The organism is Gangjinia marincola, from assembly GCF_039523415.1.
Taxonomy (GTDB): domain Bacteria; phylum Bacteroidota; class Bacteroidia; order Flavobacteriales; family Flavobacteriaceae; genus Gangjinia; species Gangjinia marincola.
The window spans coordinates 76,797-134,467 of sequence record NZ_BAAAFG010000014.1 but is presented as its reverse complement, the minus strand read 5'-3'; the positions used below and the strand labels follow the sequence as shown (position 1 = coordinate 134,467).

Sequence of the window (57,671 nt, the reverse complement as noted above, 5' to 3'; positions counted from 1 at the left end):
AGTTCTAGTTTGAGGCGCCGGACTTAACAGTACACGCCTTCGTTCCAAGTTGATCCCCTTAAACTGATCTTTAAGGATAGCCAAATGCTCTGCATGCTTGGGAATGCTTACCTGCGTAGAATCTTTGTCTGTTGAGGCACTAAGATTTACACCTAAACTAAAGAACAGAATGAGTAAGAAGTAGTTTTTTTTCATAGTCAACGTGGTGTTGAGATTGTTTGGTCATGAATTATCGTAAGAATATAAGCATCTTAGATCGAAAATTAATACTCTCCCATCAAATTGATTCTTAATTCTGTCAGTATTTCACCTAATAAATTCATTCCTTCCCAATTGGATCTTTTCTTAGCTTTTTCATTAAAGTGTTCTAATCCTATCCCCCAAATCTTATCTTGAGGAGAAGCATTAACTAATGTTGTTCCATTTGTTTTGCTAAGAAAATTATTCAAATCGTCATTTTGAGTAAATTTGTATTTGTTTCCTTGGTAAACGAATCGCCATCGGTAAACTTTCCAGGTATTTTCATTAAATTTTTTAACCTTTAATCCAAGATTTTTTATTTCGTTGGGGTCATTAGTTTTCATAATATAATCTGCAGTCTCTAAATCCAAAAATACCATTGCTTTACAATACATCATCCATTGTTCAATTGATATGAATTTTTGTTTCTCTGGAAAACCCTCTTCCAATAATTTTTTATAAAACTTGTTTTCCCACATATAAATTGGACCTATAAAAACAGAATTATAACTCTCTGAAAAAGGCGATTCTGTTTGAGAAAAAAAAGTGAATTTCTCTTTCTTATCTCCAACTCTACTCTTAACTAATTCAGCAATTCTTTCTTCTTCTAAGAAAAAATCTCTTCGTGCGGCAGCAAAATTGTTAAATGTAAAGGCCTCAGCTTTCCAATCTTCAAATGTCCAGTTTTGTCTTTTCGCTTTTTCAGTCTTCCTTTGTTCTTCCTGAAGCCATCTATGATACAATCTATCGTCTTCAATTGATAAAGCTTTTATCTCTTCATAATTAAGTTTTCTTGTAAATTTCATGTTCGCTTAAAGTTCATTCATTCTTATAATCTTCACAATTCGTCCATCGATTAACTCATCGTACACATTAATCACCTCAAAGTTCAGCCCCTTCTTAATGATTACTTCATCTTGAATAAAATTACAATTTGGATTAGTATTACATAAGTTTTTTCCGTAGTCTGATATATCATCTATATCCACTCCCGTTTTAGAGTTTATAATAAACTTAACCTGCAGTTTATCTGGATTATAAAATTGATCTATAAAATTATTTGCTACTTCTGTATTACTACTTGTGGAAAGATAGCCAGTTTCAGTTACTATTGCAGTGCTTCCATTGGATTGTGCTAAATTATAAGGCTCAATATATTTAGACTGAACTAAAGATGCATCAAGATTCTGTCCCCGAAAGACTGATCCCTCATATTTCCTTGTATCCTGTAATTTATCTATTGCGTTATCAAGAATTTCAGCCCAAGCTAAATCTATTGAGTTTGGATTTCCACTATAAAAATTACCATTTAGATCAAAAGAGGATTTAGTATATCGATGAATTGATATTGTTTCAATTTCTGATATTTCAGGTGTTAATAGAAAGAGTTCGTCAGAATTGAGCCTAGAATATGAATAATCTACATTTGAAATTCTCATAAAATCTTCTATGGAATTCATGGAATAAGATCCATCAATTATCTGATTTGATAAAATCTGAAGAAAATTTATATCAATACTCAGTGTGTCGACAACATTAGCGACGTAGCAGACTTTCCATGCATCTACCAAATCTAAATTATCTAAGATTTCATCTAGTTTATCGGGATGTTGACCAAAATCAGAAATAAATCGTGACAACAACACATCATCATTAATTCTAGCTATAATTGTTGGATAGGTGGATGTAAAATAATTTTCTACGTCATTTAATCTGGCAGTTAAATGAGAAATTGCCAAATCGATATTTTGCCTTTTACCACTATCTAGGTGTCCCATTTCATCCAAGGTGAGACGATCCCTCTCTAATAATTCCTTAGTTGCTCCGATTTCACTATGAGAAGCATAACTTAGCAGATTATCGCCATCGTTGTCTAATGTGTTTTGTAATTGATTTATTTCGGTTGCAACCTGATCGGTTTGATTAGCAATTTGAGTTGGAGTTCGATTTAAGGCGTCTAAATCTCTTAAATTTTTTAGTTTGCTTGAAATTGCAAAATCGGTAATACTCACTACTCCCGTAGCTAAACTTACCTTATTAAATAAATCTGCCAACTCTGGTATGTCATCTCTAAACGCACTCCCTGCAATACTGGTTACTGAACTTATCTTATCAGCATAATAAATAACTTTTCCTATTTTGCTAAGTTGTGCTAATTGACCACCAGGGATGACCAGGGAAACCACATCAACACCAGTCTGCAACAAATCTCCTTGAGTCTCAAGATCTCCTACTCTGCTCATATAATGTAGTAGTAATGCCGGGGCCGGAACTGCTATAGGCAATCCAGAATCATCAGTAAGAGTAAAATCTTTAAGCAAGTCTTGATTTGATAAATTAGTTATCATAACCAAATCAAATGGCTTATGAGAATTGATGAAGTTTGTATTGGACAAGAATATCCCTGTCTTTACTGTTTGCTCTGCTATGATATTGGCATTATCCAGATCAACACTAGTGTCAATTGAAGAGTAAAAATCATTTGGATTTGTATACATATGGGTAAATCCAAATTTCACATCTGTCCAAAGTCTCCTAAATATATTCTGATACCCGTATTGGTAACTTAAATTTTGAGTAGCCTCAATTTCAAAATTCAATAGATCACTTTGATATGCAGCTAAATCATCTGAGAACCAAATGGTCTTATAGTATTGATTCAGTAAAAGTGTGATCAACTCTTTCCTGTTATCTCCGGAAAAAAGAAACGTACCATCATCGATACTTTCGAATAATACCTCCCAAAGACATACTAATTTAGACTCTACATTATTACCGTAGTTTCCTGAACCTTTAATCTGCAAGGTAACTTCGCACGTATTTTCAAGATCTAAAATAAATTGATTAGAATCAAAGTTTTGAGGAACATGTTTAATTAGTTTGTTAATTGCTTCTTCACTTCTACCATCTGTCCAAAATTGGGATATTAGTTTCTTGATAGCATTCATCCTGCCATCATAACTAATGTCATTTCTTATTTGATCCTCACTAGCAAATTTAAGACAATGCAATAGTTCCGTTGCACTTATGGAATTATCACTATCAAAGTTTGAAAGACAATCTTGTGTAGCTTGTGCTTGATTCTTTGCATAAACGACAAACTCTTGTAAAAAAGTTTGATAAAACAAAACCTTATCACCTGATGACCATTGATTAAATAGTTCATTATTATTCTCGGACATTCTCGCATTCCAATCTCCAAAATATTCATATGAACCGGGGCTATATTGTGTAGGAGGAATATTTATTGATTTAACAAGGTTATTGGTATCCCAATCATCAAAAGTGGTAGTGAATAGTTCAAACGTCTCCGGAAAACGATTTCTCCATTCCGCTATTTTTAGTAGTAAAAGATATTCTTCAGAATTTTGATGCCCGTTAATTGTATTTCTATATAGTGATGTGATTGAAGTTTGTGAATCTCCGATTAGCAATTGATCAGAATATTCCTTCGCAAATACTTGATTTGAGAAATTTGGAAAGAAAGAAAGTGTATTGGTTTCTACAACATTCTCTGACACGGCAGAGAAACTTTGTATATCATTTATATGCTTAGCAACTATGTAGCCAGCAGAGCCTGATATGGGTGAAGGATAACCAATAGTAAGCTTATCTGTTGTTATGGTATTATTATATGATTCCGGAGTATAGAAATCATCTCCTCCAACTAATTTATATCCATTAAATACTTCTCCTGTAGAGGAAAAATTTGCTCTATAAGAAATAGAGTCACTCTGCGTGACTAAAGTAAAACCTGTAAGTGATCCTGGATTTACTTTTTCATGCCTGTCGTCATAAATTCCATAATAAAATATAGGTTTTATAAAATCAGACTTCTTTAATAAAAACTTTTTATTTGATGGTGTCCAGAATGGATAGTAAACTTCTTCTTCAAATGTAATTCCTAACTCATCAGGTAATTCACTTAGAATTACTGCACTCTCTCCATCCTCATCATCTTGAAATAAATAAAACTGTAGACCTGGATCATGAATTTTAGCCCAATCCAGGTGATTTAATTCCAGTCCGCTGCCATAATCCATCAACCAATTGGTTGAACCCTGCGGAGTTCCTAATTGGGTGAAAGGATGTTCTAAAGCGAAGACTCCATGACCAACTTCATGAGCGATAGTACCGGCAATGCTGTTCTTGCCTTCTTCGGGTGAGTCTACCGTACTAAATACAAAACCAAATTGCCTGCCTAAGGGCATAAATCCACCTACTGACCTGCTGGGTGCAATATTTTGATCGAATAAGAAAATATAATACTGATCGGGATCATAGTTTTCAGCTTTATATGCATTTATGATATTGCGTTGATCATCTGTATAATTCGCAAATGCACCACTCTCTCCTATTTGTACTGTATCTCCTCCATACGTAGCTGGATCTAAATTGAAGGTGGTTTCTGTGATGTTAAATTGAACTGCTGCTTTTTTAAACACCTGATCGTTCAATACCGCATTCAAATTATCAGGAATTGTGGCTCCGTTAATCGCGACCACGGTAAGATTTACATCGCGCTGTGCCAGGTGCCATAAATCAAACGCACCGGCGATGGTCTGAGTTTGATTCGCATCTGTTGAATCCTGGGGTTGTAGCGTAGCATAAATACGCTGCGATTCAAATTCAAATTGACCGTTTAGCGTAAGGGTAGCGATATCATTCGTGATTGTCTTTTCGATTTCTGCACCTTGTTCAGTTTTAAATACCAGCTGATCTTTTAAAGCGTCATCATTTGTAATGATTTGAGCATTGATCGCATCAATCCCAGAAAGTTGCACGGCCTTGTTTACGATACCATACGGATTGCCGGATGCATCTAAGATTTCTTCGTATAAATCGTCCACTCCTGCAACATTAGGCTTTGCATCGTAACCATAGGTATAGGTGGTTGCATCTTGAAATACGACTTTAATACCTTGTGCTGATAACTGGGTTAATTGCCCTCCTGTAAATCCGGGTAATGTGCTGGTATCTATTGGTCCGCCTTCTCCCACTTGGCCTCCTTCTGTAATGGTCCCGTCACTAGACACGTTAAAAACATCCCCGCTGGCATCGGTAATTGTCACATCGTCACCACCAGGGTAGTTCACAGTGATTCCCGTATCTGGATCGGTAATCGTAATTGTTCCATCGTCATTGACTTCAATATTATCAGTAGTGATGTCAAAATCAAGTTCGATAACATCCAGATCATTGGCTCCCTCAAATATTTCGGTAAAGTCTTCTAAGAAATCAATATTGCCCCAGTCTGCATCGTAGGTCGTTTCTACCACCCCAGAAACCAGTTGCATATCGGTATTAATCTGAATTCCATTAAAAACAACGGCTATCTTGGTATCCAGTAAATAGGGCACGTTAATGAATCCACCACCGCTAAAAGGTGCATTTCCACTAGTAACTTCTAATACCGTCACCGGGAAGTCACCCGCGGTAAAAACATCATTAATAAATAGCTCTTGCAGTAGATCCTGATTCGATAAATCTACAGGATCGGGTTCAATGTTACACCCCTGATAGGCTGATGCAGACTCATCCAGCGTAGTGAATTCTGCCATAGGTGATTCGCCGTAACTATTAAACTGGCAATTCCCGCGAATTTTATATTCATAGGTAGTCTCTGGTGCAAGGTTATTGATCTGGAGATAATCCCGCGGAGTCTCCAACTCATACCAATCAGAATTGGCGTTTTTTTCCCGATACATCACCGTATAATCCAGGTGCGATAAATCGCCCTGCCAGCTTACCTTAGCAAAGGTATCACTCAACTCATCTGTACTTAAAAAGGCAGGTGCTCCACAATCCATCGGGTAATCAAACCAATAGATTTCACTAAACCCATTATTGGTAAATACACCTATTTCTTCATTGCCTTGAGTCGCAAAAGCACGTACCCGCCAGGCATAGCGTTTCCCGGTGAGGAGTAAAGGCTCTGCCGGGCCGTATAATAAGGAGGTTTGGCTGGTTATAGTTTGATAAAAGGGTTGAGAGCCTAAAAACAATGCCTGGGGATCCATATTCTCATCCCAGATCTCTACCATGGTAAATTCATATTGTACGTTGGTCACATTGATGTGACGTGGTGTCCAGGTAAAGTTGATGTTGGTAGGATTCATCTCATTGATGATGGCCTCATTAAGCGGAAGATTAAGCAGCGGAGGATCATTTTGAAATAAGATAAAAGAACTACAGCTTTTTTGTGATAGACGTTCTGCACTAATGACATCATAGATCTCATAACAAAAGTTATAAATCCCTTCGGGCAACGATTGTGCATAAGCTGTTTGGGTGATCCCCTGTAAATTTTGAAATTCAAAATAGGGTGCCAGATCAACCGAATTTAACTGAAGCGGAATGCCCCCATCCAAAAACAGCGCCGGTGCGCCAACGACCACATCTTTACTAGAAGCGTTTATTCCCTCTCCTTCTACATATACCTTAAGTCGCACGTTTCTATTTTCGACGGTTAAATCTGAAAGAATAATTTGTAGTTGAAGCTTCTCAAAAGTCGCTGCCTGGTCTGCATAATCATTGAGATACACCGGATGCGGAGGGAAAGCAACAGGATTTAACTGCACAGGAAAAGTTTGCGCAATACCTGAACCTAGAGCAAAAAGAAATAAAATGAGGGTGAGTAAATGTCTTTTCATGCAGTTAATTGTTTTTTTGGAAGTAGTCAATCATTCCCTCCAGTAACAGATCCTTTAAATTTTCTCTTTCTTCATTTGCCAGGTAAAGCTCCCTTACCTGCTGCTCTTGTTGATCTCTAAATTGTCGTAACTCAGGAATTTTTACGAATGATTCAGCATTTTTTATCAGTGCCAGATCGTCCATCATTTGCATATGGGCGTTGTACTGTTTTTCAGCTAGTCTAAACTTAACATATTTTTTTGAATATTCTTCAAAATCACCGGAATTTTTATCGGCAACTTCCTCTGGATCAATTCCTTCAAAAGGCGTGTTTTCTATTTCGGTCTTCGCCGAAAGATATCGTGTGGTAATTCCGCCAGATAGACGTCGACCATCATTACGTAGTTCACGACCGGCCTCAGCTAAAACTTCATTATAATACACATTAAAATCTGCTTCAGCATACAACGCATCTAAGTAATCGATCACCTTATCCCGTAGTATCGCATCTTCTTCAAACTGAAGCAACAACAAATCATTGGCTAGCTTATCAATCTGTTCAAGTTGGGTTTTCCCGGCAATATCAGCTACCTGAAGATAAGCCGGTTTAATTTGATCCAAGACTTCTTGCGCATTCCCTTCATATACATTATCTCTATAGCGTACTTTAATCAAACTTAGTGCAGTGTTTCGATTGAAGCCAGCTCTGTCTTTAGTCGCATCCTTCTTTTTGGCTGTGGTAAATGCATAGCTGTATCCCAACGTCGCGGTAAAATCAGTATTGTCTGCAGTTGGGGTATTTCTAAACAGGGAAAGTATACTCAAATTAAATTGATGCTTTTCAAGCCAAGTATATCCTGCATTAAGTCTAAAGTTGAGAATCCGGGATTGCTGTTCTTCATCTTGGCTGGAGGTGTTGTAGGAACTTGAGAGAGAACTACGTAATTTTTTCTCAAAAAACTGTTTGTTGACTGCAAGACTTGGTCCCATAGTGAGGGTCTCTACCTCTGCCGCACTGGTAATAGTCGCGTTATAAGCGGCAGAAACACTTAGTGCGAGATCAGTGAATCCCAGCGTATAAGAGGTCGCTCCATTGAAAAATTCATTTGTGTTGATGGTCGTTTCAAACTGATTGAATTCTTCTTCTTGAATGTCCTGCGTATCTTGATACGAAAGATTTACATTTATGGTTTGGGGCTTTTTTTCGTTCTTAGACAGCCTGTAATTAGCCGCCAGATTAGCGTTTTGCGTAAGCTGCCTAAAATTGAGTGAATCCAAATTATCCACGGCAGTGACCTGATTGATGTAGTCAAACTGACTACGGATATTAGTAAAACTTTGAAAGTTTGAATAGGATCCTGAAAGCGATAATCGCTCTGAGGCAGTTAGATTTGCATTCACCGCAACGACTGTACGCTCCTGCTGACTGCTTTTTTTGTTATCCAAATTATCCTTTTGCAGTCCCGCATTTACGCCTAGACTCAATTTATCTTTAAAAAGAGTTTGCGTTGCATTAACGGTGATGTTCTCCAGGTCATTATTAAAAAAATACGCGCCAAACGTATTGTAGCCTGGGTCGATGCGTTCGTAACCTGCACCAATGGTCCCCTTTAGGATCGCATAATCCAAACGCACATTAAAGGCATTGTAGTAATTTGTGGTGGTCTTTTCATCAAAGGCAAATCCCAGTGCGCCAATGTTTCCCTCAGCATCTGCAGCATTAAGGTTTTGAGTCACCGCAGAGGTAGCAAATTCTGCTCCCAATACAGCTTTATCAAAAAGCGTGATTCCTCCATCCAGACTCACTACCAGATTTTCTTTTGGTGTGATTCCGGTTTCATCAGGCACGGGTTGATTTAAAGAACTCTCATCATCTTTAGCACCAAAAATCGTAAGACCTACATTCGCTTTTTTGAATTGATAGGAGGATTTGATTCCGTAGCCCATTCTGCGATAAGCGGGTAATTGATCCGGTCGCTCCTCATCATATTCCAGGGCTCTAATTAGTCTTCCGCCAAAGGCGCTAATCTTATAGGGTTTATTTGGGGTAATGTCCACTCCCAATCCGGTGTATTGATGTCCATTCACCGTGTAAGGTGAGAATGAACTTGCTACATCTCCAATATGAGCCGTGACCCATTTGTAGGATGGATGAATGCTTAACCGATTGAATTTAAAGGGCTGACTATATTCAAAATCCTGATTAGAATACGAAAATGAAATCGGAATGTTATAAATCCCGCTAATATTGGCATTTAAATTACCACTTAAAATGTAAGTGAAAGGATCTCGTAGTGCAGTTCCATCGTAAAAGATGGTATTTGCGTTTATTCCGCCACTAAGCGTAAAGAGATCAGCCTTACCGATTTGAGTTAAATCCTGAGCAAAGAAACTAATAGAAGAAAGCGACAATAAGCTGAGTAAAGCTTTTTTCAATAGCCAACGGTTTAGAAAGCAAATGTATCGTTAAAAGGTGCTTTAGCAAAATTTTAACGTTAGGAAATTCTTAACTTTAACACCCAAATAATGAATGTCAATTGCTCAATGACCCTACTTTAAGCCACTCCAAAAACTCCTGCGCATTTGGCGTATAGCCTTTTGGGGTGTTGAGCAGTCCCAGATCAGGAGAAAGCAAGACATAGTATGGCTGAGAATTATTTTTAAAATTCAGCGTTTGAAATGTGGCCCATTGGTCTCCAATGGTGCGGATTTCTTTGATGCTACCATTGGATCGCTTCACGCTAAACCGATCCTCTTGGGGTAATTCTTCACGATCATCTACATAAAGTGAAATCAAGATATAATTATTCTTAATCGTTTCATAGACTTGTGGTACACTCCATACCTGCTCTTCCATTTTACGACAATTCACACAGGCCCAACCGGTAAAATCCAGCAAAATGGGTTTATTAGCTTCTTTGGCTGCCGCTAAGCCTTTGTCAAAATCTTTATACGCTTTTAGTCCCAACGGACCGCTGGCGTCTTTATCGTAGACACTATAAAACAGCGGAGGCGGAAAACCACTCAACAATTTCAAATTAGCGTAAACCGTATTCGATAAACCGGGCACTAAATAGATCACAAACATCAACGTAAAGACACCCAGTACTTTTCGGGGAGCTTTAATTTTAGCCGTTTTATCATCATGCGGAAAGCGAATCACCCCAAACAAATACAGCATCAATCCTATACCAACCAGTAACCAGATACCGATAAAAATTTCGCGCTTAAGCAGGCCCCAATGTTCAACCAAATCTGCGTTGGATAAAAACTTAAAGGCAAGTCCTAATTCGATAAAGCCTAAAACAACTTTTACGGTGTTTAGCCAGCCACCGCTTTTGGGTAAATTATTCAACCAGTTGGGAAATAACGCAAACAAAGCAAAAGGTAAGGCTAACGCTAATCCAAAACCTCCCATCCCGGCAGTAAGCTGCCATGCACCACCATCTGTGGTAAGTGAACCACCCAGTAAACTCCCTAAAATAGGACCGGTACATGAAAAGGATACTAATGCTAAGGTCAACGCCATGAAGAAGATCCCGATGACTCCGCCAACACTGCTGGCTTGTGCATCCATTTTTGCACTCCAAGATGCGGGTAAAGTGATTTCATAATACCCAAAGAATGAAAATGCAAAAAAGATAAACACCAAAAAGAACACGATGTTTAAGGTAACATTGGTTGAAATGGTATTTAAAAACTCAGGGTTAACTGAGTCTAACACGTGAAACGGAACACTCAGCAGTACGTATATCAACAAAATAAAAAAGCCATACATCATTGCATTAAATAGTCCTTTTCCTTTGCCATCGGCACTTTTGGTAAAGAAAGATACCGTAAGCGGAATCATAGGAAACACACAGGGCGTGAGCAAGGCGATGAGTCCGCCGACAAATCCTAACAAGAAAATGGATAAATAACTTTCTTCCTTGACCTCTTCAATCTTAAATTGGTCGGTTTGCTTTAGGTCTATGAGCAATCCATTTGCCTTCAATTTATCCTGTTCATCCAGAGCTTCGGGTTGGGAGGATTGCTTACCTAAAAGTGACAAAGAGAATGATTTAATCTCTGGGGGTAGACAGCGCATGTCATCACAGACCGAAAATAAGACCTCAACATTTAAAATTGCCTTGGGGTCAGTTATCTTGAGGCGTTGGATAAAGGAAACTTCACCTTCAAAATAGATGAGTTCTTTTTCAAACACCTCATCGTATTTGGTTATTCCTGTTGGCTCCACCACCTTTCCAACACGTTGAATACCATCCACATCTGTAAAAGTGAACTGGGTTGGTGTGGGACCTATCCCATCTCCACCCACAGGCTGCTGAGACGGCAAGTGCCATCCATCATCCATTGTAGCTGTAAAAACAGCCTCTGCGGTGGTATCGTCAATTTTTTTTAAGGATGCCTCCCAAGTAAGTGGCTCTAACACCTGATCATCAAATCCAAACTGAGCAAATGTGAGTGAGGCAGTTAAACTAAAGAGTATAAAATATAAAGATGTGTGTTTCATTGATTTAATCCATAACAAAAAGCTATTCAACGTGATAGCTCATTCTAAGCAACTCCGTATCCTTAGCGGTTACCTTATACCGCTCATCTGTGCGGTGATTCACCACCCAAATGATATCTTCTGCACTGCGTAGAATGAGTACTTCTTGCTTTTCCCACAAAGATAACTTTTGATTGATAAAAAAGTCGCTCAATTTTTGGGTTCCATTCATCCCTAACGGATAAAAATAATCTCCCTGCTGCCAACCACTTAATGTAAGCGGAAAACTTAGCTTTATTAGTGGGAAATACGCCACATTACTGCCCTCATCCAGTCGTTCTATACACGTATTGAAGGTCAAATAACCTACCGGAAGATTAAAACGTCCCTCTTCTACCTGTTCTCTTGTAATGTGAGTGCTGTAATAGGTGGTTCTGGAGCGTGGTAGTGCAATCAGCGTTCCCCGATTTTTTAAAATTTTATGGGTAGGTGTTACGATGTATTTTCCGGATTGCGCGTGTAATAATTGCAGCAAATCTTTTTTTGAAGGCTGAAGGCTTTTTAACAACTCAAATAAAAGGCTTTCGTAATTTGGAAATTTCTGAAGCCGAAGGATATCCACACTAAGTTCATCACCCTTCCCGGTGACAACTAGGGTTCTTACCTGCTTTATATAATCTCCCAGTAAAGCCGAAGCCTCGCCTACATATTCTTTGGTCTTTTGAAATGCCGGAATAATCCCCTCAGCAGCTTGATCCAAGGGCGGAATCACCTGATGCCGAATCTTATTTCTGAGGTAATCATCACTGGCGTTGCTGCTGTCTTCTCTCCAGCTAAATCCCTGTGCTTTTGCGTAGCTAAGAATCTCTTTACGTGAAAAAGGCAGCAAAGGGCGCAAGATCATTTCTCGCTGTGCAGGTATTCCGGTTAGCCCGGTTAAACCTGTGCCCCGGGACAGATTGATTAAAAATGTCTCCAGGTCATCATTCGCGTGATGCGCGGTGAGAATAAACGAGGCCTGAATTTCTTGAGCCAGTTGATCAAACCATTCGTAACGCAGTTTTCGGGCGGCCATTTGGGTTGAAAGCTGGTGCGCTTCAGCATATGCCTTAGTGTCAAATCCCTTGGTATAAATGTTCAGGTTGAGTTCTTGAGCCAGTCCTCTAGCGAATGCTTCATCCTCGTCGCTCTCTTTTCCGCGTAAGCGAAAGTTACAATGTGCCAACGCAACCTCAACTCCGGCTTCTTTACATAAATGTGCTAAGACTACGCTGTCTAATCCTCCGCTAATCGCAATAATGACCTCTTTCTCTAGTAGTTGAGAGAAATTTTGTTCGATATGTGTTCTAAACGCGCTAAGCATTGTGGTAAATATACACTTCTTTGGATTGAGGCTTAATGATGATAGATTTTAGATCTTTGAGTTTTTCGGAATTTGGAGTTTGGAATTTTTGAATTTGAGATTTATCAATCGGGATGAAGTATTGGTTACTGCAAACTGTTCGTTGATTATTGAAGCACTTCCCTCATGGCTTTAGCCTTCAGCAAACACTCCTCATATTCGCGCTCTGGGGTAGATTTACCCGTAATGGCACTGCCTACAGAAAAGGAGAGGAATCGTTTATCTGCATTATACAGGATGCTGCGTATGACCACATTAAAGTCAAAGTCCAGCTCTGGCGTAAAATAGCCCACTGCACCGCTGTAAAGTCCGCGTTTGGTTTCTTCTAAGGCTTCAATAATCTTCATGGCAGAAACTTTTGGTGCACCGGTCATGCTCCCCATGGGGAATGTACTTTTGATAAGCGCTACAGGATCAATCGTGGGAGTAACTTCACTGGTCACTGTAGAAATCAATTGATGCACTTGTTTAAACGTATAGATTTTGCACAATTCTTCTACCTGCACGCTTCCTTTTACGGCCGTTTGTGAGAGATCATTGCGCACCAAATCGACAATCATCACATTTTCTGACTGCTCTTTTTGGTCCTCACGCAAGGCTTTTTTGAGCGCTTTATCTTCCGCAGTATTTTTAGCCCGTTTCGTAGTGCCTTTGATGGGTTGAGAGATCACCTTAGTTCCCTCTTTTCGCAAATAGCGTTCAGGGCTGGCACACAATAAATAATGCGCGTCTATTTTTAAGAAAGCCGCGAATGGCGGACTTGAAATTTCATTGAGTCGCAGATAGGTTTGTAGCGCATCAATTTGCGCATCCTCCGCATAGAACTCCTGGCAAAAGTTCGCTTCGTAAATATCCCCACGCTGGATGTGAGCTAACAGCGTATTGATTTTGTTGTGGTAGGCATCTTTGTGAATGCGTAACTTGATTTTAGGTTTCTCCTCGTAAGAAGTCTTTATATGAGATGGGTCACCGTCAAGCGGAAGAATTTCGAACAAGTTCGCGACATCCTCCTCCAATTCATCATCAATCATGTTTAGGTAATGTACCTCTAGCGCATTTCCTTTTAGGAAAAATAAGCGTTTAGGTTGAAAGAAATACAAATCCGGAAGCTCCAGCCCATCATGATTAGTGGACCTGAGCTGCTCCACATCATTTTTGAGATCATAGCTAAAATATCCAAAGAGCCAGTCCCTTGTAACCTGTATGTGTTCAGAAAGGTATTCAAAAGCACCTGCTGTGGTCGTGGTGAAGGATAAAAATGCATCCACGGCCAAGACGGCATCAAACGATGAATAAGTTTGATCATACTCATTAGAATCCAGCCAAACCACCTCATCAAATTGTTGCGCCCAATGTTGAAGCTGATGTTTTGCTAGTGGAACATCCTCAATAGAATATGTTTTGACAGTGCGCAATCTTAGGAGATTTCTCTTGAAAAGGTGTTGAGGACTTCGTGTAGACCAAGGACGAGCATCTCATCGCTTACCCGTTTATTCTCCTGATCGAAGTTCTCATGAAATGAGGGAAAACTAAAGCTTTCTACTACTGTGCCACCAAATCTAGGAACAATCATTTTCATGAACTCCAAAGCTGATTTTCCCCCTCTTTGCCCGGGCGACGTACTGGTGAGTAATACTTTTTTATCTGCTAAAAAGTTACGGTTAATGCGCGATAACCAATCAATAATGTTCTTAAAATACGCTGAAACTGAACCATTATGCTCTGCTACCGAAATGATGACCGCATCGTGCTCCGCAATGATATTTTTGAGGACCTGTACATCCACAGGGAATGAACGTTCCTTTTCATGCTCCACGCTATACATTGGAAACTCGTACTGATTTAAATCTACTACTTTCACTTCATGCTCGTCTAACTGTGCAGCGATATATTCCAACAATTGTTTGTTGATGGAGGTTATGCTATTAGACCCGGCAATGGCTAGTATTTTTTTCATTAGAGAAGCAATTAAGTAAAAAGCAGAAAGTCCTCACCTCTATCCTCTCCCAGCGGGAGAGGAAGTTGTGAAAGGTAACGTTTTACATGTGTAGAGCACGATCGTCTGTAGCGGCGAGAGCAGCTTCTTTGACTGCTTCGGCATAGGTGGGGTGCGCGTGTGACATGCGTGCAATATCTTCTGCACTTGCTCTATACTCCATAGCAGTAACCGCTTCTGCGATTAGATCAGCAACTCTAGCTCCTACCATGTGTACGCCCAAAACTTCATCAGTTTCTTTATCAGATAGAATCTTTACAAAACCATCGGTATCTCCACTGGCACGTGATCGCCCTAAAGCACGCATGGGAAATGATCCACTCTTATATGCTACACCGGCATCTTTAAGCTCATCTTCGGTTTTCCCAACACTAGCAACTTCTGGCCAGGTATATACTACTCCCGGAACTAAGTTATAATTGATGTGAGGTTTCTGTCCTGCGATGACCTCTGCAACAAAAGAACCTTCTTCACTGGCTTTATGCGCTAACATCGCTCCCTTAACTACATCGCCAATCGCATAAATATTGGTCACGTTCGTTTGCAGATATTCATTTACTTCAATTCTACCGCGTTCGTCTAATTGGAGTCCGGCAGCTTGAGCATTTAATCCATCGGTATAGGCTTTTCTACCCACGGCTACTAAAACATAATCTCCTTTAAACTCAACTTCATTGCCTTTTTTGTCTTTGGCTTTTACGGTAACCTCATCACCATTGCGTTTTACATCATGCACTTGATGCGACAGTGCAAATTTCATTTTTTGTTTTTTGAATACCTTCAACATTTCCTTGCTTTGTGCGCGATCCATGGTGGGAATGATGCGATCCATGTATTCTACTACAGTAACTTCGGCACCAAGTCGCTTATATACCTGACCTAGTTCTAATCCAATCACTCCGCCACCAATAAGGATCATATGTTTAGGAATTTCTTTGAGTGACAACGCTTCGGTAGAGGTGATAATACGCTCTTTATCGATCTCGATAAAGGGCAGGCTTGATGGCTTAGATCCTGTAGCCACAATGATGTTTTTGGCTTCTATGGTTTGGGTTTCACCTTTAGTCAAATTAATCTCAATGTGTGTAGCATCTTTAAAAGATCCAACCCCATGGATGACCTCAATATCATTCTTATTCATTAAAAAGTCAATACCAGATACGGTTTGATCAACAACGGCTTGTTTGCGACCAATCATTTTTTCAAGATTAACCTTGACCTCACCGGGGATTTCGATCCCGTGCTCTTCAAAATGCTTCACTGCATCTTCATAATGATGTGAAGAATCTAATAATGCTTTACTGGGGATACAACCTACATTTAAGCAGGTTCCTCCCAGACTGTTATATTTTTCAATAAGTACTGTTTTCATGCCCAGTTGAGCACAGCGAATGGCTGCAACATATCCACCGGGACCTGAGCCAATAACGGCTACATCGTATGTATTCATAAGATCTGTGTATTCATTTTGAATAGACTACAAAGTTACGATACTGATGAGTGATATCACAATCTAAGCGTACTTTCTTGTCATAGGGAAATTCATCAACTTTTCTAAACGCTGAAGTATATTTATTCATCACTTCCATTACATTATTCTTGAAAAAGTAATTGAACTTCGGTTCCTACTCCCTGTTCACTTTTTATGGCAATTTTGCCTTGATGAAGCATCATAATCTGCTTACATAAACTCAACCCAATACCACTGCCTTGTTGTTTCGTAGTATAAAAGGGAACAAATACGGTTTCTATAATTTCTTCAGGAATTCCTTTTCCATTATCGATGATACGAATGAGCGTTTCCTTACGATTAGTTCTTTGTGCAATGATGTTAATGTGAGGATTTTCTAGATCCAATGTTGCATCAATTGCATTTAGAATAATATTGATCAGTACCTGTTCAATAAGATAGGTGTCTACAAGAATACTTAAGTCTTTTTCGTGAACCTTAAATGTCAACCTAATATCTTTATTTTCCAATGTTGGCTGAATCAAGCTACGTATACTTGCAAACAAATCATTGGCTTTCACTGCAGTTTTATTGACATGAGAAATTTTATTGAGGGTTCTGTAGGTCTTCGCAAATTTCATTAGTCCTTCACTGCGTTTATAGATACTCTCAATACCGATTTCAAGATCTTCAATATCCAGTTTATTTTGACCGGGCTTATTTTGAGCTTCTTCAATCGAAGTACGCATAGTTTCAGCCAAAGATGAAATTGGTGCAATGCTGTTCATGATTTCGTGGGTCATGACACTAAGAAGTTTTTTCCATGCATCGCTTTCGTTTCGGTTTAGCGTTTCATCAATATTTTGAATCATGATGAGTTTAAATGAAGTTTGATCTACATCAAAAATGGTATCTGAAATTAACACCTTAACTTCCTCCTCACCCATTTTGAGTAGTGTTGAATCTACATTTGGATGATAGGTTTCAAATAATTCATCATACGCCTTTGGCTTTCTTTTTTGGACGAAAGAGATGTTTTTGAAATTGGGAAAATCTAGTAAATCCAAGAAAAATGAATTCGTCCACAACACTTCTCCCGTCTCAGTATTATAGGCTATGATGCCTACATCAACCATTTCCAATATTTTTTGCAAATACAAGAACTGCGCCTGGCGTTCATTATTTATCTCTTTGATCGTTTTATTGACCAAATTAAAGCCACGATAAAGTTTTTGAATGTCAGGCGTACCTCTATCCTCTGTATACCATCTTGAAAAGTCACGGTATTTCACTGCTTCAAAAAAATCGTCCATTTCTCTAAAGCGTTTTGTAATAAAGTGATAGAAATTATATAGAAAAATGATTCCCAGCAGACTGCCTATACTTATTATATACACATTATTTTGTGTTATGCCATAAGCGATTAACACCAGGCACACTAATAATAGAAATGTCCTTATTGTTAAGGAAAGAAAATAATGTTTATAGATCATACTTATTTAACCTGCGATATAATGCTGTACGTGTTATACCTAATGCTTTGGCACTTTTAGAGATATTACCATTGTTCTCATCGATAACCCTCAAGATCGTCTTTTTCTCTATCGCCTCTAGATTAGTTTGTTTAGTGGTTTCAGCAGGTAAAGCTTGCTCAATCACAGAGAACGAGAGATCGTTTTCTGTGAGTTCATGCCCTTCGGCCATGATAATGGTTCGTTCCAAGGTGTATTGCAATTCACGCACGTTACCTGGAAATGAATGCTCTTTTAATTTCTTAATAAACCCCGGAGTAAATGAATACTCTCCCTTGTTGTATTTTTCCGCGTAAAGCGAAACAAAATGATGGGCCAAAAGCGTGATATCGGTTCCTCTTATTCTTAGTGCAGGAATGGTAATATCCACGGTATTGATGCGATATATAAGGTCCTTTCGAAAACGTGACTCATCAGCTAATTCTTGAATAGGCATATTTGTAGCACAAATAAGGCGTATATCGATGTCAATGGCTTTATTTGACCCAATGGGGGTTACCTTTCGGTTTTGTAGCACTGTGAGTAGTCGCGCTTGTTGATTCAAGGATATATTCCCTATTTCGTCTAAAAATAAGGTTCCACCGTGTGCTTCTTCAAAGCGTCCTTTTCGATCTGTATTTGCCCCTGTAAATGCTCCCTTTACGTATCCAAAGAGTTCACTTTCAAAAAGACTTTCGGTCAATGATCCTATGTCGACTTTTACAAAGGATTGATTTTTTCGCAACGAATTTTCGTGGATTGCTCTGGCGATTAAGTCCTTACCGGTACCGTTTTCACCTAGAATCAACACATTAGCATCGGTTGGGGCAATCTTATCTAGTTTAGAAAAAATATGCTGCATAGGCTCACTCTCTCCTACGATACGTTGTGTTGAGGCAAGTGAAACAGCTTTACTATTTGAGGAAGACTTTTGATGAACTAAATCGGTTAATATTTCAATGATCTTATCATTCTTCCATGGCTTAACGATAAAATCTGCAGCACCTAATTTTAAAGAGCGTACCGCTAGATCAATATCTGCATAGGCTGTAATAAGGACTACCTGCAATCGTGGGTACGAACTCTTTATTTTATTTAACCAAAAAATACCTTCATTTCCTGTATTTACGAGTCCGTTGAAATTCATGTCTAAAATAACAACGTCAAAAGACTCTTTGGTCAAAATACTAAGAATTGTATTGGGGTTTTTAGCCGTAACGACCTCATTCACTTTTTGTTTAAGGAGTAGCTTTAGTGCGATGAGAACATCTTCGTCATCGTCAATAATCAATATGCGGGCGTTTTTTAATTGCATGATTACAATATTACAACTTTGTGTTAAAGAATAAATTAGTTCAACAGGTTAATTCATTAAGAGCCAATCTTGTATCAATTGCGAACAGGATCTGTATCAAAACCGAACACTTAAATTGATGTTAAAATTTTAAATTACTGATTTTAAGACTTCTACTATTTTGGCATTATCTTTCTTATAAATAGGGTGTATCAAAAATTAATCATGGATATACCAATTGAAAAGAAAAAATACACCACAAAAAAAATAGTAATGTATACCGGCATCATTGCCCTAATTGCACTCATCATTTTTGTTATTCTGTCCTCTAGCGGAGGATCTAAATTAAATGTACAAAAAGAGCGTATTAGTATTTATACCGTAAAAGAAGGAATTTTTCAGGAAAATATTCCAGTAAATGGGGTTGTTTTGCCCATTACCACAATCTATCTAGATGCGCTTGAAGGTGGGAGAGTTGAAGAAAAACTAGCAGAAGATGGCGCGATTCTTAAAAAAGGGGATCCTATTCTACGATTATCAAATACAGATTTAGAGCTTAGTCTGGTGAACCAAGAAACTTCTGTTTATAATCTACTTACCCAAATGCAGATTTCTCAAAATGCTGCCCGACAAAATACCATCAACCGTCAAAATCAATTTACCGATGTCGAAAATAGTCTCATTGAGGCAAAACGCGTATACGACATGAACGAGAAGTTGTATAAAAAAGGAGTGATTGCCCGACAGGATTATGAATCTTCTTTGAATGATTTTAATTATCAAAATGAGCGCATGAAATTATCTAAACAAGTGCTTGCGCAAGATTCACTAGCCGTGAAACAAGAATTAAGTCAGGCGAACAGCTCCTACGCAAGAACCCAAAGCGCCTTAGAACTCATGCGTAAAAAAGTGGCTGATTTAGTTGTGAGAGCGCCTGTAGATGGACAGCTTACATCATTGGATGCAGAGATCGGTCAATCCATTAATAAAGGCGAACGCCTAGGCCAACTGGATGTATTAAGCGGTTTTAAAATTCGTGCCGAAATTGACGAACATTACATCACCCGAATACACGTAGGTCAAAACGGTACGTTCACGTTTAATGCTGAAACCTATACGCTTACCATAAAAAAAGTGTATACCCAGGTTACCAATGGCCGCTTTCAAGTAGATATGGTTTTTGAAAAAGAAGTACCTGAAGAAATTCGTCGCGGACAGACCTTACAGATTAGATTAGCATTAAGTCAGGAAAAAAAGGCATTACTAGTTGCTAAAGGTGGATTCTTTCAGGAAACCGGGGGGAACTGGATCTTTAAATTGAGTGAAGATGGCTCCAGCGCCTACAAAGCTGATATTTCACTGGGCAGTCAAAACACTGAATATTATGAAGTCATCAAAGGATTAAAACCAGGTGATCAAGTCATTACCAGTAGCTATGATAACTATGGTGAAATACAGGAATTGATTTTGAAAGAGTGAGAAGTTGGAAATTGAAGAATGACAAAAAGTACGAAGTACAAATTGGAAACTGGAAAGTAAAATAACTATTGATAAAAATTAATTCTGAACGTACAAATATCAAATACCTAATATATATGATCACAATTAAAGAGTTAGAAAAATACTACGCGACAGACGAGGTACGAACTGTAGCCTTAAATAAATTATCCTTTACGGTCCAGGAAGGTGAATTTGTTGCTATTATGGGACCTTCAGGATGTGGTAAATCCACTTTACTAAACATCGTAGGATTATTGGATGATCCAGATGGTGGCAGCTTCGTGTTCAATGGGATCGAAGTTTCAGGATTTAATGAACGTAAAAGAGCCGAGTTGAGAAAGCATAACATCGGGTTTGTATTTCAAAGCTTTAACCTTATTGACGAGTTGACAGTATTTGAAAACGTAGAGCTTCCGTTGATCTATACCGGTGTAAAACCCGCCGAACGTAAGAAACGTGTAGATGAAGTACTGGAGAAAATGCAGATCATGCACAGACGCAAGCATTTTCCGCAGCAATTATCTGGAGGTCAACAACAACGTGTTGCCGTAGCAAGAGCTGTTGTGAATAATCCTAAGTTGATTTTAGCCGATGAACCTACGGGAAATCTGGACAGTAGCAACGGTAATGAAGTGATGGATTTGCTTACTGAGTTAAATGAAGCGGGAACGACTATCATCATGGTAACGCATAGTGAACACGACGCCAAGTATAGCCACCGCATTATTAGAATGCTGGACGGTCAAAAAGTAACCGAAAATGTGCTTTCTGCTTATAAAGCTGCTGCCCTATGATCGCGCTTTTACACATGTTGTTAGAACTCATTATAGAGAGCTTCTCACGCTAAATCACCTCATCAATCAATACGCTATCGCTCAAGAAATAGAGGATAAAACGAACAATCATGATCAAGAATTATTTCAAAATTGCCTGGAGAAATTTACTAAAAAATAAGGTGTACTCCTTCATTAATATAGTTGGTTTAGCCATTGGTATGGCTGTAACGACTCTAGTGGCTTTATGGATTGTAGATGAACTTTCATTTAATAGTCAATTTGAACATCAGGACGACATAGCACAAGTGTATCAAAATATGACCTTTAATGGTGTTACACATACCAGTAACTCTATCCCCAGACCCTTAGAATTTGCGCTAAGAGAAAAGTATGATCATCTTTTTAAAAATATTGCAATGACCTCCTGGCACAGTTCGTCCTACTTGAAATATGGAGAACGTAACCTCTCCATTCGTGGGAACTTTATGCAACAGGGCATTTTAGAGATGCTCAATATTAATATTATTGATGGAAATCCTTTGGGTTGGGATAATCCTACTAGTATTGTCTTATCACAATCTGCTGCGCAACGACTATTTGGCGCAGAAAATCCAATAGGAAAAACGGTAATGAGAAGTAACAGTAGCCCACTAAAAGTAACTGCTGTTTATGAAGATTTGCCTGCGAGATCTACTTTTTCAGAACTTGATTTTATCATTCCCTGGGAGTTTTTTGTGAGAACTCAGGATTGGGTATCAAATAGTAAAGAGCTGTGGGATAATAATTCGTTCCAATTATTAGTTCAGCTGGCTGATGGTGTTACTATGGATCAAGTCGAAAATGCAATTTCAGATGTAAAAATGAACGCTTCTCCTCCAGATGTGCAGCAGTTAAATCCCGTGGTTATTCTCCATCCAATGAAAAATTGGCATCTCAGAGGAAAATTTGAGGACGGAAAAGATGTAGGGGGACGTATTGAAAATGTTTGGCTCTTTGGTACGATAGGGATTTTTGTTTTACTTCTCGCCTGCATAAATTTTATGAATTTAAGTACAGCGCGTTCTGAAAAAAGAGCACTTGAAGTAGGTATTCGAAAAAGTATAGGAAGTAATCGAGGTCAATTGTGTATGCAATTTCTCAGTGAGTCTTTAGTTATCACTACAGTGGCATTTCTTTTGGCAATGATCTTTGTTGTAGTAGCGGTGCCATGGTTCAATACCATTTCTGGTAAAGAAATCGCTTTTCCTTTTACTAGTCTTACTTTTTGGATTGCCGCTCTACTTTCGATCGTCATTACCGCTTTTCTAGCAGGCAGTTATCCAGCGCTATATCTTTCCTCATTTCAACCTATTACGGTTCTTAAAGGCAAACTTAGAGTAGGTAAGAATGCCGCCATACCGCGTAAAATACTAGTGATCACACAGTTTAGTATTTCAGTTGCTCTTATATCAGGTACTTTGATTGTCATGCAGCAAATAAATCATTCTAAAAACAGACCTTCTTTCTACGAACGCGAAGGTCTTATCCAAATCCCTACACTAAGTAATGATTTTGAAGGAAAATTTGAAACCATGCGTGAGCGCTTCATCGCTAGTGGTGCTGTGGTAGAGATGGCCACATCAAGTTCACCAGCTACAGAAGTATATTCAAACATGACCGGCTATGCGTGGGAGGGTAAGCCCGAAGGGTTTCAAGAAGATCTTGCTTTTACATTTATTTCATATGATTATATGAAAACACTAGGTATTCCTGTTATAGAAGGGCGTGAGTTTTCTCGTGAATTTCCATCAGATACACTTGCTGTCTTGCTCAACCGTACCGCAGTGAAATATATGGGTCTTGCTGATCCCATTGGGACAATAATACGATCAGCAAATCCTGAGGATCCAGAACCTCCGGTTGTGGTGGTTGGAGTTGTAGAAGATGCCGTGATCCAGTCTCCCTATCAAACGGTAAAGCAACATATGTATGCTTTTGATCGCTGGGAGAATGCCAGTTTCTATAATCTACGTTTATCACCAGATCAGCCTGTATCTACCAGTCTAAAAACCATAGAGCGTATTTTTAAAGATGCCTTCCCCTCGGTACCCTATAGTTATGACTTTGTAGATCAGAATTATGAAGAAAAATTTTTAAGTGAAGAACGTCTGGCGTCATTAGCAAGAATGCTAACTATATTGGCTATCATCATAAGTTGTTTAGGACTTTTTGGATTGGCTTCTTTTATAGCAGAACAACGCACTAAAGAAATTGGTATTAGAAAGGTACTTGGGGCCAGTGTTTCTAATCTATGGTTACTTCTTAGTAAGGACTTTGTTTTATTGGTAGTCATCTCACTTCTCATAGCCACCCCAGTAGCCTACTATTTTATGAAAAACTGGATCGAACGCTTTGATTATCGCATAAATATTGGACTTTCTGTATTTCTGATTGCAGGATTCGGGGCACTATTCCTTGCATTGATTACAGTGAGTTACCAAACTATAAAAGCGGCCATAGCAAACCCGGTGAAAAGTTTAAGAACAGAGTAGAAATTACACTAATTGTTATTCCGCTTACGCGGAAGCGAAAATATATACAATCATGATTAAGAATTATTTCAAAATCGCTTGGCGAAACATCAAAAGAAACAAATTATTTTCTCTTATCAACGTCATTAGCTTATCTGTTGGTATTAGTGCCGCTATTGTTATTGGAATGATGGTCTATTATGAATCTACCTTTGATGATTTCCATTCTGGTGGAGATCGTATTTACAGAGTAGTTTCAGACTTTGAAGAAGAAGATGATCTTGGGAACTTTGGAGCTGTGGCCGCACCCTTGCGAAGAGAGGTAGCGCTAAACGTATCTGGTATTGAAGAATCCGCCTATTTTTTTATTTGGTACATTGATAAATCAGATTCTCAAGATGGAATAGTAAGCATTAAAGGCACAGAAGATTATATTTTTACCCAGCGATCTTATTTCGATTTATTTAATTATGAATGGTTGCTGGGTAAACCAGAAAGTGCACTATCGGGACCTAATAAAGTAGTACTTACTAAAGAGAGGGCAGAAACCTATTATCCTAACCTTCCATTAACTGCCATCATTGGAAAACAAATTACGTATCAAAATGAAGTCAATGCAGAGATTACGGGAATTGTGAAGACCTTATCAGGTAGATCAGATCTTATTTTTAATGAATTTATTTCACTAGATACTGCAAAACAGGTAGATGCCGGCGATCAAATCTTTACAGATGAATGGGGAAACACAAATAGTGCTTCTCAACTTTTTATTAAAATTGCAGCAGGTACGAACCAAACGCAAATTCAAGAGCAGCTCACCAAAATCAGTAAAGCACACATAAGCGAGTATGATAAAAAGTATAATAGCTTTAGGCATTTCAAATTACAACCTCTTGCTGATCTCCATTTTAATAAGGATTACGGCGTTTTTAATTACAGCAGGAGTCAAGCAGACAAAGATGTACTTTTCAACCTAAGTTTGGTTGCCTTGTTATTGTTGCTCCTAGGTTGTATAAACTTTGTCAACTTAAATACCGCACTTGCAACAAAACGCGCTCAGGAAATAGGCATTAGAAAAACATTAGGAAGCTCCCGAAAGCGTCTAGTCTTTCAATTTTTAGGAGAAACTTTTTTGCTATCTTCTATTTCTCTTGCAGTCTCACTTGGTTTTACCAATATTATTCTCAATTCTTTTGTGGAGTTTGTACCAGACGGTCTTTCAATGAACCTGCTAACGAATCCTGTTGTAATTTCTTTTATGGTATTGCTGTTGATAATCATAACTGTAGCTTCTGGATTCTATCCGGGTATTGTTTTGTCACGATTTAAGCCTAGTGAAGTACTAAAGGGTCAAACTATCGCCGTTGGGAATAATAGCAAAGTCAGAAAGGTATTAACCATTTTTCAATTCACTATTGCTCAGGTGTTTATCATTGCAACATTAATTGTTGGTAAACAGATCAATTTTTTATTAAAAAAGGATGTGGGATTTAAGAAGGATGCCATCGCCTATTTCGAAACACCCTATGAGGATGAAAAAATAGAAAATCGTTTATTAATCAAAACTGAATTACAGTCTATTCCTGAAATTGATGAGATCAGTCTGGCCATGTCTGGACCTTCCTCACTCGGCGGCTGGACAACCGTAGGTGTAAGAAAAACTGATGAGGGTAAAATACAAAATGATGTAAGTGTTCTAATCGGAGATGAGAATTACCTAAACACATATAATATTCCTATAATTGCCGGTCGAAAACCTTTAAATGATACCATAAATGAATATTTGATTAATGAGGCAGGAGTACGGGCTTTTGGCTTTCAATCTCCCACAGATATTGTAGGAGAACAAATTGAAATTAATAATAAGCTAAGTCCAATCGTGGGAGTGATTAGAGATTTTAATCAGCGCTCTTTGAAGGAGTCCATTAAACCCATAGTAATTCGACCAGATATGGGCGGTAATAAGCGTACTTCTCTCAAGGAAATTCATTTTTCATTACATCTAAATGATTCAAAAACGTGGGAGAATGTCCTACTTAAAATAGAAAAAGCCTATAAAAAGGTCTATCCTGCTGCAGACTTTAAGGTTTCTTTCATCGATGAAAAAATTGCACAATTCTATGAGCAGGAGCAACGTATTTCAAAACTATTGTCTTGGGCAACAGGTCTCTCTATTTTGATCAGTTGCTTAGGGTTACTAGGATTGGTCATCTATACGACAGAGCGCCGCACTAAGGAGATAGGAATTAGAAAAGTGTTAGGCGCCTCACTTACCAGCCTTAATACTGTTTTATGCAAAGACTTTATCGTATTAATAGGAATAGCTGTAGTAATTGCTTTTCCCCTGGTGTTCTGGGGATTGACTAATTGGCTACAAGACTATGCGTATCGTACAGAAATAAGTTTGTGGATATTTATTGCTAGTGGTTTTGGGATGCTCCTAATAGCTCTTTTGGTAATGAGTTTCAATACGTTAAATACGGCAAGACGTAACCCGGTAAAAAGCTTAAGAACAGAATAGTTATTACACTAATCGTTATTCCGCTTCCGCGGAAGCGAAAAATATAAACAATTATGATTAAGAATTATCTAAAAATCGCGTTTAGAAATCTGTGGAAAAACAGGTTATTTACCTCATTAAACGTTCTGGGATTAATGGTCGCTTTTGGAGTAACCATATTGCTCTCTATGTTTGCCGTGTTTGAATTATCCTATGATACGTTTCACGAAAAAAAGGATAAAATCTATCAGGTTTATATGACCTGGCAGACGCCTAAGGGAACAGAAATTGGCACAAGTCAACCCACACCACTCGCCGAAGCCCTTCAATCTGAAGTTCCCGGAGTACATAAGATTACCCGACATCTTGAAGAAGAGGCCTTGACCTTCTATAACGATAAAGAGATTAGTTTAGATGCTTTGTACGTAGATGATGATTTTTTCGACATGTTTAGTTTTCCTACAGAACAAGGCTCAAAAACGAATCCATTAAAAGATCGTACGTCTGTTGTACTAACAAAAGAAACTGCTTTAAAGTTTTTTGATACAGAGGATCCTATAGGTAAAACTGTTACTGTTTTAATTGAAGGTAAAAAAGAGCCCTTTACGGTAGGTGGTGTAGTACAAGATATTCCAAAAGCAAGTACGATTGACTTTGAAATTGCCCTTCCGTTTAACAGAAATCCTGCTTTTAATGAAACAAAGGAGCTTTGGGGTGCCCAATACCACGAAGTTTTTGTCCAATTGGAGGAGCAAGTTTCTTCTGAATTATTTGAAAAAAACAGCCGCGAATTCACAAATCTCCATTACAAAGGCTCCATAGAAAAGCTAGAGCGCGATGGGGCGCGTCCTAATAGTCATGGGAATTTTCTGCAACTGGGTTTATTGCCTCTTACAGATATGAGATTTGCCAAATATGATACCGGCGCTGTCGTGATCAGTAAGGCCAGGATTTATATCGTTTTGGGTATAGCGTTTCTTATTTTATTTATCGCATGTGTCAATTTTATTAATATGAGCATTGCTAAAAGTTCACAGCGACTCAAGGAAATTGGTATGCGCAAAACGCTTGGCGCAGAAAAGAAACAGCTCTTCTTTCAGTTCTGGGTAGAAAGCCTTGTTATTTTTCTATTTTCTACCGGTTTTGGTATTTTATTGAGTTTCTTACTACAAGATAGTTTTCAGACCTTGTTTAGAACAAGTGCTCAAATCAGCAATTTATTTTCCCCATTAATCCTCATTGGGGCTTCTCTATTGATCCTTACCATTTCGCTTATTGTAGGAGGTTATCCCACCATCTTATTAAATCGACTATCGACGGTTCAATCATTAAAAGGAAAACTAGATTCTTCAGGGAATAATAGGTTGCGTAACGCATTAATTGTTGTTCAATTTGGAATCGCCATCTTACTCATTAGCGGCACTTTTGTGCTCAAAGGGCAGATTGATTATATGCGGAATAAGGATCTGGGATATGATAAACAACATGTATTTTCATTTCCGTTAAACGGAAAGAAAAACAGCTACGACGCAGTTGAACTACTACGTGAAAACTTGATAGATCAACCGGGTATTGTCAGTGTTTCTGGTGCTGATAATAATCTTGGCAGAGGAAAAGATGGCAGTCAATACACGAGTGTTTGGGGATTTGACTATAAAGGTAAAAGCGTACGTACAAATACATTGACAGTGGACTATGACTATTTAAAAACATTGGGGTTAAAGCTTTTGGAGGGCAGAAGTTTTGATGTAACCAAAAAGATTGACAATCAGTCGATTATAATCAATGAGCGTATGGTTAAGGAGCTTGGAGAAAAATATCCATTATCGGTTAATGTTCCGATGGACGATAGCCTGAACTATACAGTAATAGGGGTTGTTAAGGACTACCACTTTAAAGATATTTCAACGTCCATTGAACCATTAACATTTTTTCTAAACAGAGAAGAAGGACTTAAATATGCTTTTGTTAAAGTGACCTCAGCCGAAATGCTTAACGCTGTTCAGCGTATAGAGACAGTCTATAAAGCCATTGAACCAAACGCAGCGTTTCTAGGTTCTTTTTTGGACGAGAATGTAGATAGAACATTTATAAGAGAGAAAAACCTAGCTGCCCTTATCACTAGTGGTTCGATCGTAGCGATTCTATTATGTTGTATGGGTTTATTTGCGATGTCTATGTTTATCACAACTCAACGTACGAAAGAAATAGGAATTCGAAAAGTAGTTGGTGCCAGTGTTTCCACCATTACCGTTTTATTAACTAAAGACTTTTTGAAACTAGTCGGTATCGCATTTATACTAGCGACTCCTATAGCATGGTGGGCTACCTCTAAGTGGTTAGAGAACTACCCCTACCGCATGGAATTAAACATATGGATATTTCTTGCCGCAGGTGGTCTAGCATTAATTATTGCTATTATTACGATTAGTCAAAGGACCATACGTGCTGCAATTGCTAATCCTGTAAAAAGTTTACGAACAGAGTAGAGCAGCTAGAATTAATCGTATTACACTACATCAATATGGTACAACTCAAGTTCCGCGGAAGGGAATAAACAAAACTAGAAAATTATGATAGTTAACTATATAAAAATCGCCTGGCGAAACCTTAAGAGAAACAAACTGTTTTCTTTGATCCATATCATTAGTTTATCCATTGGTTTGAGCGCAGCTTTTGTTATTGGTATGATGGTGTACTATGATTTTACCTTTGACACGTTTCACAAAGATGGCGACCGAATTTATCGTATTGTATCCCACATTGCTAACTCACAAGAAGTCTACAAAAATCGAGGAGTTACAGCACTACTTCGCGATGCCGCTCCAGAAATTTCTGGGATAGAACAAACGTCGTATTTCCATAATTGGGGTGTGGCTACCGCTGAAGCAGAAGGACATAACGACATCAAAAGAAATCCAGAAGGTGTTATTTATACGGACAGCAAGTACTTTGAAATGTTTAATTACGAATGGGCTGTAGGTCATTCTTCAAATATACTTGATGCACCTAATGAGGTCGTGCTTTCGCGAAAGCGTGCAAAAGAATATTTTCCTGGGCTTAAAATTACTGAAATTATTGGAAAGCATATTGTGTATAATGACAGTGTGACTATGACCGTTAGGGGAATTGTAGAAAACCTGAAAGAGCGTACTGATTTTATTTTTGACGAGTTTGTTTCCCTTGAGACTGCTAGAAATACCGATAGTAAAAATCAAGTTTTTCCAAAAGACTGGGGGAATACCAACTCTTCGTCTCAGTTGTTTATAAAATTAAACGAGAATACTCCCATAAAAACCATCGAAACTCAACTCGCTGATCTTGCAGAAAAGCATACGGCCATTTACTTTGAAAAATTTGGGGTAAAGCGCTCTTTTATATTACAGCCCTTAGCAGATCTTCACTTCAATACTGATTACGGTATTTTTAATAACAGCGGTTCAGAAGCAAATAAAGATGTGCTTCTAGGTTTATCCTTTGTAGCGCTCTTTTTGCTGCTCTTGGGTTGTATCAATTTTGTGAATCTCAATACCGCACAAGCTACCTCACGTGCTAAAGAGATCGGAGTACGAAAAACGCTTGGCAGTTCACGCAAACAACTCATTTCTCAGTTTCTAGGAGAAACGATTGTACTTACTGTAATGGCCGCTGTTATATCGGTAATACTTTCAATTTGGCTATTGGGGGTATTTGCAGATTTTATTCCCGAAGGTCTTACTGCAGGATTATGGTTACAACCTCAAGTCCTCTTGTTTACGGTCATTTTAGTTTTATTAGTGGCGGTATTTTCTGGGATTTACCCCAGTTTAGTTCTCTCTCACTTTAAACCCAGAGAAGTACTTTCTAAAGCAACCCAGTTACCGGGAGGTAATGCTGGCGTGCGTAAATTTCTTACCGTTTTTCAGTTTACCATCGCTCAAGTATTTATCATAGCCACCATCCTTGTGGGACGGCAAATCTATTTTATGATTAATAAAGATTTGGGCTTTGAAGCAGAGACTACGGCTTATGTTGTAACTCCCTGGAATGATGCCGGATATAGTCAAAAAGAAGTTCTCTTCAATAGAATTAATACCATACCCGAACTGTCCTTGATAAGCCAGGGCGGTAAGCCACCGGCTTCTTTAAGCAGATCATCCAGCCTTGTTTTTGTAACTCGTGGGACGTCTGAGGATAAACTGGATCTTGAAATTTTAAATTCCGATACATCCTATTTTGACACATATGGCCTTCAGTTGATCGCTGGACGTAAACCACTAAACGATACCATACGGGAGTATGTCATCAATGAAACGACTATAGAAAAATTTGGGTACAAAACAGCTGAAAATGCACTGGGGAAAGAATTAAAAATGACAGACGGTACATTTCCCATTGTAGGAGTTATGAAAGATTTTAATCAGCGATCATTGAAAACAGGCATCAACCCACTGGCGATAACCGGTGATATAGGCCGCGGAGAATATACGCAATTTAGAAACGTACACTTTAGATTACCTATTGAAAAAGAAAATCTCAAAACAGCGATCGATAAGATTGAAAAGGCATTCAATGAGACCTACCCTAACGACCATTTTGAAATCATATTTAACGATGAGCTAGTTGCAAATTTTTACCGAACCGAACAGCGCATTTCGACCTTACTCAATTGGGCAACCGGCTTATCCATCCTCATTAGTTGTCTGGGCCTTATTGGCCTCGTGATCCATACTACAGAGCGTCGAACAAAAGAAATAGGTATACGAAAAGTATTGGGTGCAAGTCTTACGCAAGTGAATATTTTATTATGTAAAGAATTTTTGATTTTGGTTATTATTGCCTTTGTAATTGCTGCACCTTTAGCCTATCTGGGATTTAGTGATTGGTTGCAAGGTTATACGTATCGCAAAAAAATCAGTTGGTGGATTTTTGCCGCTAGTGGTATTGCAATGGCACTGATTGCCGCATTTGTGATGAGCTTACGAACAGTAAGTACTGCGATGAAGAATCCGGTGAAAAGTCTACGAACAGAATAATTCATTAAGATACCTGATTTACTTCAGGTAAAATATTAACTCGTTAAAAACTTCCGTGAAAGCGGACATCATTATGCTATTAGAACTAAAAAACATTTATAAATGGGTACAACAGGGCGGTCGAAGAGTTTTTTTACTCAAAGATCTATCGCTACAGGTTGAAGAAGGAGAATTTATTTCGGTGATGGGACCTTCGGGATCAGGAAAATCAACTTTGCTTAATGTTATCGGGATGTTGGACGGCTTTCAAGAAGGAGAATATCACTTTATGGATCAATCGGTTCATAATATTAAAGAAAAACAACGTTCTAATCTCTATACGCAATACATTGGATTTGTGTTCCAGGCGTATCACCTCATTGATGAATTGACTGTGTATGAAAACATCGAAACACCTCTTTTATATAAAAAGATAAAATCTTCAGAGCGTAAGGCGTTAGTTTCAGATATGCTGGATCGATTTAATATTGTAGGTAAGAAAGATTTGTTCCCTAGTCAGCTAAGTGGCGGTCAACAACAGTTGGTAGGTGTGGCGCGTGCTCTCGTGGCAAAACCAAAATTGATTTTAGCTGATGAACCAACCGGAAACCTAAATTCGAAACAAAGTGAAGAGATTATGGAACTATTCAAAGAGTTAAATTCAAGCGGAGTAACCATTATCCAAGCCACACATTCTGAAAAAAATGCAAGTTACGGCTCCAGAATTATAAATTTATTAGACGGAATGGAGCAAGGGTAGTATACTGGTCAAGATCGCTTACGTTGAAAATATCGCCTCAATACTCCGCCACGCACTGCATTGACGTCAAATTCTACGATAAAGGCATCTTTGTCAATATGCTCTAAAAGCCTATGCACTTTTCTAATATCAATTCGATTGACGATCGTTTGTACTATTTTGGTTTCGGTTTGGATTCCCGTAGATCCATATCCTCTTTCGCCTTTATATATCGTAACCCCAACACCCATAATACTTACTAACGCACGCTCCACTTCATCACTTTTTTTTGAGACTATGGTGAATCCTACAAAATCTTCAAATCCTTCTATCACAAAGTCAATTACTTTAGCAGTTACAATGTAGGTGAGTATAGAATACATGGCAATCTCCATGGATATTAAAACAGCCGTGATACTAAATAGAATTACATTGAAGAGTAAAATAGTTCTACCTATACTAATCCCAAACCGGTCAAAAACAAAAACACCCAGTAATTCTGAGCCGTCTAAAACAGAACCATTTCGAATCGCTAATCCTATCCCGATTCCTAAAAATAATCCTCCAAAAATTGCAATAAGCAATTTATCCTCTGTAACCGTATCAAACGTTGTTAGACTTATGGAAATGGACAAACCAATAATAGAAAGAATAGATTTAACCAGTATTCGTTTTGTAATCGTAAAGGCACCTATGATAAGAAATGGAATACTTACAATGAGCAAGGTTATCGAAATGTTCAAATCGAACTGATCGCTTAACAGCAAGGCAATACCTGTTGCACCTCCATCTAAAAATCCATTAGGTAAGAGAAACGCTTTTAAACCTATACTTGCGAGTGCAATCCCAAATGCGATTTGGAGATACTCGTTAAACGCTGTCTTGATGTTGCGATGACTCATGACATTACTCGTGTATAATTTCCCATTGGATATGTTCTCAAATTTTTGAACAAGATACAAATGAACTTGTCAAGCCGGTAGAATATTACATTATAAATAGTATGACTAAAAGTTAAATCAAAAAAACCTTTAGCAGTAATTAGAGTGAAAGCAACGATGAATAATATAAGTCTATTGAACATTGACCTAAACTTGCCTTTAATTCTATTGTATATAAGCTTGAACTAATGCGAAAGCTATAATAACAATTTAAAATTTTCTGCTTTTGAATAAATCAAATGAATAAAAATTGAGAAATCTAGCTTCTTTTCTGTATATCATTGAGCACCCACTCTAATTCTGGATCAATCCTTCTTTTACGATTCATAACAGTAGGTTGAATTGGTATATTTGGTTGTACACCATATCCATCTGGATATATTTTGTGTGGTGTGTCGATTTGCATCAATCCAATGCGCACCTTTAGCTTACTATGTGGTAACTCATACATTTTAAAGATACCGGCGACTGTACCGTTATGGGCCCCGCCCGTTTCTTCTCCTACTAAAATGGCTCTCCCGGTAGCCTTAAGCTTAGTAGATAATACTGAAGATGCCGAAAACGAAACACCATTGATCAATACATATACTTTACCCTTAAAATTATTGCTTTTTGGTTTGCGTTGTTTAGATTGCTTAAACCTATAGTACAGGGTATCATTCCGCTTAGTCGTATTGATCAAATTATGCGTAATCAAAATAGGAGACATCATGCCAATAATTCCTTTTTTTGCTACAGATTGAGTATTCGCCATGAGATATTTAAGGTAAGGTAATCTACTGTTTACTTCGCTTTCATTAATAAAAATGTAAGGCTCATCGACCAGATAAGAATATAAATACTCAATTTCAGAAAGGCGCCCTCCGGTATTATTACGTAAATCAATGATCAAATTCTCTGTATCTAACGTGTCTATCATCTTGAAGACATCATCATAAAATGCTTTGTAATTGCCCCTAGAAAAATTACTTATTCTCATATGAGCTGTTGTGCTGTCTTGATCTTTAAAGGTAAGAGTGCGGGTATCTGTCTTTTTTTCTGGAATAAAGCCAAATTTATTATCCCTTTTTTTCTTTTCTTTTTGCGCTAAACGCTTAGCCTTTTTCTCTTCCTTACTCAATATTGGTAGTTTCTTTTTATCTGCTGGAGCTAAAGTGTCGATTTTCGTGGGTTTCCTATCTGTATAGGTAAATACCCTGGTAAATATTGAATCATTTAATTTAAAGGTGACAGGCAAACTATTTATTCTACCGTGATCACGTCTATAAAATTTCTCTAATCCAAAAGCTGAATACTTACTATGAAAAGTGGTATTATATCCATCTGAACTATACAGGCGATTATAGCGACGTATGAGAGCAATAACATTTTCATGATTAAATTTAAGTACTTCACTACCTACAAGAATAGAGTCTTTACCAAATGATCTAGCAACAAAAACTTTATCATCCAAATATTCGAACTCAAGCTCTGATAGTTCAAATTTCTTTTTTCTAAACGCTTTTAGTCCCTTTCGCTCCAGACGCTCTTGTGGTGGAATGACAGTAATATGCCCTTGCCTAATATTCGCCAGTATTACTGAAAGTTTTTCATAGAACTCATGACTGCTCATGGGTTCATTAATAGACATTTTTAGACTATCTACTTTGCGATCAAGCACTTTCTTAGGGGTATATTGATATAATCTGGGATGATGCCTTTTAAATTGTGTATAGGTTTTATCGATATCAGAACGAAGTTCATCAACGGTATGTAACTCCGCTATCTGCTCATTGTATTTTTTTACGCTGCTGCATGCAGAAACTAAAAAAAACACCCCTGTAATCAGTATCGTTTTTCTAATCTTTTTATATAGTTGTTTCGTTTTTGGATGGTAGTTATTCTTCATTGATCTTTAGTTGCTCTATGTTTATAGACGCTTGAAACTGAAAAAGCGTTGCCTCAAATATATAGGGAAAGTTTTTTTTATTCCGTGGTCTTAGAAATATTCTTAAAGTCACTAAATTAACAGCTATTTATAATAATGATAATGAGATTTCTCCAACTTTCGGTCGAATGATATCGTGACTTATTACCTTATTCCTCATGTATGCTGAAACAATCTGGGTGGTATGATAGCTGTTTTTGTATCGGTCTATATACCCTTTGAATTCGTCGAACTCGGTAATCGTTTCAGTTTGGTCAATAAAGCCGAATCCCTGGTACTCTCCATTTTCAATTAGTACAATTGCTTTTTCCTGCGGTGTCCGTCCTCTATCGGTAATTACATAGGTCTCTTGTTGATTTTCTATGTATCGCAAAGCTTCCGCTACGCGCAGATTATATGTTTCAACCTCTTCCTTATCCCGACAAATCCCGTTGCAATGTTTAACTTTATAATGAGAACATTCGCCATAAGTTACTTGTAGTGAACAGTATCGCGGACATAGCTCAAACATTTCACAAAGTCTCATGAGTAATTCGGTTGCTGTTTCCCGATTATATAGCGTAAGCACAGAGTTTGTTTTCTTTTTGCTCTTTCCCAGGGCTAACTGTATAATTCCCTTTTGATTGACATAAGATATGATTTGATAGGTGTTCACGGGGCGCTTTTGAGCACGATTAAATGGCGGATAGTACTTCCTTATATAATCTGCCTCCAATAACAAAGCGCAAAGCTCATTGCCCGTTTCTACAAAATCCAACTGATGCGTCGCATTGCATAGATTAAGGGATTTTTGTGCCTTCGCATACATGTGTGATAAAACCCTGGACTTGATGTTTTTTGCTTTACCTACGTATAATATCTTTCCCGCTTGGTTTTTAAATAGATAGATCCCCGGAGTTTCAGGGAGACGCTCAAAATCTTTGGTTTTTAGATGCGGAGGTAGCGTTCCCTGGCGCGTGCTTTTTTTACTGTAGTTCGCGAAGACTTCAAAATCATCAACCTCATCAATGGCCAGTAATTTTAAAAACAGTTTTGCTGTTGCACGCGTATCTGCTTCGGCGCGGTGTGCACCTATTAAAGATATTCCCACAGATCTGCATAACCTCCCTAAACTGTATGAGGGTAATCCCGGGATCAATTTTCGGCTTAAACGAACTGTACACAATTTTTTTCTTAAAAAGGGAATACCCACAAAACTGAGTTCTTTCTTTAAGAAGCCATAGTCAAAATTAACACTGTGGGCCACGAAGATTGCGTCCCTTGTCTTTTCTTCAATGACATGAGCAATTTGTTCAAAGGTTGGAGCATCTGCCACCATTTCATTGGTAATACCCGTTAGCGCAATGATGTTTCTAGGGATAAGTTCTTGAGGATTAATGAGCGAGGTATACACATCAGTCACGTTGAGATTCTCGATGGTAACGATACATATCTCTGTCATTCGCCCGTAGCGTACCCCACCCGTGGTCTCTACATCCACTACTACATACTTTGTCTCTTTAAAATTCACCTGTCAAAAATAATCAAAAATGGAATATTTCCAGTTTAAAGGAGGTCGAATATTTGAAATAGAACATTGAAATAATATGTATCATTGTAGGCTAATGGTCTTTCCTACTATTCTTCATTATTTTTTGCATTTTGTCTTTCCGCTAGGAATAGCCTGGGTATTTTACAGAACAACATGGAAGAAAACCTATCTCATTTTACTGGCTACCATGCTGGTAGATGTAGATCATCTGTTCGCTTCGCCTATTTTTGATCCGGATCGTTGTAGCATAGGATTTCATTATCTACATACCTCTTATGCTATTGTAGGATATGTGGCACTGCTGTTGTTTAAAAATCCGTATCGAATAATAGGCATCGGACTCCTGTTTCATATACTTACCGATTATATTGATTGTCAATTGATGTAAGAAAAAAATATTATCTACCATGAGTTGATTTCTACCCAAAGGCTAAATTCTCGCGATTAAAATCTCAATCGCATAGATAGCTTTCTCTGTTAAAATTACAGTTGTAGGCGATATACTTTCTACCTTTAGTAACTAAATCAAATGCGAAAATGATCCATTTAAGGTGTTTTATTCTATTTTTCATTGTTTCTTATTGCTCCTTAAAGGGGCAAGAGCTTACCATTCAACCGCATGAATTTATCTCTAAAACGAATGACACCGTTCAAGCAGAGCTGGGTACATTTCGAGTTCCCTTAAACAGAAGCAATACAGACACCACTACGATTCCCCTGTCTTTTATTCGCTTTAAATCGACCAACCCTAACCCAGCTAGTCCCATCGTCTATTTGGCCGGTGGACCCGGCGGATCAGGATCTGAAACTGCCAAAAGAAATCGCTTTGAACTATTTATGAAGTTACGCGAAGTAGGCGATGTCATTGCCTTTGACCAACGCGGCACCGGCTTATCCTATCGCCCGATAAATTGTGATGAAAAACTGTCTTTCGCAGTGGACCGGCCGGTTTTAAAAGACGAATACGTAAAACGAACCATCGCGATGTACACCAAGTGTATAGAGTTTTGGAAAGAGAACAACCAGGATTTTTATGCATTTAATACGGCGGAAAGTGCTGCCGATATTGAAGCTCTCCGAAAAGTGCTTACTGCTGAAAAAATTTCGCTTTGGGGAATTAGCTATGGATCCCATTTGGCTTTTAAATACATCAGACGGTATGAAGACAAGGTGGATCGCGCTGTATTAGCAAGTCTTGAAGGACCCGATCAAACCATAAAATTACCACAGCATACCGATGATTTTATTGAGCGTTTGAGTAAGCGGGCCGAGACAAATTACGGTGAGCAACCTACGTATCCAGCATTATTAAAAACCATTCGCACGGTGCATGATAAATTTAAGAATAATGATAAAATTTTGACCTATACCACACGACGAGGAGATACTGCGCATATCGGGATAAGCCTGTTTGAACTACAGCAATCTATTGCTATTTTCTATCTTAAAAACCCCAATAATTCGAAAGCATTATCCAAGCTTTATACAGATATGAGTAATAGAAATTACGATGAAATCGCTCCAAAGGTGGAGATTTTAAAACGTTGGATGTTTAGAGGAGAGCGATTAATGCCTATCGCGATGGACTTACAAAGTGGAATTTCCCGCGAACGATCAAAACTATATGAAAAACAGGTAAACGAGGCTCTTTTAGGAGACGGAGTAAATTTCTTAGCTTACGAATGGATGAACAGCCTACCCTATCAGATGCTTCCAGATGATTTTAGGGAGCTTAAAACGAATCACGTTTCGGCATTATTACTAAGTGGTGATCTGGATGGCAGAACCTACATCCCTGCAGCTAAGGAGATTGCTAAACACTTTAAAAATGGGCAGCATATTATTGTGCAGAATGCCGGGCACGATTTGTACATGGCTTCAGATGAAATTCAACAAACCGTGGTAGATTTTTTCGGCGGAAAACAGATTACAGAAAATAAACTCAGCGTTGCACCAGTCCCTTTTAACTAAAAACAAACTAGCTATGGGCCTATTCAATAAAATACTGGGAAATGCCAGTGAGATTTCTTCAGAAAAGTTAACAGAAAAATACGGCCGACTCCTTATCGAAGATGAGGAAGTAGAACTGGGGTTTAAATTGTTGCGGGATGTATTTATGTTCACTAATAAACGCCTTATTCTAATAGACATCCAGGGAATAACCGGAAGCAAGGCCGAATATAAATCTATGCCCTATAAAAACATCTCCCGTTTCTCCTTAGAAACGGCCGGCACCTTTGACCTGGATGCAGAACTCAAGATTTGGATCAGCAGTGAGAATATACCCACGGTAAGCAAAAAATTCAATAAGAGCATTGATGTGTATGAGGTACAGCGCTATTTAGCCAATAAAGTGATGTAATTATTGCTGAGACATGCTCCAGTTATTTTTAATGGCCAAATAACGTATGACCATGACTGTGAGCATTGAAATACCCATGGCTAAATTTGGATGCAGTGTTGAATAACTAAATCCAACAAATACTATTCCTCCCGCCAAGCAAGCAGTGGCATATATTTCTGATCTAAATATCAATGGAACGCGATTGGTCAACACATCACGAATGACTCCGCCGAACACCGCAGAGACTACTCCCATTAATAGCGCCACAGGAATCGAGAGACCCACTCCCAAGGTTTTTTGAAGACCCAAAATGGTAAACAAACCTATCCCCACAGTGTCAAAGAGAAACATGCTTTTCTTTAATTTTAAAATACCACCTTTGAAAATATAAGACAAGATCACAGCAATAGTTATGGCGTATATGTAATTTAAATCTTTCATCCATCCTACAGGTGTTTCGCCAATAAGCACATCTCTAAGCGTACCACCTCCTATCGCAGTTACCGCACCAATAATAATCGAACCCACTGGATCAAACTTATTATCAATGGCAGTGAGTACACCGCTTATCGCAAATACCATGGTGCCAAACAGATCCAGCACGTAAATCCAGGTCATACTTTTTGATTAAGAAGGCGCAAAAATAAGTCTTTAAGAAATAATACAATGGACGACTATTTTATTTCTCCAACCACTCTTTAAAGTCCTTGACACGCTCCCTACTTACAATGATCTCATGTTCACTAAAATGATTTAGTTTGATCTGGAGTCGGCTGTTCGTATAACTCACCATATCTTTAATTGCATTGACATTGACGATGAATTTTCGGGACACCCTAAAAAAAGTATGTGGAGGTAGCTCTGGTTCTAGTTGTTCCAGCGTGGTGTCAATGAGATAATTACGATTATCAACGGTATAAAGATAGGTCCCTTTGTTTTCAGAATAAAAGCATTCGATTTCGTCTACATGAAATACCTTCAGGTGTTGACCTACTTTTGCAGTGAAGCGCTGTTTATACACCCGATCTACCGGATTAGACAAATACTTTTTAATATCTTCAAAATCAACTTTAATATTTTCCGCTTGACGGTGATTATGTTTATACTTCTCTACCGCAGCAGCCAGTTCTTCATCGTCTATAGGCTTTAACAAATAGTCAATACTATTTAGTTTAAAGGCTTTGAGCGCGTATTCATCGTAGGCTGTGGTAAAAATAATGGCGCTTTTAATGTCAATCTCATCAAAAATCTCAAAGGATAAGCCATCACTCAGCTGAATGTCCAAAAAAATAAGGTCAGGATGTGTATTTTTAGAAAACCATTCAATGGATTCTTTTACCGAATGTAACATAGTGGTTACTTCCGCCCCCAGTTCTTCCACTAAACGTTTTAGACGTCGTGCTGAAGGTTTTTCATCTTCAATTATGATCGTATTCATGATAAGTAATTTGTGATTGGTGATTCCCTTTGATAAAGCCTGTGCCAAGTATGGCCGAAGTACTCAGGTTGACAAGTTATTCACTAATGGCCATTGGATACTGACTATTAATTTATTTTACATACTTGCCGGCTTTCCACACGTGCAAGGTAGTAGATAGATTGTTCATATCAAGCAGCGGATTTTTATCCAGCAGCACTAAATCTGCCGTGAACCCGGGTTTGATATATCCTACTTTTTCAAGCTTAAACTGTTTTGCAGGATTAGAGGTTGCTGTTTTTAATACGCCTAGTGCAGGAATTCCTGCATCCTTAAAGTATTGCATTTCTTTAAATAAATCCGTACTGTAGTTGATGTTTGCATTTGGCGGGTCTGTCCCTGCAAGGATAGGAATACCGGCGTCATAGAGGGCTTTTGTTTCTCTTTGTAACCAAGTTAGTTTTTCGGTGGCTTCCTCTTTGGTTTTATTGAAATATGCTTCCTGAACCAGATAATTTGTAATGATCGTGGGAATTACAAAGAAGTCATGTTCTTTAGTAAGTTCTATAAGCTGCTGAGGGGACATATTTTCATCGTCCCAAATATGTACGAGACCATCGGCTCCACGTTTAAGGACTGCCACAGCATCCTTTAAGTGGGAAACATGTACTACAGCCACTTTATCATGCGTATGTGCTTCGTTTATAATAGCTTCTACGACATCATAAGATAATGTATTTTTCCAGGGTTCTACAATAATTTTAATATGATCAGCTCCTGCATCTACACGATCTTTGACCCATTGTTTAGCATCTTCGGGTTTTTCAAGAACCGGTACAGGAAAACCATATTGCGTTCCATGACCATCTTTTGCGGTAGCCGCATATCCCGCGGTAAGATACCGCGCCGAAGTACTATCTGCATTCATCGCTTTCATACCTTTTTGCATCTCTTCCATCCCGTGCATATCGAACAGATGTAAAATGCCGTTTTGAGCAGCCTCTCGGGTTGAAGCCGGAGACCAGGCATGGACGTGCGTATTCATCATGGCAGGCATTAAGAATTTACCCGTTCCGTCGATGACCTCACCTTTGAATTTGATCTTTTTGGCGACTTTGCTAATGCTACCATCCTCAACAAGAACTGACGTGTTTTGGTATACTTCCTCTCCGTCAAACACAGTGGCATTGTTTATCACAAACCTATCTTGAGAGAATACATGTACCGTTAAGGACAGTACTATGATTTGAACTAGTATTTTCATGTGTTTCAATGTTTAGTGTATTTGGAACTTTCTCAATGCTTTTATTTAAGACGCTCACGCTGCTCTTGATCCATAAATTCTTTGATCTTACGCTCTTCCCATTTTTTTAAGGGGCTTCCTTTAAATACAAAGACCGATAATCCATGAACTGTCACCCCTATTCCCCATCCTAGGGGCATAGTGAAAACAGTCCACCAGGGGAAGTACTGCGAAATCCTGCCATTGTCTAAATATCCTAAGTTAAAGATGATGTAGGCTGAACAAACCACCACATACAGCATGATGTGACCATAAAAGTCCCGAATTTCTTTGACGCGTTTTTTTGCTTTGATGTATTTACTTTCTTCTTTTTTCATGATATACTCCATACTACGTATTTTACTCCCAACGGGATCTATTCGCTTCTTCAGTTTCTTCCTTATTCATTACTTCGTTGATTTTGCGTTCTTCCCAGTTTTTTCCAAAAAACATGTCAAACCCAAAAACTTTACCCGCATGGATGGCAATACCTATCCCCCAGAATAAGGCAATCCATAAAAACCAGGCGTTTCTCCATTCGTTCGTGTAATAATTTATCCCTGCAAAAATGGCAATGAAAATAAGATAGGTCGCCAGCTTGCCGTAGAATTTTTTTAATTCACGTACACGCTTCTTTGCCGTCGCATATTTAATGGTATTCTTGTCTATATTTTCCATGATAGTTTATGTTAAGTTGGTTGTTTTTATTAAATGAGCTTAAATGAATCAATCTTCATCCATGTATTTTTTGATCTGTCTTTCCTCCCAGTCTTTTCCCAGAATTGGATTATAATTAAATACTTCCATCGCGTGACCTCCTACACCAAAACCCCAACCTACGATAGGAAAAATAGCCCATGGAAAGCTGGTTGACTGAGTATTAATCCAGATAAAAACAGGGATCATCAAAAGATAAATCGAAAAGTGAATGTAGAAACCTTTGAGTTCTTCTACGCGTTCTTTAGCGCGCTCATACGCAGTAGTATCATTAGTGTGTATATACGTTGGTTCGTTCATGAATTCTATTTTTTTGGTGAGCATAGGGAGTTTAACGCAAAATTGTTTTTCATCGCTAAAGATTCCGACTTCTCGTTTGGATAATAAACTATAGCGTTGGGTGATATTAACTAATCCCACTCCACTACTCTTCTTGATTACTTCTTTGGTCTGAAGGTTGTTTTTAACCACCAGATATCCGTTTTCTTCTTCAATCTTTATGTGCAGCGGTTTTTCTGCGGAAACGATATTGTGCTTTACGGCATTTTCCAATAATAATTGCAGCGAAAGTGGTACGACTTTAGCTTCGGGATTACTTACTTCTTCCGGAAGCTCAAATACTATACTATCTTCAAACCTCATCTTTAAAAGGCGTACATAGGTTTTGGCGAAAGCCAATTCCTCGTCAACCGTGACCAGTTCCTTACTTTTTTGTTCAAGCACATAGCGATAGACTTTAGATAGCGAAGTCGTAAACTTTTGCGCCTGATCAGGGTTTTCTTCAATCAATGAGGTTAATACATTTAAACTATTGAATAAAAAATGCGGATCTAACTGATTTTTAAGTGCATCAAACTTAGCCGAGGCTGTTCCCGCAATTATCTTTTGCACCTTGACTTTATCTTCCTGACGGCTTTTATAGTAATAAATGATGTAAAAAATAATCGTTGCAACAATAGAGATCAATATTGAAATCCAGTACATGCCCAGATTTTCATTTTCGATAAAGTCAACGATATTCTCACCATCAACAATTACATCAAAAAAGAAATGCAGAATAAATATCCCTATAAAAGAGATCAAAATTGCTCCCACCAAACCCATGCTTAATACTTTAAGCGTGAAAATTTTATCTTTGTAATTTTTAATGAATGCTCTAAAAAAAATAAAATTGCATAGGTAAAGGACTGTGGAATAAATAATAGCCGTATAGTACTGTATCCAAAGAGCTTCATCTAGACCAATGTCATTACCAGCTAGGTATAATATGATGACCAGCGTCAAGAAAACACAGTTCCCAATGAAGAATCCTTTTCCTATTTCTTTAATTAAATTCATTATTCTGCTTTACATTGTTTTAAGGCCTCTTTAGCGCGCTCTTCTCCACTTGTAGGTTCATATTTACCTTGAGGTTTAAAGGTAGCAAAAAGTTCTATCGCACGTTCAATATCTTTGCAATAGGGCTCAACCGGTTGACCAAAATATTTAGCTGATCCCATATCCCATTGCGCTTTAGCCAAGATAATCCGCGGATTTTTTGGTGCCAACTGTAATGCCTTTTGGTACAATTCGCTCACTTTACCAGAATATTTCATCCCGTAGGTCATCCCATCAAAACTAATCCATACTGTATAGAGTTCTGCCTGTAATTTAAGGAGCTCTGCATTATTCTCACTAAACGTTTTGGCGAAATTGATATACTCTTGGGCTTTGTCAAGTTGGTTTTTAAGTTTTTGCTCATTTTTTTCTGACCAGCTTCGGGCGATGTTGACTTCGGCAACATAAAAGTAGGGTAACCAGTTGTCTTTTTCGGCTTTAGCGATGCGTTCAAACAGATTAGAAGCCTGGTCGTATTGATCTGCTTCCCAAAGTTCAAACGCTTTATCCATTCCCTTCTCGTAGGAAGATTGACCGATAATTGATATTATTCCGAAGAAACTAACTAAAATAAAGGATACAATTGTTTTCATAGTTGGTCATATTTGTTGGTGTAAAACTACGTGATGAATGTCTTATGTAATAAAGTGATTGACTCAATTGTTGAATTTAGGTAGTGAGTTGTAGCCTAGGTTCAAACAATAATAATAGAAACGTATTAAAAACCATGGATGAATCTACAGTGAGCTTTGGCATTAATATTACTTGACCCATTAATTCTATTCCTTTAACGAAATCTTATCCCCAACCAGGCCATCAAACTGAATTCTTGTTAACTTAGGTTACGATCTACGCACTAATTGATAAACCCATGTTTAAACAATTATTCAAGCCAAAATCTTCTTCAACCTCTAGGCTAGTCCATAATGACTATTTCAATACATTACGGGCAAAGGAATACAATCGCTTAGATACGCATGGTCACGTGTACTTAGATTATACCGGTGGTAACTTGTATGCAGCTAGCCAACTAAAAAAGCATCAGGAGTTATTGTCTAAAAATGTGTTTGGAAACCCCACTCTACCAATCCTACCTCCCAGCTTGCGACTTCACTGGTCGAAGAAGCCCGCAAAAAAGTAATCGATCATTTTAATGCAAAAGACGACCACTGCATTTTCACCCAAAATGCTTCCGGGGCATTAAAAATAGTGGGAGAATGCTACCCATTTTGCGAAGAGGGGAAGTTTTTATTATTGGCAGATAATCATAACTCAGTTAACGGCATTAGGGAGTACTGTAAGCGTAGTCACGCTGCATTTGAGTACGTGCCGATTCGATATGACGATCTTAGGATTGATCAGGATGTTCTGGAAGACGCACTGTCTAAAAGCGAAGCTAGAAAGCATAAATTGTTTGCCTTTCCTGCACAATCTAATGTCTCTGGAGTGCAACATCATTTATCCTGGATCAAAAAAGCGCAGGCAAAAGGATGGGATGTTTTATTAGACGCCGCAGCTTACGCACCCAGTTCTAAACTAGATCTAAGTGAGGTAAATCCAAATTTTGTTTCGATCTCGTTTTATAAAATCTTTGGTTACCCCACAGGGTTAGGGTGTCTGCTGATGCACAAAGACTCCTTTGAATTGTTAGAAAAAAAATGGTTTGCAGGGGGAACGGTTACCTTGGCTTCGGTCATGGCTCCACACCATTACTTAGCCGGTAATCATGAACGTTTTGAAAACGGTACTATCAATTACTTAGATATCCCTGCATTAAGTATAGGCATAGATTATATTAATCAGATCGGCATTGAGCGTATTCACGAACGTGTAGTATCTCTTTCTACCTATTTGTTTGAACGACTTACAAAGCTCACCCACGCTAATCACGTTAAAAAACTAAAACTTTTTGGTCCACAAGATCGTAACCATGTTGGCGGTACATTAATCATGACTTTTTTAACTGAAAACGGAGTGGTGATTCCATTTGAAGAAGTAGAACAAAAGGCAAACAATGAAATGATTTCATTGCGGTCGGGATGTTTTTGTAATCCCGGCATAGATGAAGTAAACAATTGCCTCACGATGCAAGAGTTATCCCAATACTTCACCAGCAGAACAACAGGCGACTACTACGACATGATCGCCACGCTAAAGAAAATGCGCGGTGCGATACGGGTATCGGTTGGATTAGCCACTACACAACATGACCTAGACAGGTTTATTGATTTTGTAAAGCAATTCTAATCATTTTCGTTTTTGGAAACCAATACATGTGGCACCTCCTCTAACTCCCAGTCAATGACCAATCCTTTAGCCAAGGAACGGGCAATATCCTCACCATATAAATGTTCAGCAAGATATAAGGCTGCTTCAAAGCTTTTTGCTCCGCCGGCAGATGTGATGTATTTCCCATGATGAACAAACAAGACATCTTCACGCACATCTACACCGGGAAACATCTCTCTCATTTTTTCTACATCGCTGGGGAAAGTGGTAGCTACTTTTCCTTCCAACAAACCTGCTTGTGCCAATACAAAAGCCCCGTCGCAATGTGACGTTATAAATAATGCTTGCTGATCGACTTTTTGAACGAAATCGATCATCTTCTTATCCTCTAAATCTGTGTCTAAATGATGCTCTGCACTGGGGATTACCAAAATATCAATTTTAGGTAAATCGGTTTTGGTATAATCCATATCGGGCAGAATATACATGCCTTCAAATGTCCGAATAGGATCCATGGTATTTGCGACTGTAAACACATTCATTGGCTTAATACTATCCCGATACTGCGTATGTTGAAAAATATCGTAAGGTGCGGTAAGCTCAGTATTATACACACCATCCATGATCAAAAAGGCTACATTATACCGATTCTCTTTAAGCTCAACTTTGGGTTTGTGGACCTTGGCGTAGGCCTTAGACACTGCTTTACGTTGTTTTGGATATTTTTGCCGATCGCAAGAAGTGACTAGCAAAGACAACATCATAAGGAAAATTAGAGAAGCTCTCATCAAAGAATATTTAGTTTAAATATAACGAAAATCGGGGATGATTATATAAAAACACCTTATTCTACGTTCTTAGAACATATGAAGAAGACGCGTTACGTATATGTAATCCTATTTTTAGCTAACATAAGCGTTGGTCAAACTTTATTCACCGGTGAGGAATTGGCTTCCTGTGCAGTAGAGCTAATCAAAGATGATGTCACGTATGATCCCGCATATTTTGCTATGGACTACCCAAATGGAGATGTTCCTGCAGACAAGGGAGTGTGTACAGATGTTGTCATAAGGGCATACCGAAAACTGGGCGTTGACTTGCAACAAAAAGTACATGAAGATATGAACGCTAATTTTGATGCCTATCCGCCGCTTTGGGGATTGACCTCAACCGACACCAATATAGATCACCGGCGAGTTCCTAATTTAATGACCTATTTTGAACGCCAGGGAGCTATGATTCCTATTACCAAAAACACAAAAGATTATTTGCCCGGTGATGTGGTGGCCTGGAATTTGGGCGGAGCTATAACACACATCGGCATCGTTTCAAATAAACGTTCTAAAGGCGCTAAGAATTATCTCATTGTACATAACATAGGGGCGGGTCAGGTGCTGGAAGACATCTTATTCAAGTATAAGATTATTGGACACTATCGGTACTTACCGCAAAAGTAAAATATCGAAAATCCAGCCTATGCTGATTTCAAGATGATGAGCTTTACCTATTGGGCATGGGCGAATCAACACCGTAAAAAAAATACAGAAGTCAAGTCCTGGCATATTTAGACAAAGCCATCGCGCTGGATCCCAATTATGGGACAGGTCGGGACAAGGCAGAAGAGTTGAAATATCGGTTGGAAAAGAAAAAAATTGTTAGAATAATAAGAGTATTTATATATGTTTGTAAATAAAAATCAAGGTTAAAAGTTCAATTCTTATTAATTATGAATCAGCGCCGGTTATCAATATTTTTAATTATCCTTATGGGATCAATCATTATAACTTGTAAGTCTGACGATGACAGTAGTGATGAAGATTGCGCTAAAATTATAGAAATACCACAAGGTTATTTTATAGGAAACCAATACTACACTAACATAATTGAACAAGAAGTTCCTTGTGATTTCCCTGAGCCGGAAGAGGTTGAAATATTACAATCTCCACCCGAACTAGAGAATTTCACTTATGAGGTATTGCTGTTTGAATACATCGCTGATACAGGAAATAATTCTTCAAGTTGGAAGTTTGAGATTCAATTAAATAATAATAATGATTTTGATGTCAATGGAGTTCCCGTTCTTACCATCCTTAATGATGATGGAATACAATCAACCGGGAGTTATTCTGGTGATGCCATTGAACCCTGTTATTCTATAGATGCAAACGCTAATTGTATTCTGACTTATGATCAAGAGTTTCCTGACATAGGTTTAGGTGGACCTGAAAGTTTACAATTGATTGATGTAAAATACTATCTTACAAATTGAGATCGTCTTACAACTCAATCTTCTGCATCACATCCTTTCTGTTAACTTCAAACTTCGCATCGGCCCATTTTGGGGGACCAAAAGAACCTTTAGCATTGTTACTGGCGGCATAATCTTCCTTTGGAATACCTACCATATTGGTATTTAATTTTCCGTCGCTATTTTCGTCGTGATATAGGCTTATTGCATAAACACCATCTGGAACATTGTCAAAGGTGTAGGTTACAGTTCCTTTTTTTGCTGCTATTTTTCCACCCTTGAAAACCTTATCGGTTAAAAAATTATCTGGATTGGCATATAATGCCAACATGATAGTACCCTCACTTGAATCTATCTTACTCACCTCAACAGAAACCGAGTTTTGCGCTTGTACCGTTAGTGAAAACACAAGTGTAATGAGTACTAATCCTATTTTTCTTTTCATATCATTCTAGTTAAAATTCATGTGTGTGTTATAGTATAATTTGATCATTTTCATCAAATTCAACAAAGGGATTATAGGCTACTTCAAAAATATGACCATCTAAATCCTTGAAATAACCGCCATATCCTCCCCAAAATGTTTTTTCAGCAGGTTTAATGATTGTTGCGCCTAAACCTTCAACTTTTTTCATTACCTCATCCACTTCACCTTCTGACTTGCTATTATAGGCCATGGTTATTCCTGAAAATTCACAAACACCATCTGCAACATTAGCGTCCTTTGCCAATTCGCTTTTATCAAAGAAAGCAATGACTATACCACCGGTTTCAAAAAAGACGATTTTTTCTTTACTTGCTTCAGACCTTTTCCAGCCCAATCCCTCTTCATAAAATGCCAGCGTTTTGCCTAAACGTTGAACTCCTAAGGTTATAATATGTATTTTTTGCTTCATCTTAATTAAAAGCAGCTCCGCCAGCCGAAAAGCGGGACTATAAATTATCCAATTGATTCTTCGTTTTGTCTTTACTTATCGTCCAGAAAAATCCTACAAAAAAGAATTGATCTGCATTTGGTCGTAAGGTTCTTCTATCAAAAACACCTTCAGCATTTGGTGTATCTGCATATTGATAACCATTAATGTTTTTATACGCAAATACATTGTTGACCGAAGCATAGAGTATTTTCTGCGGACTGATCAAATACGCCCAGTTCAAACTCAGGCTTTGAAAAGGTTTAGTGGTCTCCTGTAAAAATCCCGGTTCATTAGGATTAGTATACGATCTGCCACTGGCTAATTGGTAACTAAATCCTACCTGACTTTTCCAATCTTCGATCCAGTATTTAGTAACTAAGCTAAAATTATGCTTATTTGCAAAATTGGGCGTTGCTTTTAACGGAAAATTAAATTGCTTTCGCTCTGTATCTAAATACGAGTAACTCACCCAATAATCCAGATTTTTAATGCTCTTATTATCTCTCCAAAAGATATCTAATCCTTGGGCATAACCGCTACCGCCATTTTCAAACTCACTCATCGGCAAAGGTTCCCGGGTATCAAAGGTGATCAAATCATCGTAGGTTTTTCGGAATATTTCTGCTCTAAACAACCTGTTTTCAAAATTATACTGATAATTTAGAATGTAATGAGAAGAACGCTCATTGGTTACCGTGGGCTGATACTTAAGCACATTACTAATAGGTCGCTGGTAAAAATCTCCGTATGCTAGAGACAGCTGACTGTTCTTACCCGTTTTATAGGCAAAGGATGCTCTGGGAGCAGCTTCAGTTTCATCGACTGCATCATCGTAGGTTCCGCGTACGCCAACTTTTAACGCTAACTTTTTAGAAAAGATGATGTCAGCTTCCGCGAAAGCGGAAGAAATATTTCCTTCAAAATCAAAGCTATCTGCAAAATCCGGCTGAGCAAAATCTTCGTCAAAATCATTATAAAAATGTTCTGCCCCGGCATAGAGTTTAAACCGATTGCTAAAGTTCTTTTTGACCCTTAATTTAAGGTGTGCCGCATGCTCCTGATTATCTACCGTGGCTTCATCAATGTCTAACTGTGTTCGCGCAAAGCTATAGCTGGCACCGGTTTGAAGCGACCAGGTATCAGATAGCATCCCGCGATAGGACGTATTGAGATACAGGTTATCATTGTCAAGAGCAAATGGGATTCCTTCGGGTACATTGATATCCTCACGGGTCAATTCAAAATTAGTCCCGTCAAACGCTGTGTAGAATTTAAAGAGTCCATTCTTAAGTTTTTCGCGGTATACCGTTTCACCGGCATAATTTTCTAAAGGTTTTTGCCAATCATTTCGGTCATCATAAAACTCCAGGTAAGGCGCAAGATTGATGTAGGTCGCATTGACACTCAAGGAGCGCTTCTCCCATTTTTGGGTATGCCCTAGTCCGCCACCTACGCTCATGATCTGAATATTGGTTTCGGTTTGATCGGGTTCATTGATCGTATTAAGTAACAAGACCCCAGACAGTGCCTGACCGTATTCAGCCGAGTATCCTCCTGTTGAAAACGTAATCCCATCAAAAAGAAAGGGTGAGTAACGGCCGCGAGTCGGCGTATTATTAGGTGTTGGATTGTAGGGAGCAAATACCCTGATCCCGTCAATAAATATCTGGGTTTCGTTGGCATCACCCCCTCGCACAAAGAGTCGGCCATCTTCGGCCACCGTAGTTGTTCCCGGTAGTGTTTGAAAAGCACCAAATACATCCCCAAGCGCATTGGCAGTAGTAACAATATCCAAGGGTTTTAATACGGACACTTTACTATTATCGCCAGCTTTAAAAGTTCCGGCAGATAAAACCACCGCATCTAGTGTGCTTACGTCATCCTTTAGCACAACGCTTAAATTTGACATTTGATTGACATCTAATAGTAGAGATTTCGTCTCGTAGGATAAAAAAGAGATGATCAGAAGTTGTTCTCCCTTTTCTTCGGTCGTGAATGAAAAGCTTCCATTATCAATCGTGGTGCTTCCGTCGTATGTACCGTCTAAATATACGTTTACTCCCTCCAGTCCATTACCCTTACTATCGGTAACAATGCCGTTGATAGATGTTTGCGCGTGTCCTTGTAGGATAGTTAAAATACCAAGTAATGTAAACAGCGTTTTCATGATCAGATTGATTTGATGCATCAAAAATGATCATTAGATTGTGCAATATTAAAAATGAATGGCTCAAACGTAGGATTTATATCCTGAATTGAAATTTATTAAATCTTCCCAATGAAACGGATGAGATATATTTTAATAGCTATAGTATTTGCTAAGGAATACAAGTAATTTGTCTGATTATGTCACCTGATTTATTAAAGAAACGGTGGTTACAGCATTAAGAACCCGCATCTACATTTTCAATTTTAGTGGTAAGGGAATTATATTTTTTAAATGGTCTAATGATCAAACGCGCAGCACGATCAAAGTTGATGTAATTGTAGGTCCAGTTAAAAAAGGTTACGACTCTATTTCTAAACCCTACCAAAAACCATAGGTGAATAAACATCCAAATAAACCAGGCGATAAATCCGCCGGTTTTAATTTTACCAATATCTGCCACCGCCCTGTTTCGGCCAACGGTTGCCATGGTTCCCTTATCAAAATATTTAAACGGTTTTAGCTGTTCACCTTTAAGTAAGCGCTTAACGTTTTTTGCCAGGTGTTCTCCCTGTTGAATGGCAGGTTGTGCAACTTGTGGGTGTCCTTCAGGAAAATCTTCTGTTTTCATTAGCGCTATATCGCCTACAGCAAAAATATTGTCCGTCCCTTTTACTTTATTGAATTCATTCACTAAATAGCGATTGGCTTTATTATGAATGGATTCTTTTGGCATCCCGTTAATAATTGCTCCTGTTACTCCTGCGCTCCAAATAAAGGTAGCCGCATCAAAACTAAGACGATCCTTGTTGGTGCTAACCGTTGAACCATCGTATCCCGTGACTTGCGTATTTAGGTGGATATTCACTCCCATATTCTCCAAAAATTCTTTCGCTTTCGCGGAAGCATACTCGCTCATAGGTGGAAGCAGTCGGTCAGAACCTTCAACCAGATGTATTCGAATTTCTGAAGGTTCTATCTCCTGGTAATCATTTGGAAGCACATGTGCTCTCAATTCGGCTAATGCGCCGCTAAGTTCCACTCCCGTGGGTCCACCACCGGCAATTACGAAGTTAAGCAGCTTTTTTCGCTCTTCAGGATCATCTGTAATGGTAGATTGCTCCAGATTTTCCAAAATCAAACTTCTAATATTTAATGCCTGAGGGACGGTTTTCATCCAGATCGCATTATCCTTAATACTCTCATTGCCAAAAAAGTTCGTTTTCGTTCCCGTTGCAACAATTAAGTAATCATATCTAATGCTCCCTATGCTGGTATGTAATGTATTATTGTTGTGATCGATTTCTAATACTTCAGTGAGTCTGAAAAAACAGTTTTTACCTTTTTTTAGAATCTTTCTGATCGGGTACGCGATAGAATCTGGTTCCAATCCAGAGGTAGATACCTGGTATAGTAAGGGCTGAAAGGTGTGGTAATTTCTTCGGTCTAACACCACCAGCTGGATGTCTTCTTTGAGTAACTTTTTAGCTAAGTTTATTCCGCCGAAGCCACCTCCTACAATGACAACTCGGGGTAAGGTACTTTGTGGTATATTCATAGGGCACTTTTAACAGGATATAACAAAGATACCTTCCGCGAAAACGAAATAATGTTAGCGTGAACATAAATTATATCTTAGTGTAACAAAATTAGCGCGACCACTACCAATGCAATAACCAGCCAGCTAACGTGAGTAAAGACTTAGAACAACAATTTGTCACACAATTTGAAGCGCATCAAAACATTGTGCATAAGATTTGTCGTATGTATACCAATAACCGCGATCAGCATAATGATCTTTTTCAAGAGGTTACGGTACAGTTATGGCGTGCTTATCCCAAATTTAGAGGTGATGCTAAATTTAGTACCTGGATGTATCGTGTCGCACTTAATACTGCCATTACATTATACAGAAAGTCCAAACGACAAGTTACGACTCAGGATTTTGAAGGAGTAAGCTTTAAGATAAGTGCAGAAGAATATGATGACACGACTGAGCGACAACTTAAACTTATGTATGCGGCGGTAAAGGAATTAAATGATATTGACAAAGCGCTGGTCTTGCTTTATTTAGAGGATAAAGACTACCGTGAAATCTCACAGACGCTGGGGATTAGTGAAGTAAATGCGCGTGTGAAGATGAATCGAATCAAAGGAAAATTAAAAAAAGTACTAAATCCATAACAACATGGACGGATTAGAATTATTAAAAAAAGACTGGCAGCAGCAGGAAAAAGAGCTCCCGCACTTATCGGCTAAAGAGATTTATCCATTGCTCCTTAAAAAATCATCATCCATTGTTAAATGGATCTTTTTAATCAGTGTGATTGAGTTTTTATTTTGGACTGGTGTATCGATATTCTTTGAATATACGGATCAAAATGAATCGTTTTCATCTTACGGATTAGAAGGGTGGAATTTATTTTTATCAGTAGTTTATTACGGTGGTATTTTATTCTTTATGGTTTGGTTTTACTTGAATTACAAAAGAATTAAAGCAACCGATTCTGCTGCTGTACTTATGAAAAACATTCTAAAAACAAGAAAAACAGTACGCTATTACGTTTGGTTTAATATCTTATTTCTATCTCTTGGACTTATTATCTCTTCTATCTTAATTACCTTTCAACTCCCAGAATCTGAACAGATCGACATAACAAGAATGGTTATTATTCTCACTATCGTTTTGGTCTTGGTTGTTGGTATCTTATTACTTTTCTATCGACTGATCTATGGATTTTTAGTCCGTCGCTTAAATAAAAATTATAAGGAATTGAAACGGATTGAAGATTAGACTCAAAAGGTTGAAGGTTAAAAGTTCAAGATTAAGCATTGAAGTTAAGCTTCTTGACATTAAAGGTGTAATTCTAAATCTACTTACTACCAACTAAAGCCTATCAATCAAGGACTACCAACTAATACTCCCACTGCCTTTTTTTGTTGAGTTCTTCTTCGGCCTCAAGCTCTTCTTGAGGGATTACTTTTAAAAATGAGGGATGCTGTTCAATGGCATATTCCAATTTCTCAACCACACTATCAATAGATTCGTTATCATAATCAATTTCTAAGGGTTGCTTTATTTCCATCGTTTGAAGAATATTCTTCTTCTTAACGCGTATTCCTTTTTTATCAAAAGAACGCCTAAAACCATCAATAACTACAGGGACTACAATAGGTTTATAGGTTTTGATAATGTGCGCCGTTCCCTTTCGAATAGGCTTCCAGGGTTTGGTAGTGCCTTGAGGAAAGGTTACCACCCAACCATCTTTAATGGCTTTACCTATATTGCTAATGTCACTTAACTTAACTTGACGATTAACATCCTCACCATTGGCACGCCACGTACGTTCTACAGTAACGGCTCCTGCATAAGCTAATATTTTAGCTAAAAAACCTGAGCGCATGGTTTCTGCAGCGGCGACATAGTATAAATTGAGTTTGGGTTTCCATAAATATCCTATGTTTTTGATACTGTCATCCCTACCTGAAAGTCCGGCATTAAACACATGATACATCGCCACAACATCAGCAAAATAAGTTTGGTGGTTGGAAACGAACAATACATTATTATCTGGAAGTTCATTTAACAAATCAGAACCTTCAATTTTAAGTTCATTGAATCCACGGTAACGCCTGTGACTCAATGCGCCCATAACCATGATAATGAGACGCTTTAAAAATAAGATATGTCCAAATGGATTGGTTTTGAATAACCCCATAGAGTGCTAGAAAATAGTTGTGTTGACTTTCAAATATACAAAACCACGTAAGCTTTCATTGCTTTTTTAGTAAAGCTTTAATTTCGTTAAGCATCATAGCGGTAGCACCCCAAACAATATGACCATTAAGTTTAAAGGCTGGAACATTGATATTTGTTGCGTATGAGGTTGTTATACGCTGTTCAATGCGATTTTGATCACTTAAAAAATCTTTTAGTGTTACTTCAAGAATGTCTTCTACTTCACTCTCCTGAGCTACAAATTCTGGAGAATAATCCACAGTACCTAGATAAGGTTGTACCCAAAAATTGGATGGAGGAATATACACCCTGGTCAACTCTTTAAATACACTCACATCAGTTTGAGTGACGCCAACCTCCTCTTCGGTTTCACGTAGTGCCGTTTGTTGTAGGTTCCTATCTTCAGGTTCAACTTTGCCCCCGGGAAAACCTATTTGTGCAGAATGTACGCCTTTATATGTTTTACGTAAAATAAGTGCCAGATGAGTTTCTTCAGCCTTCGGGTAGAATAATCCCAGTACTGCCGCTTCACGCGGATTAAGTTTTTCTACATCAATATCCTTTAACTCTTTTACACGCTCTATGGGTGCCATTTCCAACTGGGCAGCACGCCCCGGAAGTGTAGAATTTTCTATTTTTGAAATTAATTCTTTAAATGCTGAAAATGTCATTAAACCTTCGCCTGATTAGTGTTATAGTAACTCTGTTATTTTTAAGCTCATGTGAAGATAGCAAAAGCAAGTCAAAACCTCTCGAAGCTACCTCAAAAAAGGTTGATACGCTAACCACTGATACAAAAACGGTAGAGGTAGAAAAAGTAGAACCTCAACCAAACTATTTGGCATGGGAGAAAGTTTCTCAAGAAGAGTTGAAACCTTTTTTAGAAGAATATGCTGAAGAAAATCCCGAAATGAACATTCGCATCATCACCTCATTAGGCAATATTGATGTGCAACTCTATCCTGAAACAGTTTGGCACCGTGCTAATTTTATACGATTAGCAAAACTGGGTTACTTTAACGAAACCTTTTTTCATCGTGTGGTGCCTAATTTTGTCATTCAAGGAGGAAATAGCGATAAGGTCATTACAGCAAAAATGAGAAGTCAGCTGGGAAAATATCTTATCCCGGCCGAGTTCTATCCTGCATATCGCCATCACCGTGGAGCTTTTGCTGCAGCAAAATACACAGAACAAAACATGAGCAAGGCTTCCTCACCATATGAGTTTTATATTGTACAGCCTAAAAGCGGAGCGCATCATTTAGATGATGAGCACACAGTGTTTGGGCGTGTAATTCGCGGAATGGATGTGGTGGATCAAATCGCTCAACTCCCCACCGATGAAGGTGAATGGCCCATGCGTAATGTATTTATCGACGTAGAAGTGCTTGAATGAAGTCGAAATTGAGGGCGAAATCGAAATAAACGTCAATTGGATTTTATCAGAAATTAAACAATAAACTCTCAAAAGGTTGACTTTTAATTGTCATCCCTCCGCAGGCAAGAATCTCATTATAAGTATACCATAAATAAATTGAAAAGATGCCTGCCTTGCTCCTCCGCTGAAGCTTCGGGAGTGAAGGCGTACGGTCCTATCTTTTCTTCGTAAGCAGAAATCTCATCTTCATCATGCTATAAATACTTCCTTTCTAACCCTGAGCAAGAAAAACATTATGTTAAATTTTGACCATTAAGTTCAAATTTGTTCCCAATAAGATATTAGCTAGATAAAAATTACTAATTTTAAGTAATAATAATAAAAACCTACGTTAAATCATTAGCCATCTTTTAAAGCTGGTCATTATTAAGTATAGATTTTCTCACATCTAATTTTTACTATGACACTACTTCTATATATTACCATTAGTACCTTTCGAGAACCGCTGGATAGTCTCTGACATTAAAAACTACAGCATATTGAGTTATTCTGTAGAAGCCTCCTAACAAGAATTTTTAACTGTTTTCAGTGATCATAAATATTCTTGTCGATTGTATATTACAGTATGAATTGACCTGGTTTCTTTACGTACTAAAGAATAATTGGTCTCTCATTCTATTTAACTACTACCTTTTTTGATTAATTTCTTAACAGACAAATAAATAATTACCCTATGGCACTACAATCCAACACCCGTGTATTTATTGGTGGTAATCCCATCCATGCTTTTAAGCGACTAATGCTTCGGCAGGATTTAGATGCTCATCACTACCTTGAACTGGTCTGCCGTATGGATGTACTTGAAAAAGCCTCTGCAGAACTCGCCGAGGAAAGCCGAAACTTCCTAGGGGAACTTCTTACCGTGAAGGTTGAATCCCTCACCGACTTTCAAGACTACAAAACCCTGGAGTTTAAAGGAGTCGTCACAGCCGTCAACAGCACCAAAGGATTTCATGCCCATCAGGGAGATTTGGTTACCATCAAAGCACAGAGCTGTAGCATCCTGGCAGATGATGGACCACACTATGCCTCTTTTAACGACGTAGGATTAGAAGATATTCTTCACCAAACCTTCCAGGGGTACGATCAGGGAAAGCTGGAGCTAAGCCTTCAGCCTGTCTACAGCGAAGCGCTGCATTACAGCGTACAACAGCATGAAAGCGCTTATCAATATGCCAGCAGACTGGCCGCTCAATACAGCGAATGGTTTTACTACGATGGTAAGACCCTGCACTTTGGTCTGCCGCAAGCCGGTGAAGAAGTCACCCTCACCTACGGGCATGACCTGCAGGAATTCTCGCTTAATCTCAATCCAGTTCCTAACGCCTTTAGCTACTTTACCAATGATTACCTTACTGATGGGCAGCATGAAGCCAGCACA

At 38.3% G+C, this 57,671-nt stretch carries 46 protein-coding genes (1 of these 46 only partly in view); 18 read left to right on the top strand and 28 right to left on the bottom strand.

The features are described from left to right. The 11 genes from ABD000_RS07450 to ABD000_RS07400 form a co-directional block, all read right to left on the bottom strand. Positions 1 to 195, bottom strand: partial view of a hypothetical protein gene (locus ABD000_RS07450; protein ID WP_343765451.1) — the beginning only. The gene continues 4,683 nt to the left of window position 1, outside the view; 195 of the gene's 4,878 nt are visible here — the first part of the coding sequence; its start codon is at positions 193 to 195; its stop codon lies beyond the left edge, outside the window. A gap of 68 nt (positions 196 to 263) precedes the next feature. After that, positions 264 to 1,046, bottom strand: coding sequence for a riboflavin biosynthesis intermediates N-glycosidase (gene ybiA, locus ABD000_RS07445; RefSeq protein WP_343765446.1), 783 nt, complete (start codon positions 1,044 to 1,046; stop codon positions 264 to 266). Positions 1,047 to 1,052: 6 nt separating this feature from the next. Next, on the bottom strand, positions 1,053 to 6,893 hold the full coding sequence (locus ABD000_RS07440) for a hypothetical protein (protein WP_343765443.1): 5,841 nt from the start codon (positions 6,891 to 6,893) through the stop codon (positions 1,053 to 1,055). Between the two features lie 4 nt (positions 6,894 to 6,897). Continuing rightward, positions 6,898 to 9,309 carry a TonB-dependent receptor gene (locus ABD000_RS07435; protein WP_343765437.1) on the bottom strand — a complete coding sequence of 804 codons (2,412 nt, stop codon included), beginning with the start codon at positions 9,307 to 9,309 and terminating at the stop codon, positions 6,898 to 6,900. A gap of 97 nt (positions 9,310 to 9,406) precedes the next feature. Next, the gene (locus tag ABD000_RS07430) at positions 9,407 to 11,386 is read right to left on the bottom strand and encodes a protein-disulfide reductase DsbD family protein (protein WP_343765435.1); all 1,980 of its coding nucleotides are present in this window, start codon (positions 11,384 to 11,386) and stop codon (positions 9,407 to 9,409) included. Between the two features lie 22 nt (positions 11,387 to 11,408). Beyond that, positions 11,409 to 12,728 (bottom strand): tRNA lysidine(34) synthetase TilS, encoded by a 1,320-nt coding sequence (gene tilS / locus ABD000_RS07425; protein ID WP_343765432.1) that lies wholly within the window; start codon positions 12,726 to 12,728, stop codon positions 11,409 to 11,411. A gap of 146 nt (positions 12,729 to 12,874) precedes the next feature. Continuing rightward, on the bottom strand, positions 12,875 to 14,182 hold the full coding sequence (locus ABD000_RS07420) for an anthranilate synthase component I family protein (protein ID WP_343765429.1): 1,308 nt from the start codon (positions 14,180 to 14,182) through the stop codon (positions 12,875 to 12,877). A gap of 2 nt (positions 14,183 to 14,184) precedes the next feature. Continuing rightward, positions 14,185 to 14,724 (bottom strand): NADPH-dependent FMN reductase, encoded by a 540-nt coding sequence (locus ABD000_RS07415; RefSeq protein WP_343765426.1) that lies wholly within the window; start codon positions 14,722 to 14,724, stop codon positions 14,185 to 14,187. Between the two features lie 82 nt (positions 14,725 to 14,806). Next, positions 14,807 to 16,213, bottom strand: a complete 1,407-nt coding sequence (gene lpdA / locus ABD000_RS07410) for a dihydrolipoyl dehydrogenase (protein ID WP_343765423.1) — start codon at positions 16,211 to 16,213, stop codon at positions 14,807 to 14,809. Positions 16,214 to 16,356: 143 nt separating this feature from the next. Next, positions 16,357 to 17,706: a sensor histidine kinase gene (locus tag ABD000_RS07405; RefSeq protein ID WP_343765421.1), complete on the bottom strand. Its 1,350-nt coding sequence runs from the start codon at positions 17,704 to 17,706 to the stop codon at positions 16,357 to 16,359. After that, a complete protein-coding gene (locus tag ABD000_RS07400; RefSeq protein WP_343765419.1) occupies positions 17,696 to 19,039 on the bottom strand; it encodes a sigma-54-dependent transcriptional regulator in 1,344 nt (447 codons plus the stop codon). Before ABD000_RS07400 ends, ABD000_RS07405 begins: the two co-directional genes overlap by 11 nt. Before the next feature lie 204 nt (positions 19,040 to 19,243). On the opposite strand from ABD000_RS07400, the gene ABD000_RS07395 reads away from it, so the two are divergent. From ABD000_RS07395 to ABD000_RS07365, 7 genes are all read left to right on the top strand, one after another. Further along, on the top strand, positions 19,244 to 20,497 hold the full coding sequence (locus ABD000_RS07395) for an efflux RND transporter periplasmic adaptor subunit (protein WP_343765417.1): 1,254 nt from the start codon (positions 19,244 to 19,246) through the stop codon (positions 20,495 to 20,497). Positions 20,498 to 20,613: 116 nt separating this feature from the next. After that, entirely contained in the window at positions 20,614 to 21,312 is a 699-nt protein-coding gene (locus ABD000_RS07390; protein WP_343765414.1) for an ABC transporter ATP-binding protein, read from the top strand. A gap of 110 nt (positions 21,313 to 21,422) precedes the next feature. Continuing rightward, on the top strand, positions 21,423 to 23,825 hold the full coding sequence (locus tag ABD000_RS07385) for an ABC transporter permease (RefSeq protein WP_343765412.1): 2,403 nt from the start codon (positions 21,423 to 21,425) through the stop codon (positions 23,823 to 23,825). A 52-nt stretch (positions 23,826 to 23,877) separates the two neighbouring features. Continuing rightward, positions 23,878 to 26,325 (top strand): ABC transporter permease, encoded by a 2,448-nt coding sequence (locus ABD000_RS07380; RefSeq protein WP_343765410.1) that lies wholly within the window; start codon positions 23,878 to 23,880, stop codon positions 26,323 to 26,325. Between the two features lie 53 nt (positions 26,326 to 26,378). Then, a complete protein-coding gene (locus ABD000_RS07375; RefSeq protein ID WP_343765407.1) occupies positions 26,379 to 28,793 on the top strand; it encodes an ABC transporter permease in 2,415 nt (804 codons plus the stop codon). Between the two features lie 84 nt (positions 28,794 to 28,877). Next, positions 28,878 to 31,319: an ABC transporter permease gene (locus ABD000_RS07370; protein ID WP_343765405.1), complete on the top strand. Its 2,442-nt coding sequence runs from the start codon at positions 28,878 to 28,880 to the stop codon at positions 31,317 to 31,319. A gap of 73 nt (positions 31,320 to 31,392) precedes the next feature. Then, complete coding sequence (locus tag ABD000_RS07365) at positions 31,393 to 32,058, top strand: ABC transporter ATP-binding protein (RefSeq protein ID WP_343765403.1); 666 nt, start codon at positions 31,393 to 31,395, stop codon at positions 32,056 to 32,058. 8 nt (positions 32,059 to 32,066) lie between these two features. Here the strand turns inward: ABD000_RS07365 and ABD000_RS07360 are convergent, their stop codons facing one another. From ABD000_RS07360 to ABD000_RS07350, 3 genes are all read right to left on the bottom strand, one after another. Next, entirely contained in the window at positions 32,067 to 32,939 is an 873-nt protein-coding gene (locus ABD000_RS07360) for a YitT family protein (protein ID WP_343765401.1), read from the bottom strand. 298 nt (positions 32,940 to 33,237) lie between these two features. After that, entirely contained in the window at positions 33,238 to 34,866 is a 1,629-nt protein-coding gene (locus tag ABD000_RS07355; RefSeq protein WP_343765396.1) for a S41 family peptidase, read from the bottom strand. Positions 34,867 to 34,993: 127 nt separating this feature from the next. Next, complete coding sequence (locus ABD000_RS07350; RefSeq protein ID WP_343765393.1) at positions 34,994 to 36,415, bottom strand: exonuclease domain-containing protein; 1,422 nt, start codon at positions 36,413 to 36,415, stop codon at positions 34,994 to 34,996. Positions 36,416 to 36,509: 94 nt separating this feature from the next. On the opposite strand from ABD000_RS07350, the gene ABD000_RS07345 reads away from it, so the two are divergent. The 3 genes from ABD000_RS07345 (at position 36,510) to ABD000_RS07335 (ending at position 38,798) form a co-directional block, all read left to right on the top strand. Further along, complete coding sequence (locus tag ABD000_RS07345) at positions 36,510 to 36,824, top strand: DUF6122 family protein (RefSeq protein ID WP_343765390.1); 315 nt, start codon at positions 36,510 to 36,512, stop codon at positions 36,822 to 36,824. 149 nt (positions 36,825 to 36,973) lie between these two features. Further along, complete coding sequence (locus ABD000_RS07340) at positions 36,974 to 38,407, top strand: alpha/beta fold hydrolase (protein ID WP_343765387.1); 1,434 nt, start codon at positions 36,974 to 36,976, stop codon at positions 38,405 to 38,407. 13 nt (positions 38,408 to 38,420) lie between these two features. Further along, positions 38,421 to 38,798 carry a PH domain-containing protein gene (locus tag ABD000_RS07335; RefSeq protein WP_343765382.1) on the top strand — a complete coding sequence of 126 codons (378 nt, stop codon included), beginning with the start codon at positions 38,421 to 38,423 and terminating at the stop codon, positions 38,796 to 38,798. On the opposite strand, the gene ABD000_RS07330 is transcribed toward ABD000_RS07335, so the two are convergent. The 7 genes from ABD000_RS07330 to ABD000_RS07300 form a co-directional block, all read right to left on the bottom strand. Next, the gene (locus ABD000_RS07330; protein WP_343765379.1) at positions 38,799 to 39,398 is read right to left on the bottom strand and encodes a trimeric intracellular cation channel family protein; all 600 of its coding nucleotides are present in this window, start codon (positions 39,396 to 39,398) and stop codon (positions 38,799 to 38,801) included. It lies immediately after the preceding gene. A gap of 61 nt (positions 39,399 to 39,459) precedes the next feature. Beyond that, the gene (locus ABD000_RS07325) at positions 39,460 to 40,218 is read right to left on the bottom strand and encodes a LytR/AlgR family response regulator transcription factor (protein ID WP_343765377.1); all 759 of its coding nucleotides are present in this window, start codon (positions 40,216 to 40,218) and stop codon (positions 39,460 to 39,462) included. A 112-nt stretch (positions 40,219 to 40,330) separates the two neighbouring features. Next, positions 40,331 to 41,461 (bottom strand): amidohydrolase family protein, encoded by a 1,131-nt coding sequence (locus ABD000_RS07320; RefSeq protein WP_343765375.1) that lies wholly within the window; start codon positions 41,459 to 41,461, stop codon positions 40,331 to 40,333. Between the two features lie 41 nt (positions 41,462 to 41,502). Next, on the bottom strand, positions 41,503 to 41,829 hold the full coding sequence (locus ABD000_RS07315) for a 2TM domain-containing protein (RefSeq protein WP_343765370.1): 327 nt from the start codon (positions 41,827 to 41,829) through the stop codon (positions 41,503 to 41,505). Positions 41,830 to 41,839: 10 nt separating this feature from the next. Beyond that, positions 41,840 to 42,157: a 2TM domain-containing protein gene (locus tag ABD000_RS07310; protein WP_343765365.1), complete on the bottom strand. Its 318-nt coding sequence runs from the start codon at positions 42,155 to 42,157 to the stop codon at positions 41,840 to 41,842. A gap of 48 nt (positions 42,158 to 42,205) precedes the next feature. After that, positions 42,206 to 43,534 carry a 2TM domain-containing protein gene (locus tag ABD000_RS07305; RefSeq protein WP_343765363.1) on the bottom strand — a complete coding sequence of 443 codons (1,329 nt, stop codon included), beginning with the start codon at positions 43,532 to 43,534 and terminating at the stop codon, positions 42,206 to 42,208. Next, on the bottom strand, positions 43,534 to 44,166 hold the full coding sequence (locus ABD000_RS07300) for a tetratricopeptide repeat protein (RefSeq protein ID WP_343765360.1): 633 nt from the start codon (positions 44,164 to 44,166) through the stop codon (positions 43,534 to 43,536). The genes ABD000_RS07305 and ABD000_RS07300 overlap by 1 nt, the downstream gene beginning before the upstream one ends. 278 nt (positions 44,167 to 44,444) lie before the next feature. Here ABD000_RS07300 and ABD000_RS07295 point away from each other — a divergent pair, with 278 nt between their 5' ends. Continuing rightward, positions 44,445 to 44,714, top strand: a complete 270-nt coding sequence (locus ABD000_RS07295; protein WP_343765357.1) for a hypothetical protein — start codon at positions 44,445 to 44,447, stop codon at positions 44,712 to 44,714. Further along, entirely contained in the window at positions 44,687 to 45,820 is a 1,134-nt protein-coding gene (locus ABD000_RS07290; protein WP_343765658.1) for an aminotransferase class V-fold PLP-dependent enzyme, read from the top strand. The genes ABD000_RS07295 and ABD000_RS07290 overlap by 28 nt, the downstream gene beginning before the upstream one ends. On the opposite strand, the gene ABD000_RS07285 is transcribed toward ABD000_RS07290, so the two are convergent. Beyond that, entirely contained in the window at positions 45,817 to 46,590 is a 774-nt protein-coding gene (locus ABD000_RS07285) for a DJ-1/PfpI family protein (RefSeq protein ID WP_343765355.1), read from the bottom strand. The genes ABD000_RS07290 and ABD000_RS07285 overlap by 4 nt on opposite strands. Positions 46,591 to 46,668: 78 nt before the next feature. On the opposite strand from ABD000_RS07285, the gene ABD000_RS07280 reads away from it, so the two are divergent. Together ABD000_RS07280 and ABD000_RS07275 are read left to right on the top strand one after the other, a co-directional pair. Beyond that, entirely contained in the window at positions 46,669 to 47,259 is a 591-nt protein-coding gene (locus ABD000_RS07280; RefSeq protein WP_343765352.1) for a DUF1287 domain-containing protein, read from the top strand. Positions 47,260 to 47,567: 308 nt separating this feature from the next. Then, positions 47,568 to 48,071 (top strand): hypothetical protein, encoded by a 504-nt coding sequence (locus ABD000_RS07275; RefSeq protein WP_343765350.1) that lies wholly within the window; start codon positions 47,568 to 47,570, stop codon positions 48,069 to 48,071. A gap of 7 nt (positions 48,072 to 48,078) precedes the next feature. Here the strand turns inward: ABD000_RS07275 and ABD000_RS07270 are convergent, their stop codons facing one another. The 4 genes from ABD000_RS07270 to ABD000_RS07255 form a co-directional block, all read right to left on the bottom strand. Continuing rightward, positions 48,079 to 48,495 (bottom strand): DUF2141 domain-containing protein, encoded by a 417-nt coding sequence (locus tag ABD000_RS07270; RefSeq protein ID WP_343765348.1) that lies wholly within the window; start codon positions 48,493 to 48,495, stop codon positions 48,079 to 48,081. 28 nt (positions 48,496 to 48,523) lie between these two features. Next, positions 48,524 to 48,946, bottom strand: coding sequence for a VOC family protein (locus tag ABD000_RS07265; RefSeq protein ID WP_343765346.1), 423 nt, complete (start codon positions 48,944 to 48,946; stop codon positions 48,524 to 48,526). A 37-nt stretch (positions 48,947 to 48,983) separates the two neighbouring features. After that, positions 48,984 to 51,134 (bottom strand): TonB-dependent receptor, encoded by a 2,151-nt coding sequence (locus tag ABD000_RS07260; protein WP_343765343.1) that lies wholly within the window; start codon positions 51,132 to 51,134, stop codon positions 48,984 to 48,986. A 217-nt stretch (positions 51,135 to 51,351) separates the two neighbouring features. Then, on the bottom strand, positions 51,352 to 52,671 hold the full coding sequence (locus ABD000_RS07255; RefSeq protein WP_343765340.1) for an NAD(P)/FAD-dependent oxidoreductase: 1,320 nt from the start codon (positions 52,669 to 52,671) through the stop codon (positions 51,352 to 51,354). Positions 52,672 to 52,802: 131 nt separating this feature from the next. Between ABD000_RS07255 and ABD000_RS07250 the strand changes: the two genes are divergently transcribed. Continuing rightward, positions 52,803 to 53,297 (top strand): RNA polymerase sigma factor, encoded by a 495-nt coding sequence (locus ABD000_RS07250; protein WP_343765337.1) that lies wholly within the window; start codon positions 52,803 to 52,805, stop codon positions 53,295 to 53,297. A 4-nt stretch (positions 53,298 to 53,301) separates the two neighbouring features. Then, on the top strand, positions 53,302 to 53,907 hold the full coding sequence (locus ABD000_RS07245; RefSeq protein WP_343765334.1) for a hypothetical protein: 606 nt from the start codon (positions 53,302 to 53,304) through the stop codon (positions 53,905 to 53,907). A gap of 121 nt (positions 53,908 to 54,028) precedes the next feature. On the opposite strand, the gene ABD000_RS07240 is transcribed toward ABD000_RS07245, so the two are convergent. Both ABD000_RS07240 and ABD000_RS07235 read right to left on the bottom strand, forming a co-directional pair. After that, a complete protein-coding gene (locus ABD000_RS07240) occupies positions 54,029 to 54,832 on the bottom strand; it encodes a lysophospholipid acyltransferase family protein (RefSeq protein WP_343765331.1) in 804 nt (267 codons plus the stop codon). Positions 54,833 to 54,887: 55 nt separating this feature from the next. Further along, on the bottom strand, positions 54,888 to 55,523 hold the full coding sequence (locus ABD000_RS07235) for an NUDIX hydrolase (protein WP_343765328.1): 636 nt from the start codon (positions 55,521 to 55,523) through the stop codon (positions 54,888 to 54,890). On the opposite strand from ABD000_RS07235, the gene ABD000_RS07230 reads away from it, so the two are divergent. After that, positions 55,517 to 56,248, top strand: a complete 732-nt coding sequence (locus ABD000_RS07230; protein WP_343765325.1) for a peptidylprolyl isomerase — start codon at positions 55,517 to 55,519, stop codon at positions 56,246 to 56,248. The two genes, ABD000_RS07235 and ABD000_RS07230, sit on opposite strands and share 7 nt — an antisense overlap. Before the next feature lie 715 nt (positions 56,249 to 56,963). Beyond that, positions 56,964 to 57,671, top strand: a 708-nt coding sequence (locus tag ABD000_RS07225) for a contractile injection system protein, VgrG/Pvc8 family (protein ID WP_343765321.1), incomplete at its 3' end; no start/stop codon positions are given.

Bases quoted from the DNA above. Each gene is read 5' to 3' on its own strand.
- ybiA (WP_343765446.1), bottom strand. From the start codon at position 1,046: ATGAAATTTACAAGAAAACTTAATTATGAAGAGATAAAAGCTTTATCA.
- ABD000_RS07440 (WP_343765443.1), bottom strand. From the start codon at position 6,893: ATGAAAAGACATTTACTCACCCTCATTTTATTTCTTTTTGCTCTAGGT.
- ABD000_RS07430 (WP_343765435.1), bottom strand. From the start codon at position 11,386: ATGAAACACACATCTTTATATTTTATACTCTTTAGTTTAACTGCCTCA.
- tilS (WP_343765432.1), bottom strand. From the start codon at position 12,728: ATGCTTAGCGCGTTTAGAACACATATCGAACAAAATTTCTCTCAACTA.
- ABD000_RS07415 (WP_343765426.1), bottom strand. From the start codon at position 14,724: ATGAAAAAAATACTAGCCATTGCCGGGTCTAATAGCATAACCTCCATC.
- lpdA (WP_343765423.1), bottom strand. From the start codon at position 16,213: ATGAATACATACGATGTAGCCGTTATTGGCTCAGGTCCCGGTGGATAT.
- ABD000_RS07405 (WP_343765421.1), bottom strand. From the start codon at position 17,706: ATGATCTATAAACATTATTTTCTTTCCTTAACAATAAGGACATTTCTA.
- ABD000_RS07400 (WP_343765419.1), bottom strand. From the start codon at position 19,039: ATGCAATTAAAAAACGCCCGCATATTGATTATTGACGATGACGAAGAT.
- ABD000_RS07395 (WP_343765417.1), top strand. From the start codon at position 19,244: ATGGATATACCAATTGAAAAGAAAAAATACACCACAAAAAAAATAGTA.
- ABD000_RS07390 (WP_343765414.1), top strand. From the start codon at position 20,614: ATGATCACAATTAAAGAGTTAGAAAAATACTACGCGACAGACGAGGTA.
- ABD000_RS07385 (WP_343765412.1), top strand. From the start codon at position 21,423: ATGATCAAGAATTATTTCAAAATTGCCTGGAGAAATTTACTAAAAAAT.
- ABD000_RS07380 (WP_343765410.1), top strand. From the start codon at position 23,878: ATGATTAAGAATTATTTCAAAATCGCTTGGCGAAACATCAAAAGAAAC.
- ABD000_RS07375 (WP_343765407.1), top strand. From the start codon at position 26,379: ATGATTAAGAATTATCTAAAAATCGCGTTTAGAAATCTGTGGAAAAAC.
- ABD000_RS07370 (WP_343765405.1), top strand. From the start codon at position 28,878: ATGATAGTTAACTATATAAAAATCGCCTGGCGAAACCTTAAGAGAAAC.
- ABD000_RS07365 (WP_343765403.1), top strand. From the start codon at position 31,393: ATGCTATTAGAACTAAAAAACATTTATAAATGGGTACAACAGGGCGGT.
- ABD000_RS07360 (WP_343765401.1), bottom strand. From the start codon at position 32,939: ATGAGTCATCGCAACATCAAGACAGCGTTTAACGAGTATCTCCAAATC.
- ABD000_RS07355 (WP_343765396.1), bottom strand. From the start codon at position 34,866: ATGAAGAATAACTACCATCCAAAAACGAAACAACTATATAAAAAGATT.
- ABD000_RS07345 (WP_343765390.1), top strand. From the start codon at position 36,510: ATGGTCTTTCCTACTATTCTTCATTATTTTTTGCATTTTGTCTTTCCG.
- ABD000_RS07340 (WP_343765387.1), top strand. From the start codon at position 36,974: ATGATCCATTTAAGGTGTTTTATTCTATTTTTCATTGTTTCTTATTGC.
- ABD000_RS07335 (WP_343765382.1), top strand. From the start codon at position 38,421: ATGGGCCTATTCAATAAAATACTGGGAAATGCCAGTGAGATTTCTTCA.
- ABD000_RS07330 (WP_343765379.1), bottom strand. From the start codon at position 39,398: ATGACCTGGATTTACGTGCTGGATCTGTTTGGCACCATGGTATTTGCG.
- ABD000_RS07325 (WP_343765377.1), bottom strand. From the start codon at position 40,218: ATGAATACGATCATAATTGAAGATGAAAAACCTTCAGCACGACGTCTA.
- ABD000_RS07320 (WP_343765375.1), bottom strand. From the start codon at position 41,461: ATGAAAATACTAGTTCAAATCATAGTACTGTCCTTAACGGTACATGTA.
- ABD000_RS07315 (WP_343765370.1), bottom strand. From the start codon at position 41,829: ATGGAGTATATCATGAAAAAAGAAGAAAGTAAATACATCAAAGCAAAA.
- ABD000_RS07310 (WP_343765365.1), bottom strand. From the start codon at position 42,157: ATGGAAAATATAGACAAGAATACCATTAAATATGCGACGGCAAAGAAG.
- ABD000_RS07305 (WP_343765363.1), bottom strand. From the start codon at position 43,534: ATGAATTTAATTAAAGAAATAGGAAAAGGATTCTTCATTGGGAACTGT.
- ABD000_RS07300 (WP_343765360.1), bottom strand. From the start codon at position 44,166: ATGAAAACAATTGTATCCTTTATTTTAGTTAGTTTCTTCGGAATAATA.
- ABD000_RS07295 (WP_343765357.1), top strand. From the start codon at position 44,445: ATGTTTAAACAATTATTCAAGCCAAAATCTTCTTCAACCTCTAGGCTA.
- ABD000_RS07285 (WP_343765355.1), bottom strand. From the start codon at position 46,590: ATGAGAGCTTCTCTAATTTTCCTTATGATGTTGTCTTTGCTAGTCACT.
- ABD000_RS07280 (WP_343765352.1), top strand. From the start codon at position 46,669: ATGAAGAAGACGCGTTACGTATATGTAATCCTATTTTTAGCTAACATA.
- ABD000_RS07275 (WP_343765350.1), top strand. From the start codon at position 47,568: ATGGGATCAATCATTATAACTTGTAAGTCTGACGATGACAGTAGTGAT.
- ABD000_RS07270 (WP_343765348.1), bottom strand. From the start codon at position 48,495: ATGAAAAGAAAAATAGGATTAGTACTCATTACACTTGTGTTTTCACTA.
- ABD000_RS07265 (WP_343765346.1), bottom strand. From the start codon at position 48,946: ATGAAGCAAAAAATACATATTATAACCTTAGGAGTTCAACGTTTAGGC.
- ABD000_RS07260 (WP_343765343.1), bottom strand. From the start codon at position 51,134: ATGAAAACGCTGTTTACATTACTTGGTATTTTAACTATCCTACAAGGA.
- ABD000_RS07255 (WP_343765340.1), bottom strand. From the start codon at position 52,671: ATGAATATACCACAAAGTACCTTACCCCGAGTTGTCATTGTAGGAGGT.
- ABD000_RS07245 (WP_343765334.1), top strand. From the start codon at position 53,302: ATGGACGGATTAGAATTATTAAAAAAAGACTGGCAGCAGCAGGAAAAA.
- ABD000_RS07240 (WP_343765331.1), bottom strand. From the start codon at position 54,832: ATGGGGTTATTCAAAACCAATCCATTTGGACATATCTTATTTTTAAAG.
- ABD000_RS07230 (WP_343765325.1), top strand. From the start codon at position 55,517: ATGTCATTAAACCTTCGCCTGATTAGTGTTATAGTAACTCTGTTATTT.
- ABD000_RS07235 (WP_343765328.1), bottom strand. From the start codon at position 55,523: ATGACATTTTCAGCATTTAAAGAATTAATTTCAAAAATAGAAAATTCT.